Raw genomic sequence first — 57,671 nt, 5'->3', positions numbered from 1 at the left:
GGTTTTAAAAGTGGAGGATGGGGCTTGGGCAGCCTTAGGCCGTGTTGGGATTTTGGTCTTCTAGTCGAAAACTAACAATTTTTTGTTTAGACAAGAACTGAAAACCGGAGTCCGTACGGATGAGGATTTTCGGGGCGCAGTATAAGCAAAAAAGTGTAGTTTGCAGACCGATTACTAAAGTCCCAATACGGCCTTAATTAGCGCTCATGTACTCCTGCATCACCTTACCGTTAGCTTTGGTGGTATCATAGAAGGCCTTCATAGAGTGCTGGTACAGCTCGCCAAGCTTCTTGGTGCGCTCCTGTGTGGTTTCCATAGTGTTGCCAGACCACATGTTCTTAAAGTACTCTGCTGACTTCTTGTACAGCTCCATGCTCACCTCCATGTTCTTGGTGTAGTCAGCCGTAAAAGTGGTCCAAAAGTCCTTCTGGTAGGCTTCCATTTTTTCTTTAGAGGCCATGGCTTCCATCATTTCGGAAGTCTTGGTGTAGTATTCGTTCATCAGTTCGCCAGCCTTGTCGGACAGATCGGATGATGGTGTCATCATTTCCATCCACGCGTTGGTAAATTCCGTCATTGTGTTAAATAGCTTAGCCTGATTGTCCATCAGCTGATCGTAGTAATTTTTTGCAGATGCCATGATTAGTATCTTTTTTAGTGGAAGAGAATGTGTGTTTTAATTGATAGGTTAAAGGTACGCGGAGAAGAGACGGGGATCAATAGGCTTTTTTATATGTTTCACCCTGACCAAAGGCTTTTTAAAACACTCAAAGCATCATAACCAACTATTATTCAATAATTTAAATCAAAAAATATAAACCCTGACTTAATTTCAAAAGCCCTTGACTATTAATCTCCCTGTATCATTAATCCTTCTCTGGAGATACGAACATAGCATCGCCTAAACAAAGAAAAGCCCGAAGCGATGCGAGCGCCCCGGGCAGTTACTTAAACAATTTTTAATAAACCTTAGACTTTTTCAATGATGATGGAAGAAGCTCCACCACCGCCGTTGCAGATCGCTGCCAGCCCGCGCTTGGCATTCTTTTGCTGCAGTACGTTATTCAGTGTTGTAATGATGCGTGCACCACTAGCCCCCAGCGGGTGCCCCAGGGAGACTGCACCGCCAAAGACGTTCGTTTTTTCCACGGGCACATCAAGCATTTTATTGAAAGCCAGCGTAACCACTGCGAACGCTTCATTGACCTCAAAATAATCAATATCATTCATGGTAAGCCCTGCCCGCTTCAGTGCAATAGGTGCTGCTTTAGTCGGTGCAGTGGTAAACCATTCCGGCTCATGTGCGGCATCTGCAAAGCTGACGACTTTAGCCAGTGGCGTCAGATTCAGTTCTTTAAGCTTTTCTTCGCTTACCAGTACCAGGGCAGTGGCCCCGTCATTAATGGTGGAAGCATTGGCAGCCGTGACCGTACCATCTTTAGTAAATACCGGGCGCAGCGTAGGTACTTTTTCAAACTTCACCCGCTTAAATTCTTCGTCTTCCGTAATAGCGATCGGGTCGCCTTTACGCTGTGGCACGTGTACTGCCACTATTTCGTCCGCAAAAACGCCGGAGCTGGTGGACTCTGCAGAACGCTTGTAGGAAAGCATCGCGAATTCGTCCTGCTGCTCACGGGTAATCTCGTATTTCTTCGCTGTGGCATCCGCACATACGCCCATCGCTACCTGCTGATAGGCATCCGTCAGGCCATCCTTAAGCAGGCCATCCACAATTTGGCCGTGCCCGTATTTATGGCCGTAGCGCGCTTTGGGCACGTAGTAAGGAATGGCACTCATATTCTCCATCCCCCCAACCACAACAAGGCCCTGATGCCCCAACATAATAGACTGTGCGCCGAACATGATAGCTTTCGCGCCTGAGGAGCACACCTTATTTACAGTCGTACAAGGCACTGTATTCGGAATACCTGCTCCAAGCGCCGCCTGACGTGCCGGCGCCTGACCGAGATTGGCCGAGCAAACGTTGCCCATAAAGACCTCTTCGACCTGACTGGCATCCACACCAGCCTTTTCCAGTGCGCCCCTAATGGCCGCTGCACCAAGGTCCGTTGCTGAAACATTAGCGAATACGCCACCAAAACTACCCAGGGGCGTGCGGACGGCGGATGCGATATAGACTTCTTTCATTTTCGGTTAGGATTTGATAAATTAAATTATTTAGATATTTATATGTAAAGATCGGAAAATAAAAAGACTACTGCAAGGGGCTTTAATCCGTCCACATCATCAATTATCACCTTAAAATACTGACTGTGTTCTTTTTATACTTTTTTGCAGCTCTGAAAACTAAGCAAGTCAACCCCTTTCACTCCTCTTACGGAATCAGGAATAAACCGTCTTTACCTACTTTTGAACACAACAGAACTCAATTTGACTGACCTTTTAATACTGAATTATGAATAAATTGAAGGAAAAAGTAGCGATCGTCACGGGCGGCGCAATGGGCATTGGCAAGGCTACCGCTATCCGTTTTGCCGAAGAAGGTGCCAAAGTTGTCATCTGGGACATTAACGAGGAAAAAGGCAAGGCACTGGCGGCTGAGCTCGACGGCTTGTTTTTCAAGGTGAATACCACCGACCTCTCTGCCTGCGAAGCCGCCGCCAAAGCAGCAGCGGATGCCTGCGGGCAAATCGACATCCTCATCAATAACGCGGGCATCACCCGGGATGCGACAATGAAGAAAATGAGCACAGATCAATGGCAGCAGGTTATCGATGTCAACCTGACTGGCGTGTTCAATTGTACCAAGGCTGTTTTGCCATACATGTTGGAGCGGGAATACGGCCGTATCGTGAGCGCCGCATCCGTAGTCGCGCACAATGGCAATTTCGGGCAAACGAACTACGTAGCCACTAAGGCCGGCGTCATCGGTATGACAAAAGTGTGGGCGAAGGAGTTTGGCCGCAAGGGCATTACCGCCAATGCCGTAGCTCCAGGCTTTATCGGCACGGAAATGGTGCTGACGATCCCTGAAAAAGTGATCGATATGCTCAAGCAAAAAACACCGGTCCCACGCCTGGGCGAGCCTTCAGAAATTGCCGCCGCCTATGCTTTCCTGGCTTCTGATGATGCCGCATTCATTAATGGCGCCGTACTGAACGTTGATGGAGGCGTAACTTTATAAGTGATTTTTCAGATACTGGTAAAAGCACTGCCTGTCAAAGATCAGGTGGTGCTTTTTTACCTTATGGGGATCGCGGCTTTCATTTTGCCGCTGTATTCCCGGAAAAACTCAGCAATTTCCGGCAGCTGCTGATAAGACAGGAAAAACAACAGAGCCAGCACTCCGTATAAGAGCACCACCTGCAGGTTCAAAATGGTTTTGGGCGTAATAGGCTTTTTCATACGATAAATAGTTTAAATCCAAACACCACAATTTACATTAAATGTTGATAAAAAACTAAAAACCGAAACAAAATATCAAACACAACTCAAATAAAAGAATAAAACCAAATCCATTTCCAAATTTACCTCTCCCGTCTTCTCCACCGGTCGAACATTGCACCAACGCCAGCACTTTAATTATTGAACACCTTAATAAAACTTAGTGTAATTTTTACATTAAGTTTCTTGGAGAACTCTGCAGCATTCCGTATTATCCACCATACAAAACCCTATACAAGGATGTCCCGATTAGTCATCATTTCCAACCGATTACCTGTAACCATAAAAAAAGAAGCCGGAGACCTGATTTACCACCCCAGTGCAGGCGGGCTGGCTACTGGCTTGAACTCCCTGGACGAATCCTTCGAAAAAATATGGATTGGCTGGCCTGGCCAGGATATCAAAGACGAATGGGAGCGCGAGACGGTACGCCAGGATCTCAAAAAAGACGGCCTGTTCCCGGTTTTTCTGACTCAGGAACAAATTGAGCTCTACTACGAAGGCTACAGCAACAAAACCATCTGGCCACACTTCCACTACTTTACGCAGTATACCTCCTACCGCGACCACTATTGGGAAGCCTACCAACAGGTCAACCGGCAGTTTGCTGATGAGGTCATTCCCCTCATCAAGGAAGGAGACCTGGTCTGGGTGCACGATTACCAGCTCATGCTCCTGCCTGCCATGATCCGGGAGGCCTACCCGGATGTGTCTATCGGTTTTTTTCTTCACATCCCCTTCCCTTCTTATGAAGTATTCCGTATTCTCCCGTGGCGTAAGGAAATCCTGGAAGGCATTTTGGGAGCCGACCAAATCGGTTTTCACACCTTCGGCTACATGCGTCACTTTCTGAGCGCTGTCTACAGGATCTGCGGGTTTGAGCACCACTTTGGCATGTTGACGGTAGGCGACCGCCTGGTCAACGTCGATATGTTCCCAATGGGCATCGACTACGACAAATATGCTCATCCTGAACCTGCAAGCGAGGAATCGGAAACAGCGCAAAAGATCATTCAGCTTGCCGAGGAGCAGAAGCTCATCATTTCTATTGACCGCCTCGACTACTCCAAGGGCATCCCGCAACGCGTGCGGGCTTACGCCAACTTTCTGGAGAAGCATCCGGAGTACCGGGGCAAAGTTACCCTGGTAATGATCGTAGTGCCATCCCGGGCCAATGTTTCCCAGTACCAGGCCCTGAAGCAGAAGATTGACAACCTGGTAGGCCGGGTAAACGGTGAATACGGCAATTTCGGTTGGGTGCCCATTCAGTACTTTTACCGTAGCCTTGACTTCGGCGATTTGACAACGCTTTATAAAGTAGCTGATATTGCGCTGATTACGCCCCTGCGCGATGGCATGAACCTGGTGGCTAAGGAATTCATCGCCAGCAAGGAAGCTTCTAAAAAAGGCGTGCTTATCCTAAGTGAGATGGCTGGTGCCCATAACGAGCTCCACGACAGCATTACCGTCAACCCACAAGACCGTCAGGATATCACCAAAGCCCTGCTTCAGGCTCTTACAATGGACGAAGCAGAACAGGCTAAGCGCCTGGAAGGCATGCAGGAAAAGCTTAAGCAGCACGATGTACGCAACTGGGCTGCCACTTTCATTAATGAACAAAAAAAACTGATGGAGTCGCAAAAAGAAAATATTGTGAAACGAATAGACCGCGATTTAAGAAAGGAAATTGTCAAAGACTACCACGATGCGGAGAACCGGCTGATCATCCTTGATTATGATGGTACGCTCATGCCATTCCATAAAGACCCGCAGGCTGTGGTACCTGGAGAAGAGGTCATCAACCTGCTCAAGGCGCTTTCCAGCCACCCGGGCACCAAGCTGGTCGTCAATAGCGGCAGGGACCGGACTACCCTGGAAAACTGGCTGGGCCACCTGGGGCTTGATATGGCTGCCGAACATGGCGTATGGATGAAGCGTGATGGGAAATGGCAAAGCAACCCTGGCCTGACTATTAGCTGGAAAGCCAAAATCCGGCAAGTACTGGAGAATATGGTGGAGCGCACGCCGGGCTCCTTTATTGAGGAAAAAGACTTTTCCATTGCCTGGCACTACCGCCGTATTGACCCCCAGCTGGGTGAAAAGCGGGTGCGCGAATTTCGTGACGTCCTCCTATACCTCACAGCTAACGACGATCTGCAGGTGCTTGAAGGCAACAAGGTTGTGGAAATCAAAAACGCAGGTGTCAGCAAAGGCAAAGCCACAATCAACTGGCTGGAGGAAGGCAAGTGGGACTTCATCATGGCCCTTGGCGACGACCATACCGATGAGGATACGTTCAAGGCGCTGCCAGACACCGCCCACACCATCAAAGTTGGCCTGGATAAATCTGTAGCCCGCTACAACCTGCTTTCTGTGGAGGATGTGCGTCGTTTCCTGGGCCGCTTTACGGAGTAACCTTCATCGGAGAATCCCCTGCTTCTGTCCATTATTTTCGGCGAAAGGCGGCGGCTTGTACAAATTTGTGGAAAACAGGTCTATGATCACTGGCTTTATCCAAGGCTTCACGGCTTATTTTGATGCCATACGGCTGGCTTCCCGGTACAACCTGTGGGGCTATGTGCTTGCCCCCGGCCTGGTAAGCCTGTTGTTAGGCGCAGGAATTTTTTATGGCGCATGGACGGCCAGTGATGACATCGCACAATGGCTGATTGATTTTTATCCCTTCGGATGGGGCAAAAGCGCATTGGAGACTATCGTGCAGATTTTTGGTGGCATCTTTGTGCTGGCTATCGGATTACTGGTCTTTAAACATCTGGTCCTTGCGGTCTCCTCCCCATTCATGAGTTTCCTGTCTGAAAAAATAGAAAAGCACCTGAGGGGGCATCACCAACAGGTGCCTTTTTCGGTCAGCAAAGCCCTCCGTGATCTCGCACGAGGGCTCACCCTGGCGCTCAGAAATATTATTCGGGAATTATTCTTTACCCTTTTGCTGTTTTTATTGGGAATATTAGTTCCCTTTCTTAGTCCGTTAATCGCTTTTGCTGTATTCGGCATACAAGCCTACTATGCAGGTTTTGGCAACCTGGACTTTACGCTGGAAAGGCACCGGGATGTCAGGGGCAGCATCGCCTTTGCCCGGGCCAACCGGGGGCTGTGCATTGGCAATGGCACTGCATTTCTGCTACTCCTTTTTTCCATTGTGGGCTTTCTGTTCGCGCTGCCACTGGGCACGATTGCCGCAACCAAAGAAGCCGTCAGAAGGCTACAGGCTGACTATACCGGCTCCCAGTAAATCTTGTGGTTGGGGTACTCCTTATGGAACTCGTACTTCAGCACATCGTGGGTGGTAATAATCCCCACAAGGTCCTTGTCTTCATTGACGATGGGCAGCCCGTGGAACAGGTTTTCCAGAAAAATCTCTGCTGCCGCACCAATTTTGTCATTAGGCCCAAGGGTCGCCACTTTGGTCGTCATCACCTCTGAAACCTTAACTTGTTTGTATTCATCCTGGCACCGGCCAAGCCGCACCAGGTCAAAGGACGTTATAATTCCGACCAGGGTATGGCCTTCTACCACCGGAATATGGTGGACGTGCTTAAAGAAGAGGATGTCTTTGACGACTTCCAGGGTATCCTGCGGGCGGACAGTGACTACTTTTTTAGTCATAATCGAGGAAATGGGCTCGTTCATCATAGTATGAAGCATTTGGTGTTATACGCAATACGAAGTGGTCACCTACTGGCGCTAACGGCCAGCACGGGGAACGATAAATGTCGGGCTTATAGTCCAGACATTCATCGTCTGGGTCGTTGATCCAGACATCATCGTCTGGGGCTTACAGTCCAGACATTCATCGTCTGGAATCTTTGATTTGCGACATCGGACACTGACGAAGCGTAGCTTGTCAGGACAAGCGCAAACCACTTCCCAGCGTGAATGCTGACCCGCCTGCCTTAGTATTAAGTACGGTCTCCGGTGACCGAAGCCCACAGGCGACGAGACACGGACAGGCATTGAGTAGGTTTGCTGTGGCAAACCACTTAATCGTCAGTATATCTCATGCTATAAATTACGCATTTATTTTGCATTTCAAAATAAATACCAAACAAAACATTACACATTTAGGAAAATTCCCGCAAAACAAGAGCTGTTTTTCCTAATCATTAATGAATTTATACCCCACTCCCCTTACAGAGAGAAAATACTCCGGATTTTTAGGGTCTGCCTCAAAGTACTTTCGGAAAGACAGGATAAAATTGTCAATAGTCCGTGTGGAGGGGTACACATCATAACCCCAGACCGACTGCAGGATTTGCTGCCGCGAGACGACCTCGCCCCTGCGGTCGACGAGCAGTTTCAGCAGCATCGCCTCTTTTTTAGTCAGGGTAAAATGCCCGGGGTTGCCTTTGGCTTCGTAGGTCGCAAAGTTGACCCAGTTGCCTCCAAATTCATATTCCTCCGGCGTATTGTCGGGGCTTTTGCTCGTCCGCTTGATCAGGTTATTGACGCGCAGAAGCAGCTCCTCCAGATTGAAAGGTTTGGTCAGATAGTCATCTGCGCCTTTTTTCAGGCCTGATATCCGGTCCTGAGCAGTGTCCTTGGCAGTGAGGAACATAATCGGCACTTCACGGTTGGTCAGGCGGACCTGCTCGCAGATTTGGAAACCATCCACTTCCGGTAGCATCACATCAAGGATCAGAAGGTCAAAATGCTGCTCTTTGGCGTACTTGAGAGCATCCTTTCCGTTATCGGCAGCAACGACCTCGTACTCTTCCATTTCAAGATTGAGCTTAATGACATCCTGAATGTTCTCTTCGTCCTCAACGAGTAATATGCGCATAAGCTATTTATTGGCTTTGTGTTTTTGACATTTCTACAGACCGTTGCGCTGCCTGCTTATCCAGCCGTTCCGCGGGAAGTTCGATCTTAAAAACCGTTCCCTTCGGTTGATTATCTTCTACGGATATCCGGCCATCATGAGCGGCGACAATTTGCTGCACAATGTATAAACCCAAACCTGTACCTTTTGTTTTGCGCGTATCTTCGTTCCCAATCCGGTAGAACTTCCCAAAGACCTGTGGTTTTTCTTTATCCGGTATCCCGTGCCCCTGATCTGCGAACCGGAGAATCAATGCATCTGGTGTTTCTTCCAGGCTCACTTCAATATCTGCGGGCTTTGGGGAATACTTCACGGCATTCTCCATCAGGTTGAGCATAACCGAGGTCATACCGGTGCGATCGCCCCGGAAAGGGCTGATTACCGACCGCTTCTCAAAGTGGAACCGGGCATCCGGATATTTGGAGTCCAGTGTTTCAATCAGGTCTTCCAGGATTTGGGGTAAGTCCAGTCCTTCCTCGTGGGGTTTGTACGCGGCTTCGAGCCGGGCGGATAACAGCAGATCACTGACTAAACCATTAAGACGTTCGGTTTCCAACAGCGCACTACGGATGAGGCGTTCTGATTTTTCCGGAGGCAAACTCCGCCGTTGGAAGGTTTCCAGTACCAGGCGTATGGAAGCAATAGGCGATTTCAGCTCATGGGTGATAGACAGCAAAAAGTTGCGCTGCTGCCGGGCCGCTTCCATTTCCTTATTATAAGCCCGGTTGATCAGGTACATCCCGACCAAAAGCGTAAGAATGATAACACCAGCCTCGCCGAGTATCATATACTCCTGCCTGGTGTACTGCTGTTTGAGCTCCAGGTATGGCGCTGACTGTAAGAAGGCTTCTTCGGACTGAACGGTGCCTTCCGCTACCATGATCAGGCGCATTTTGTCCCGTTTGGCGGCAAAGGCATCGCTGTTTTTGGTGTACAACAGCACCGACCACCAGGCAAAGGCCATCATCATATAGGCGATGACTACATAAGACAATAAACGCAACCTTACATTTCGCCGGTTTTCCATCACTTTGAGGTTTTAAAAACCATATGCAGGCACTCCTCCATAATGGAAGCGGCTTCATCAAGGTCTTGTTCGGTGTGGGCAGCTGAAACGAAGCCTACCTCGTAGCCGCTTGGGCCCAGATATACGCCACGCCTGAGCAGCTCCCGGTGCAGATTTTTGAAATGCTCCATACTTGCGGCATCAATTTGGTCTGCCCGCACTACCCGGTCGCGGGTGAAGGCCAACCAGAAAATAGAGGCTATCTGCTGCACATGCATCGGCAAATCATGCCTGAGGGCAAAAGCCTGAAGACGGTCTGCCAATCGCTTGGTTTTGGCTTCCAGCCCTTCGTAAAAGCCAGGCTCCAGCAGCTGCTTTAATGCTGCGTACCCAGCTGCCATCGCTACCGGATTGGCAGATAAAGTGCCGGCCTGATAAACGGGGCCGTCGGGAGAAATATGGCTCATTACCTCATGACTTCCGCCGTACGCGCCTACCGGCATGCCTCCACCAATAATTTTACCATACGTGATGATATCCGGCTGAATGCCATAATACCCTGCTGCCCCTTCAAATCCGACCCGGAAACCAGAGATCACCTCATCGAAAATGAGCAACACTCCGTATTTATAGCACTTCAGGCGCAGGCACTCCAGAAAAGAAGGGTCCTGAAGCAGCAGCCCGTTATTGGCAGGCACAGGCTCGACTATGATGCAGGCGATGTCGTCGCTGTATTTTTGCAAGGTCTCCTCTAATAGCTTACGGTCATCCAGAGGCAGCACGATGGTCTCTTCAGCGAATGCCCTGGGGATACCCGCAGAAGTGCTTTCCCCGAAGGTAGCCAGGCCCGACCCCGCCTTCACCAACAGGGAATCAACGTGGCCATGGTAGCAACCTTCAAATTTGATGACTTTACTTTTACCGGTAATGCCCCGTGCCAGGCGCAGCGCTGACATCACGGCCTCCGTGCCCGAGCTGACAAAGCGGATTTTATCGATATAGCGGTTGTTGTTAACAATGAGCTTCCCCAGTTCATTGCCCAGGCGGGTCGGTGTACCGAAGGAAGTCCCCTTCGCTACAGTCTCCGTGACCAAGTCGCGTACTTTGGCATTATTATGCCCCAGAATGAGCGGTCCCCAGGAGCAGCAAAAATCGATATAGGTATGGTCATCCTCATCGGTAATGCGGCACCCCTGCCCTTCCTTTATGAACAAAGGCGGACCATAGACAGACTTGAAAGCCCGTACGGGAGAGTTCACCCCGCCCGGGAAATAGTTTTTGGCCTCCTCGAATAATGCTGCCGAACGCGTCCTGTTTTCCAGGGAGATGGTATCCATGTCGATTTTTTTTCTGATTGTGCCAAAGGTAACGAATCTTAGGTATAGCAGTTGTCAGCCACTGGTAAACTCAAACCAAACTTTTTTATGGAAAACCCAGGCGGACGATTGCTGGCCGGGAAACGTCAGACATTCTACCAGGCTTGGTTTATGGCAGCATTAGCCGCCGCTTACCCATAAGCCGGTTACAGATACAGACAGGAGAAGGAAAAGCAAAGTGGATTTTACCAGCCTGTACTCCTTGCCCCGGGTTGGCAAAAAGGCGGAGCAGGAGAAAAGGGTTAAGAAGCTACCTCAACATTTTCAGCGAGTGCCTTACCCAAAAATTTGAGCATATACCGCTTCACCGTTTCACGAACATTTAAGAAGACCGCTTCTACCTCCTGATCTGTGCCTGTTGCTTTCGCAGGGTCCGGAATACTGAAGTGGATCTTTTTACCGAAGTGGACACCTTCAAGTGTAGCCTGAGAAACTTCATCACAAACCGTGATCAGGTAATCAAAGTGCTGATTGCTGAAATCATCAATGGATTTGGCAACATGCTCGCTCATGTCGATATTATCCTCCTCCATCACTCGCACGGTGTAAGGGTTTAAATGTTGAGCCTTGAGCCCTGCGCTGTAAATATCGAGCTTCCCGCCGGAGTAGAACCTAAGATAGCCCTCTGCCATTTGGCTGCGGCAGGAGTTGCCAGTGCAAAGCACTAATACCCTTTTCATTGCAGTGTATTTAATGTCTGGTTAACACAAAGTTAACATTAAATACGGACAATAGAAATGCCGGAAACAGAATTGCGAAGTCTCATCGGGTTGACCGAGCTTTCAGTCAGGGAAAAATACCGGAAATATAAAAGGTGGCTCTCAATCTGCCTTTCCCTTTGCGGATCTGGCAAATGAGATTCTCGACAAATCTTGTATGATAGGAATTTAACCAATTTACAGCCTGCGGTGAAAAAATAGTGGGCATTCCTTCAAAAACTCTTCAACATCAGAACGTTGGGCACCCTATACCGCGTCCGCTCTGTACCCCACGGTTGTGCCCGCCAATCCGGAAGGCAAGGGATACACCGCCTACGTAATACCAATCGTTGTACTGTCCTCCGCGCCGGTAGCTGGTATCAGCGGTGGGGTCTTCCACGGTTGGCCGGCTTAAGCGGGCGGCCAGTTCTCCATTGCCTTCGAGGACATCAAAATAGTTGACTTCCACATTACTTACATCGTCGAGATAATCCGTAAAAAGCATGCGCCCCCCAAACTCCAGGCCCAAGGTAAGCTGCTCACTGAGCAATACTTTAACGCCAACCCCCATAGGCACTGCGAATTGGGTAAGGCGGTAGGGGTCTTCATAATTAGGCAACCCCTGACCTTCCGTTCCTAAAGGCTGCAGTTCGATATAGTCACCATCAAAGGGCGCTTCCGGATTAAAACGAAAGACGGCTACACCACCAAAAAGATAAGGGACCAGGCCACGGTTCCTGACCGCACCAATTTTGAACAGGTTCAACTCCCCAACCAGGGAAAACTCTGTAATCCGGCTTCGGAATGCTAAGCCACGGTCCTCACGGCCATGCCGGGCATCATCTCCTTCCACGGAGGCCCCATTGACCCCCACGCGCAGCGCAGCGGCACGCCCCAGCTCAAAACGGGCAAATACCCCGAATGCCGGGCGGACCTCTTCAAAGTAAACGCCAAACTCTTTTGGCGAAAGATCTCCGCTGTATAAGGAGACGCCTCCCATAACTCCAAGCTGCGTTTGCGCCTCAAGGGACAGGGCAGCAAAACTGAGGAGTCCGGTAAGCAAAACAGAAAAGAAAAGGGGCTGGATGAGGTAGGATAACTTGCGTGTCATAATGCTGTTCATTGGGATTAAATGATCAATTAAGGTACTGGCCTGAAATATAGACGCTTCAAGATTAAGAAACGCTTTCCAGTCCTGAATAATTATTAAGTCCTGTGGTTAATTATAGCCTTCGGCTGGTTCGTTTCGACCACTTTGGGCAAGGCACCGGGTCAGATAGCATTTTATTAAGCCCGGCACCGAAGTTGTAGGAAACTGTGATGTTCATCATGTAGTACCAGTCCCGTGAGGTTACGCCACGGCTGTAAGTCTGATCCACACCTTCAGCACCACCAAGGGCCGGCCGGCTGAGCTGAGCAGCAAGTGGCCCGTTGTTGATGAAGACATCCCGGTGGTTCACTTCGGCTCCTGTTACATCATCCAGGTAATCCGTAAGCAAAAAGCGGGGCCCAAATTCAAACCCAAACGTAAACTTCCGGGTAATGAACTTAATGCCAGCTCCGAACGGTGCAAAGAACTGAGTCAGATTATACCGTTGCGCATAACCCGGTATTCCCTGCCCCTCGGTGCCCAGCGGCTGAAGCTCTATCCACTCCCCATCCACTTCTCTGCGGGGATTGAAATGAAACAGCCCTACTCCACCATAAAGATAAGGAAAGGTAAAACTGTACTCGGTATGCCGGATGCGCCATGCATGCAACTCGCCAATGGCTGAAAACTCCGTGATGTTGGTACGAAAAGCCAGTCCTCTCTGTTCGCGGTTGTTCCGAAAATCATCGCCCTGAACGCTGCCTAAATTGATGGAAAACCGGGTAGAGAAATAGTTGCTGGAAGAAAGCCGGCAAAAAATCCCCCCAGCCGGGCGCATTTCCTGAATCATCGCTCTGGGGTCGCTGGGTGAGAGGTCACCGCTGTAGAACATACTGCCGAAAGTAAACCCGATGTCGACAAACTGAGCAGTTACCGTTGTATGCAGGAAAAAGCAAAAAAGCAGGACCAAAAATTGTCTTTGCATAGTTAATGGGATTTGGGAATCGAAAGGCCCAAGTCAGGCAGCCTCTAAGTCTTTGACCAAACAGACTGACTTTTAATTTTCATTCAATACTGGGGAATGGATGAACAAATACGCTCTGTAATTAGGGAGTCGCTCTGTATTGGCAAGTCGCTCTTTAAGTGCCCTGACCTGCCCGGCATACTTGTGTGCAGACGCTACAAAGCTAATTTTTTTTCCGGCTCCCTCCAAGAAAAGCACACGGATATATAAACAAAAAAACTATTGATAAAAGGTTATCCTCAGGTGCTGCTTTGATGCCAAAAGACCTTATACCTTAAACAGTATCTGAAGAACGGCTTTAGCCTGAAACAGGTATTCACCAGATTAATGCATTCACGATTTTAACTTAAAGCTGCTCGATTTGTTTATGATCGTGGAATGCAAAAAAACCAAGTACAATAATGTCCAGACGCAAGTCAGGCGCCGATGATGCGCCCAAAGTCCGCCTCACCCGGGAAAAGCTGGCCGCTGCCGCTAAGATTTTCAGGTTTATCCACCCTTACCGTTTCGCGTTCGGTTTCGGGCTGGTGCTGTTATTTGTCTCTTCGATCACCTTCATGGTGTTCCCGTATCTTTCCGGGCTGATGGTCGATATCGCTTCCGGCGAAAAGGAAATGCCTTACTCCCTGGTTGATGTAGGCTGGATACTAGCCGCTATCCTGGTAATACAGGGGGCAGTATCCTATTTCCGTATCTACCTGTTTTCCATCGTCAGTGAGAAAGGGATTGCTGATGTCAGAAGGGCGCTGTACGAAAAGCTCATTTCCATGCCCATGTCTTTCTTTGAGCACGCCCGCGTGGGCGAGCTGGTGAGCCGGCTCACGGCAGATGTGGAGAAACTTTACAATGCCTTCTCGATCACCCTTGCTGAATTCCTTCGTCAAATTATCATCCTGCTGGCAGGTATCATTTTCCTGGCTTTCCGTGCGCCACAGCTTTCGCTCATCATGCTGGCCACCTTCCCGGTAGTCATTATCGGAGCTATGTTCTTCGGGCGCTTCATCCGCAAGCTTTCCAAGGAACGGCAGGAGGAGCTGGCGGAGTCCAATAACATCCTCAACGAAACCATGCAGGCCATTCAGGCGGTAAAGGCATTCACCAATGAGCTGTTTGAGTCCGTTCGCTACGGCAAGCGGATCAACCGGGTCGTGGGCATGTCGCTGAAGTACGCACGATGGCGGGCTTTATTTTCTGTCTTCATCGTTACTTTCCTGTTTGGGGCGCTTTTCTTTATCATCTGGCAGGGAGCCATGATGGTTCAGGATGGGACCATGAGCGTAGGCGTTCTCATTGAATTTGTGGCTTACACCGCTATTATTGGTGCTTCTATTGCTGGTCTTGGGAATTTCTACACAGAGCTGCTGGGTGCCATTGGGGCCACCGAGCGTATTCGTGAAATCCTTTTGGAAAACCAGGAAATTGATATCCAAAATGCGGCGCATATTCCTGACATCCCGGTCAAAGGCCATATTGAGTATAAAAACGTGCGCTTCCGCTACCCCACCCGCCCGGACATTGAGGTTCTTAAAGACATGAGCTTCAAGGTAGAGCCGGGCCAGAAGGTGGCACTCGTAGGGACGAGCGGAGCTGGAAAGTCCACTATTGTACAACTGCTGCTGCGCTTCTACAATATTGATGAGGGCGATATCCTGGTGGACGGGCAACCGATTTCCAGTTTCAACACAACGGCCTATCGCCGGAATATTGCCATCGTGCCCCAGGAAGTGATCCTCTTCGGAGGCTCTATTCGTGAGAACATCCTCTATGGCAACCCGAATGCTGCGGAGGAAGCAATCATTGAGGCAGCAAAGAAAGCCAATGCCTGGGATTTCATCCAAACCTTCCCGGAAGGGCTGGACACCCTGGTGGGCGAGCGGGGCGTAAAGCTCTCGGGGGGACAGCGGCAGCGTATTGCAATTGCGCGGGCCATCCTCAAAGACCCCGCCATACTCCTGCTGGACGAAGCGACTTCCAGCCTCGATGCCGAATCAGAAAAAGTCGTTCAGGATGCGCTGGCCACGCTGATGGAGGGGCGTACCTCTATCATCATCGCACACCGGCTGGCTACGATTCGCGATGTGGACCAGATTTTCGTTATTGAAAATGGTCAGATCATCGAGCAGGGTACACATACCGAGCTTTCTCAGCGGGAAGAAGGAGCCTACAACACCCTGGCTAAACTGCAATTCGAACCGATCTAAACATGGTCTACACGCTGAAGGAGCGGCTAACGTATACCCTCGCTGGCCTGGCTATGCTGGGGCTGGTCGTGGTCTACGCGCTTGAATTCGCATGGTTCAACCGCACATTGGATATGTCAAGCCTGGCGTTTTACAGTATGGGCCTTGGTGGCTGCCTCGGCCTTGCACTGGGGCACTACGCAGCCCGGCGTGAAAGTGGGCTGACTGAAAAAATCCAGATTTATATTTTTTTTGGGCTTTCCTGTACTATTTTTGGGCCGCTGGCTGGCAGCCTGAGTAATCGGCTGCTCAGCCCTCCTGCAAAACCAACGCCGGTGGAGTTCGTTTCCCAAAGTGCCCGTTACGCCAGTCGCAGCGGGCCCATAGCCGGAGAAAAACCAGCTCCGAATGTCTTTGAAATCGAATTCTACTACCGGCAGGAAATTCGGGAAATCACCAGCCTGGCCCCTTATCCCAGTACCCTGGAACGGGGCGACACCGTCCTGATCAGTATCAAACCGGGACTGTGGGGTTGCGAGGTTATTCAAAAGAAAGCGGCGGTACAATGATTCAGCAACAACAATCACTGCAGGCTTACAATACCTTTGGCATAAACGCTAAAGCGGCTTTCTTTTCGGATATAGAAAGCCCTGAAGTGCTACAGGACCTTCGCCGGCAGCACCCGGAGCGACCTGTATTTGTCCTGGGCGGCGGCAGCAATCTTCTCCTGACCCAAGACCTCGACCAATGGGTACTGCACAACCGGATTATGGGAAAATCTGTCCTTGCTGAAGATACAGACACCACCTTGGTGCGCATCGGCGGGGGTGAAAACTGGCATGAAACCGTACTTTGGGCACTGGAACAAAACCTGGGAGGGCTGGAAAACCTGTCGCTCATACCCGGCACCGCCGGAGCTGCTCCCATTCAGAATGTCGGGGCTTACGGAGTGGAATTGTCAGATGTCTTCGAACGGCTGGAAGCGATTGACCTGAGTACAGGCAAAGCGCTGGAGTTTACAAAAGAGGACGCTGCCTTTGGCTACCGGGACAGCCTGTTCAAGCGGTCTCTGAAAGGGCAAATCTTTATCACTCATATCCACCTCAGGCTCACGCGCCGGCAACACCACCTCAACACCAGCTATGGTGCCATACCCGAAACGCTGGAGCAGTGGGGCATTCAACAGCCGGAGCCCAAAGACATCAGCCGGGCGGTCATCCATATCCGTCAAAGCAAACTGCCGGACCCCGCAGAACTGGGTAACAGCGGCAGCTTTTTTAAAAACCCGGTGATTGCCAATGCCCGCTTTGAAGCCTTACGGGACCAGCACCCTGCTATTCCCGGATATCCGCAGGGAGATACGCATACCAAAGTTCCTGCCGGGTGGCTGATTGAGCAGGCTGGGTGGAAGGGCAGGCGCATCGGGAATGTGGGTACTTACCACCAACAGGCGCTCGTCCTGGTCAACCACGGGGGAGCCACCGGGGCGGAAGTCTGGGCGCTGGCGCAACAGATTATGGAAGATGTGGAGCGGCAGTTTGGCATTGCCCTCAAACCGGAAGTCAATGTGCTGTAAACTGAGACGCGAATCATGAACAACGACCAATCCATGCAACACCAGTTCCTGATCATCGAGGGAAACATCGGCGCTGGTAAGACTACCCTTTCGCAAATGCTGGCTGAAGATTTCGGCTTTAAACTCCTGCTCGAAGAGTTTGCTGACAATCCCTTTCTGCCACATTTCTACCAAAATCCGGACCGCTATGCCTTCCCGGTGGAGCTCTTCTTCATGACCGAGCGCCACAAGCAATTGCAGCAGGAACTGGCACAGCGCGACCTTTTTCAGGAGGGCATCGTTGCGGATTATATCTTTTACAAAACCCTGCTTTTTGCCCGCAACAACCTCAATACCGAAGAATACCGATTGTTCCAGCGTTTATTCAACATTCTGAATGCAGCTTTCCCAAAGCCGGACCTGCTCGTGTACCTCCACCGTTCCGCAGACCGCCTTATGGACAACATCCGCAAACGGGGGCGGGCCTTTGAACAGGAAATCGAGCCCTCCTACCTGCAGGAAATCCAGCAATCCTACTTTGAGTTTTTCCGCTCTAACGAACAACTCCCTATCCTGATCATCGATATTGAGGACCTGGACTTCCTGAACAACCCTGAAGATTATCAGAAAATCCTTGACCTCATCAACCGGCCCTACCGGCCAGGGCTGCACCGGGCCAGTTTTTATTAGCCATTAACCCGTTTTGCAAAGTCGATAAAGAAATCCAGGGCCTCCGGATTGCGCATGGCATCACGGTTAGCCGCTTTTTCCACCGGGTGCCCGAGCAGGATTTTCTTCACCGGTGCCTCCAGCTTTTTGCCGCTAATGGTATAGGGGATATCGGCCACCTCAATGATATCATCTGGCACATGACGGGGCGAATACGTTTGTCGGAGGGTGGTCTTTAATTCCGCTTTAACGGTTTCTGTCAGCGCTTCTCCCTCATTCATTAGTACAAACAAAGGCATGTAGTGCCGCCCGCCTTCCAGCTCCAGGTTCACAATCAGGCTGTCCTTTATGGCTTTCACCTTATTAACCGCCCGGTAGATTTCCGCAGTGCCGATGCGGACGCCGTGCCGGTTGAGCGTTGCGTCTGAGCGGCCCAGGATAACCAGGGAATCCCGACTGGTAATTTTCACCCAGTCGCCGTGCCGCCAAATGCCAGGGAACAGTTCAAAGTAGCTTTCCCGGTAACGGGCCTTGCCGGCATCATTCCAAAAGTAGACCGGCATGCTGGGCATCGGTTTTGTGATCACCATTTCTCCAACTTCATCGTCCAGCGGCTGCCCGTCCTCATCGTAGGCATACAAGGCGCAGCCAAGGGCACGGCACTGAATTTCGCCCATGTAGACCGGGCGTTCCGGGCAGCCGCCCACGAATGCCGTACAAACATCCGTGCCGCCGCTCATCGAACAAAGCCAGAGGTCTTCCTTGATATGCTGATACACATAATCGAAAGCTTCCGGTGGCAGGGGCGCGCCCGTTGAGCCAATAGATCGCAGTGCGCTGAGGTCGAAATCTTTGGAAGGATTGATGCCACGCTTCATACTCGCCACCAGGAAGGGCGCACTCGTACCGAAGTGGTTGATCTTCGCCTTTTCGGCAAATGCCCACATGACGTTCATATCCGGGTAGGCGGGGCTGCCGTCGTATAGTACCGGCGTGGCCCCCGCCAGCATAGCCGCCTGCACGAAGTTCCACATCATCCACCCTGTAGTGGAGAACCAAAAGAAGCGCTCTCCGGGATGTACGTCATTGTGAAAAGCCAGGTACTTCAGGTGTTCCAGCAGCACGCCGCCGTGGCTATGGGTAATCGCTTTGGGGATACCTGTGGTGCCTGAGGAGTACAGCACCCAGATAGGATGAGCAAACGGGACCGGCTCAAACGCTAACCCATCGTGGGGAGTACCGAGAGCATCTGCCCAGCTTACAGCTTTAGGAATCGCCGCTGCCTCGGCACTTTCATTCAGGAAAGGAACGAGAACGATCCGCTTCAAAGTGGGCAGTGCCGCTACAATCTCCTGTACCACCTCAATTTTATCGTAGGGCTTACCATTATAAGTATAGCCATCCACAGCGATCAGCACCTTAGGCTCGATTTGCTGGAAACGGTCCGTTACGCTGCTGGTCCCGAAGTCCGGCGAGCAACTCGACCAGACGGCGCCCAGCGAGCAGGCAGCCAGGAAAGCAATGCTTGCCTCTTCGGTATTGGCCAAAAACCCAACGACCCGGTCGCCTTTTTCCACGCCCTGCGCCTGTAGGAAAGCCGCAAATGCTGCCACCTGTTCTTCCAGCTCCGCCCAGCTGAGGCTGTGCAAGGGCCGGGTTTCGGACTGTGCCATCAGGGCAGGGTGCGCGGTAGTCCGGTTGCGAAAAATATGCTCTGCGTAATTCACCGTGCTCCCTTCAAACCATTTGGTATCCGGCATAGGGTCATCTGACATGACCTGAGAATACGGCTGATGTGCGATAATGTCAAAATAATCCCAAAGGGATGCCCAGAAGTCGGCTGGTTCGGCCACTGACCAAGACCAAAGCGTCTCGTAGTCGTCAAAGTTCAGTTGGTGGTGCCTGCTAAGCCACTGCCGGTAGTGAGCCAGGCGGGATTGCGCCCGGAAGGCCTCGGTAGGCGCCCACAGCTGCCGGGGTTGATCAATCATAAATTTGGTTTTACGGTGGTACGGCTGGATTCCTGCCTTTCAAAAGAAAGGTGCGAAAAATCATCCTGCCATTACGCACTGTTGGTTGTGTAATGGCCGGGAAAATAACTATTTTCCTCAAACCAAAAACAAACCTTTGAAAATCAATTATTTAAACTCAAAAAAGACACTCAGTTGAAAATATCTTAAAAAAACACCGTGCCGTAATCGGTAACGGTACTTTAATCCTTAGTCAATCGCAATATACAAACACTGAAGACATCGATAACTCCAAATACTTAAAAATCGGGGTAGGTACCAAATCTGCCTTTTTTTTGCACCCTATTTAAAAAGTTGCGATATTAGCAACAATCTTACTAAATAGACATGGTGTATCAACTACCGCTCTTCGAGCAGGAGCCTGAGTATAAAGAACCGACCGTGCCGGAAAAAATGCAGCGTATGTTGGAGGATCCGGACTGCAAAATCCTAATCGCTTTTTCAGGCGGAAAGGATAGCGTGGCTATGGTATTGTACTTACTGGATATGGGCATACCGAAAAGCAGAATGGAGCTCCACCACCACGATGTGGACGGGCATGGCAGCAACTTGTTCGACTGGCCTTGCACGCCGAGCTACTGTCAGGCGTTTGCCGATGCGTTTGAGCTGCCTATTGTTTTCTCCTGGAGGCAAGGCGGCATCCAGCGGGAAATATACCGGGAAAACGAGGGATTGCAGGATGTGTACTACCAGACCGATCGGTTGCACCATCTGCCATCACGCAAGGGCAGCAGTACCAGGAGGAAATTCCCGGCGGTGGCGGCTGACCTTCGGACGCGGTGGTGCTCCAGTGTGGTCAAAATTGATGTACTTAGCCGGGTGGTGAATGACCGGTTCAAGTCGGGCAATCTGCTGATCCTGACCGGCGAACGGCGGCAGGAAAGTGCTGCCCGGAGCAAATACACAGAGTTTGAAAAATACCGATCCTGGACGAAGAGCCGAAACGCATGGCAGTGGCGGCCGGTAATCGACTTTCACGAGAAGCAGGTTTGGGACTTGTACGAAAAGTACCGGGTGCAGCCTCATCCTTGCTACGAGCTGGGATGGAGCCGGTGCAGTTGCCAGTTGTGCATCTTCAGCAGCCCAAATACTTGGGCAAGCATCAATGAGCTGGCCCCGTGGAAGATCGACGAGCTGGCTGAAATGGAGGAAGACCTTAGCCATACCCTCTACAACGGATTGCAAATCCGGCAGAAAGTGGCAAAGGGGCGCTCCTTCCTCCGCCCGGATATGGTACAGCGCTGGGGCAAAGAAGTCATGGGCGAGTTCAACAGCCCTATCTTCATCAGCAACTGGCGGCATCCGGAGGGGGCATTCTCCCGGGAGCTATCCGGGGCAATTTAAGGGCTATATGCCTGCAATGAAAGAAAAGCAGCAGCACCTTAGCCCGTAGGACTGAAGCAAAAGCATCTAAATATTGCTATTTAAGCAACTTTTTATATCTTTGTAAAGCTTACCAAGATGATCCTATCTCTTTAAGCTTACCTTCTTAAAGTGCATATTTGTTTGTTTCAAAACGCCCAGCCTCTCAATCTGGGCGTTTTCTCTTTGTTGCGAATTTCACAACTTATGCCTATCTTAGGGGTTCTCTTTACTAAGAATAAATGTGGTATTCCTACACCATGTACGAAAAAATAAAACTAAAAAAAACGCTTTCATCCGGGAGGGTAGCACATACCAGCTTACTACCTACAAAAGAAGGCTTCGTGGAAATACTAATGAGCGGCTGGCAGACCGTCGATAATGAGGTACTTTTCCTTCGCCTACAAAAGAAATGGTTCGATATGATAGCCAAGGGGGAAAAGAAAGAGGAATACAGGGACTTGTCCAGGTACTGGGCCATACGGCTATTGCCTGAGCATAAGCGCGAACAGGTGCTGCATGACTGGAACCCGGCGCCAACCAGAAATCTGGTAGCTTTCCATCAGCCTAAGAAACCCTGGCAGTATGCGCTATTCGTGAATGGCTACGCCAGCACCTCACCGGCAGTTCTGGTAGAATTCTTCCAGCTTGCTGCCACGAATGTCACTAAGCCAGAATGGGGCGGACAGCCAGGCAAACCCTGTTTCGCCATCCACCTGGACAGTGTGCTCAACTACAGCAATCTCGATCCGGAACTGGAATATGAGGTTTACAATAACAAAAGAAAGCAAACAACATGACAGAAGAGAACCACATCAGGGTACTCGGCGGCATCACCATTCTTCTAGCCTGTATAGCCGTAGCTATGAAAGCAGCAGATCCAGAAGTACTCGGAGATGTTATTCAGACCGATCAGGGGTTAGGCCTAATTTCTGAGCGCTTTATAAACATCGAGGGCGAACTGCTGTACAAAGTAGAGTTGCTTAATGGCAAAAACGAATCAATCATCGTGAATGCGGGCATGCCAGCAATCAACCCTTGATTTGCCTCAACCCCTCCCCCATCGTATCTCTATTGGAAAGAGCTATTAGCAACCGACCAACAACCTCTAGCCCATAGACTACAAAGACAAGGAGCCGAGCGTGAGCCCACCAACGAAGGCTGGAAAGAATACCGCAATGCTATGACAGTCTTCAAGGACAAAGCCGCCAGAGTGCTGTCCCCAGTCCTTTTCGGGCGTGTAATGATTAGCATCATCACAGCACATGAAGTAATGCTCGAAAGATCAAAAGTTGCCCAAAAGGCATCTTTTACTTGAATTGTAGGCGCTTGAGAAGTATCAAATGGGTTTTTAGATGTTTGAGGCAGGGCGTGTTCTGCCTTTTTTATTCTCCCCCAAAGCCAAAGCCCAATTATCGCCTAAATAGCAACTTTTTTTGCTATCTTACCAATATTATCTTTGATGCATTTAAATCGTTTTAGCCGGAGCCTTCACGCTTCGGTTTTTTTTGTGCCTTCCGGATTTTAATCATTATTAAGACTGCTTTTACTAAGCGCGATCGGAGCGCGGGCTTTCGGTCCCCTGGCTGTCCAGAGAAAGAGGATTTAGCCGTCATTTGTAAAGGTGCATAGGTTTAAGTATGCGGCTAAAATATTAAACCTGATTATTTACCCGGCGCTTTTAAGGCAACTTTTGAAAAAAAACTACTCCAATATATCATCCAACAACTCATCCAGCCCATACTCTTCTATAAGTTCTGGATTTTTTGTTTTCATATCCTGACGCATGCGCTTCAGCTCCCTTAATAAGAGTTTCATCACGATGCTCTCTGCCTGGGCTATCTCTTTCGCGCTGCTTTCTTCCAGGAGCTTTGCCTCATGAGCTGGTATGTTTTCCGCAGCGTTTCCGGTGGCGGACCAATCTGGGTCTACATTAAAAGGGGGCGGGCTTACCCATTTCGGTTCTTCCCCCATTATGAACCAGTTCAGGTTTACGTGTGGAAAAACCTTCTTTACTGCTTCGCAAAGATCAATTTTGGGGACTTTCGTCCGACCAAGCAAAAACATTTTTATTGCATTAATGCCATAATCCCCTTTTTCAGCAAAATCTTTTTGAGAAAAATTATGCGAATCTAAAAGGTACTTAAGGCGCTGTTTTACAGACATTTAAAAAAATAGTAAGTGAAAGTTAAGATTTCTATACACTAAAAAAGTGTATTTAAACTTGTTTATTGGGTGTAAATACACTTACTTTGACCTATCAAACAACCCTAGCTATACACAGATAGAAATAATCTACAATAGCCAAATCAATAAAACATTGATTTGATTGTCAAAGGTATGTTTGTTACTAAGCAAGTTGGTGCATACGCCTTACGACCGGCCGTGCAAAGCGGTCGCAATAAAGGATCGTTCTGCTTACCATTTCAAAAGTACAAAATTCTATCCAAATGTTACAAAAAGGCAAACCTATCAAACCACTCGTTGAGGAGGCATTTCCCGCCGGGTTTGAGAACATCCACGAAGTTGTTGGGTGCACCCGTAACAAAGCCACCAGAGTACTCGATGGCGATGGCAGGTTCTTCCTCACTGCTGAGGAAGTCCGCTCTTGGGCGAAAGTGCTGAGCGTTGAGCCTTACGAGCTCTTATTCGAGTATGGCTGCGGCTACGAGCGCCTTAACAGCAATGAAATCAACCAATTCGTAAACGCAGCGGGCAAGAGCCTGCAAATTGACCTGATAGAACACGCCGCCTAACCATGACCCAGCAAGTCCACGACATATCAGCACCCACCACAGATCAGGAGCGCATCATAGCGCTGCTAAGCCTGCAAGTAGCTGAAATGCAGCGGCAAAACAAAGTCCTGGAGCAAAACAACCAGCTTCTTAAGAACTTGCTAAGCGCCCAGCAGCGCAACAACAGCCCTTGGATGACACAAAAGGAGGCTGCTGTAGAGCTGGGCATCGCTACTAAGCAGAAAAAGCACTTTGTGCGCGTCCTGAATCACCTGCACGAAATCGGGCGTTTGCCTACCGTGCAAGGCGTAAACAACCGGCAGTTTAGCCGTCAGGAGGTGAAAGAGCTTTCACGCAAAATTCAGGAAGGGAGAGTGGTCATTCCGACTTACACCCAGCTTATCACATAGAAGTTTTGATTTATGCCCTGTCTCTCCGCTTTGGGAAATCGGACAGTAAGGAGTCAGGCAGGTAAAAGCCCCCGCCCAAACGAGGGCCGGGCAAGCCGGGCGAAGGTTGTTCTTGTTGGGAAACTCGCAACCGCCCGGCTAATTTTGAAGATCACGAGTAGTCATTTTTTCATGAGTCTTATGGTTTAGTTATCCATCATAGACCGGAGGGTTTTAAAGTTTTCCCTCCGGGCTTTTGACTACCGATCAAAATAGCATTGTTTACCCGTATGAGGTTTATCCGTATGGGGTTTACCCGTATGGGGCAATTGGGCCTCCTCGGAGGCATCATGGGGTTATTCCATGCAGTCGGGCTTAGTACCGGCTGCATTTTGAAGCACAATCATGAATCAACGGCAACTAATCTATCAGAAACAACTGAACCGCACGGCAGGCAATACCACGCCGTGTACTGGTTTGTCAAGATAACTCTTTTCTAATCTGAGCGGCAGACGGGGCAGGACGGGAGTAGTCCTGCCCCAATATGGGCCCTGAAAACTCAAGAGAAATGGACGTAGAAGAGCGCATCGAACTACAGCGGCAGCATAGCGACCTATCAAAAAAGATAAATACCGCCGCGTACTATGCCGAGCATGGGTTCAGCTTTGCCAGCTTAACTAAGCCTGAAACGGCTGAGGTGTTCACATTGCAGACCGATGAGGACAACTGTCCGGCAAACATCATGAAAGATGCTGCAAGACGTATCGAATCGTACTACCTGAGTCGATATAAGGCAATCAGTGCGCAACTCGAAAAAGACCGCCAGAGCGATGATTAGATTCGTGCCTCAACGGGTATTCTCGAAGGGAGAAGTGAATGTAAAGATCACTCTTCGTGTTAATGGGCAAGCCCGCGACATAGCCACCGTTCCCGGCGACAAAATAGAACGTTTACAGGCGGCAATAGAACGCCGGATGCTAAACAAATACGCACAACACATAGCCAACCGGTTACTAAGCCAGATTGGACAACCCAGTCAGCGGTTCGGGCGCTTCGCCCGGTCGGTGCAGCAGTTGCCCCAAGAGGGCTATATCCCGGCGCTAACAAACAAACTCGGGCAACTGGAGCGGTACGTAGAGTACTATCCATCCAAGGGCTTGAAAAGAGACTTCTTTACGCTAAAGGAGGTCATCAAACACTATAAAAGGGAGCCTGCATCTTCTATTGCTTAACCAAGCACAGAAGCGTTCCTGCAAGATTGTCGCAGGCTCCCTCAATTTTGGGCCGAAGTAGCAGCTGCTACTCATCATAATGAGACTTTCTCACCGCCGCTTAGTTGCGGCGGTGAGCTAAGTGAAAATCTTACTAAGAAAAATTAGTGCAATGTCTGTACACTTAACATCAATCAAAGGCGACAAAGTTCAACGGCGGCGCTATGCTGTGAATGCTGGACGTACCAAGCTCCTGATCAAGGAATACATTACCTGGTACAACGAGCAGCAGGAGGACAACAAGAAGCGCATCAAGAACGCCAGGCACCTTGCACTATGCTTAGTAGACCTCTATGCTAAACAGTTTGTCCGCTGGCAGGCTATAATGGGCTACGACGTAGAAATCACCAACGAGAACTTGCCCCGCGTAAGCGTCAATAACGAGTTTCTGGGCGACGAACTAGGCAAGTCTGGTCGCACCATCCGGAACTACCGGAAGAAGCTCGCACAAGCCGGGATTTTGATACCTGTAAGCGACTCGGAAGGCAACAAGGCCTTCCGAGTCGACCACGGCTGGCAAAGCAACTACGAATTGGCGCTAAACCCCCGTCTTCTCTGGATTGTGAGCAATTTGCACACCGCCCGAGTCGAGGTTCAGGGAGTGCCGAATTACTTCGCACCAATGCAAATTTTTCCACCTACAAGTACATGTTACCTAACAAGTACTATAACAAGTACTGTTAGCGGAAAAAAACACGAACCCCCTGTTGATAACTTACAAGAACCGGGGAACAGGAACGGCCAAAGTAGACAGATGCCCATACAGGATGAAACAAGAACCAACGAAAAGGCCGCGGGCGGCGCGGAAAAATTGACCGAAGAGGGCCGGGGCGCGGCCGAAGCCGCTGAATCTAGCCGTAAAAAGGCGGTCCGGGGCTTCTCCAAGGCCCTTTTCAACCGCTCCAAGACCTGGCTTTACCCCGGCGAGCCCTTCAAAGCCGCCGACAAAGAGCGCATCATCCAAAAAATTGAAGTGCTATTCGGGAGAGCACCGGAGGAGAAGCTACTGAAGATATACACAACCTACATACAACGCCTGAAACTTGCCCAGCTCTACTGGCACAGCGAGGTAGGAGCCCTGCCGGAAGCCGAGGTCTTCTTTGACCCCAGCGCATCAGTGGAAAACTTCACCAAAACCAGGGAATGGTGGCGCGATGAGGAAAAATATCCCCTGCCAGAGCGGCAAACGTACCGCATTCAGGCCGCTGCCCGGCTTTCGGGCCGGGGTCGGTTCAAAGGCACCAACCAACTCGGGGACGTGCTGAATTACTAAACAAAGATAAAATCAAATTTTGATGAGAAATGATCGGACAGGAAAATATACAGCTAAATACAGGGTTGTATTGAAACCCGTTGTATACACCAAACGATTTGCTTATTGCAACAAGGACGATGAATCCTACCGAAAAGGCCCTTTGCTACCCTTCTATGTAAACAACCGTAATAAAGTACGGCGATTTCCATACCCCAAAAACGCTAAGATTAGTTCAGAGAACGGCGAAGTTCCAGCCGTATATGCAGAAGTGTATTTGAATTATTATGCTGGCTACGGCAAATGGAATGAGCTACCCATAGCGATTTATACGGCTAAAAGCGGATGGAACAATGATGTGAGCAGCTTCAAAAAAATTAGAGGCGACGAAGATGCACACCTGGAAGCCAGAAAAGAAGAACTTCAAAAATTACAAGAAGCATGAACCCAGTCAAGCCAACGATTAACGGAAAGGTCAGCGTGACCATGACAGACGAAGAGTGGACGGTGATGATCCACGCCCTCCGCCAGCGTATGGCCCGCCTTACTAAGGCAGATCCAGTTGAACTCTGGTGGCTGCTCGAAGAAACCCTAGAGCGCGTTGAGGACAACCGCCGCAGCAACATCCAGCTTACTAAGGCGCAATTCTTTGCACTGTTTAGCCCGGAAACTATGCGGCATACCGATGAGCCGTTTCAAAATATTACTAAGCGCTGCATGGAACCGTTGCGGCAGCAATTTACTAAGGACGTGCGGCACACCCAAAACCTGTACCGCAGTCTCAAAACCGCTCAAAATTACTAAGGACAAATCAACCAATTTACTAAGGACATGCGGTATACCCGAAACTTGTACCGCAGTCTCAAAACCGCTTAAAATTACTAAGGACAAATGGACGTAATTCTACTCAAATCACCGCCTAAAAAAGTGGCAAGACTACATACAGGCACGGTAAGATTTTTAGATCAATGCTTGACTGATATAAGTGTTGATCCTGCCACTACCATGCTTGAACATGAGGGCAAATGGTACAAAAGAGTTGTCGTGGCAGAGAACTCTAACGACAAAAGCGCAAAGCCAACCGCTTTTTTTGGGGAAGCCGAGATAACAGTGATTGTGCCGACAATTGTAAGTGGGGGGGTCTTGGAGTTTTACGATTACGAGAAATACGTAAATGATAACCAAGCCACCATCAATTAAATAAAAAGGGAGGCGAGCCCAGTAAAGACAACGCCTCCCATTATGAACAAAGACCATGCAAGATACGAAAATTATGCCACCAAACGTAGCCCTAAACGGCGCAGAGCTTGCCCAAAAGCTCCAGTTGAACCCGGAGGATGAGTTCAAGGCATGGCGCAAGCTGTATAAGTATCTGAATGCTCAGGGCATCAAAATGAGTGCAGAAGATACCATCTACGAATCAGTAGAAGCCCAGATCGTGCAGCACTATGCCAGCAATCGCAACGTGCGCATCGCCAACGCTGCCCGGATCTTCGCTAAAGAGCGCGACATCTTCCTGGAAGACTACAGCCTGCAGAAAGATGCGCCCAGTAAGCCAGCACCCCAGCCAACGCCAGAAAAGCCCAAAACCTCAGTAAAATCAACGCCTGAGCCGCTCAAAGGCGCTCCTTTGGCAGCAACAATTGCAGAAAAGCCAACGCCGATACAGCTGCATGGCATCGTCTATCTGATCTCCCTCATGCTGGCCGGTGTGGTCTTTGTGGGATTTGATGGGTTCTCGGCAGCTATGATCGTCATACAGACTTATGCCGATATACCGGAGGACGGGAACCGCCTCCACGCCATCAGTCAAGCGGTGCAGTCCTTGGGCAACAACCCCGTTTTGCTCTACGCCGTCATCATGGCTATTCTGATGGGCATTGCCATCGGCTACATCACCATCGTGACCATAGTCAAATGGGAAGGCGACCAGGAATACAAGAATGCCCTGAAGGCGCTATTCTCCGTCTTCCAGTTCGTCCTGCATGTATTTGCTATGCCGGAGAAGAACGCAGGCATGATCATCCTATCCGTAGGGCTCACCCTCGCCACCTTTGGCGTGACCGTAGCTCTCGATAACGCTATAAACGGAAAAGCATGAGCCTTATGAATGACCTACGCGCCTGGTTCCGCCGGGCCATCCTGAACGAATACGACCCCACGGGCTACGTTCGCCCGGCATCCCCTTCGCCTACTAAGGCAGAACGGAAGGGAGCTGCCCAGGGACTGGGAGAAGAATATACGGTAGTAGGCACCAACGTCTACATGAACGACCCGGACCTCGAAACACCCGCCAGCGCCAGCGCCGAAAGCCAGGTAGATATGAAGCTTCGCCTTGAGCGCGGGACTAAGAAGGAACTGACCGAGCTGGATATTCTCCTGCTGAATGAGAAGAACCTGAACGTCGGCGTTGCCATCCACCTGAAGCCGTACTGGATCATCGGTACCGGCCGCAAAGAAGCCAGCGCCATTCTGACCCGGAAGTTTGGCGAGAACAAGGGCTATAGCGTCAGCAACATCGGCGCAATCTACGCGGTCTTGTCTGCTTCGCGCAAGCAGGAATTAGAAAATCAAACTGTAAATCAATAACCCTATCATTATGAGTAATTCAATATATGGCATCCGCCGCACTGCTCAGGAAATCCATTGGCTGAAAAAGACTTGGTTTCAGTGCTACTGCACTTTTGTGCTGCACACCGCCGAAGGTTTTGGCTTTCACCGAGACGAGCTGGAAAACTTTGAAAAGGACTGGCGCTACCAAATGGATATTTGGGAAGAAGACCCTTGCTATGATTTGGACTTTGATCTAGAAGGCAGGTTCCTACCTTTTTCTAAGGAGATTAAAGCTATCCAGGAGCATCATGTAAAACTTTGGGGAGAGACAGCTTTATCGAGTAGCGCGAAAGCAGCAACAGAGCTGGGGATGAGCCCGCAGGCAGCAAAGGAATTTGTTGATCTCAAAATGAAAGTGCGGCATTTAGAAAAGCGCTTTGAGAGGATGGTAAGCAACATGCCTATCGAAAAACGCCGGGCAATCAATGACCATTATTAAAACCTGACACCTGACTGGACACCCCGGTCTGACATTCGACCGGACACCTGTCCAGTCAAACGGACACGACACCAATAAACCACAACTGGACAGCCCGACACTAAAACCTGACACCACAACCCGACACCCGGACAAGTGTCAGCCCGACAACCGGACAGGTGTTCAGACAGGTGTCCAGTAAAAAACCTGACAGGTGTCCAGTCGGCACCCGACACCCGACCGGACACCGAAACCTGACACCAACTTCCAAGCCGCCCCGGAACGCCGGGCGGCCTCCCAAAGCAAGCAAAACAGGCATAGATCAAGCCAGGGAGCAGCCCCTCCCCCACCAGGAAAGGGGCTGAAACCGCCGCCCCAGTACAATTACGTACAATCGTACACAGGGCAACTGATTATCAATTAGTTACGAGTACAAAATTTAGACACATGCCTGTACAATCACGTACAAAAGCGTACAAAAACACCCCCTTTTACCGCCAAATGGAGGCGAAATTCCAGCAGATAGACCCCCAGCTCGCCCGCGAGTGGGAAGAACTCTGCGAGCGCACCGAGATGCGTATGGAGGGTCATGACTTACCCAGCCGCAACCCTGTCCAGCGTAGTGTCCAGCACATTGTCCAGACAATTGTCCGGCACCCTATTGGACACCTGTCCGGACAGTACGCCCGACACCTGTCCACTGTCGCCGCCCGTGGTGTCCGACACATCGCGGTAGCGTTCTGGACAGTCGGACTAGACACCTGTCAGGCAATCGGCCGATGGGTGTCCAAAACGATAGCTGACATGAACAACCCGCACTACGAACTTGATGATGTCGACTGGCGCGACATCCCGGACAAGTACGGCAACCGGTGGGAACAGGAGACATACGAGCCCCGGCAAGGTTGCGGGAAAAACAACGTTAAAATCAACATTGAAATCGAAGTAAATCAAAGAGCATGATCAACTTTATCAAAAACAACGTAGACCACATCACCCTGATCTTTGTAGCGTCGGCTACCATCATGATCTCCCTCGTTTTCGGCATCACAGGATTTGCGATTATCGTATTCCCCGCCATGCTGCTGTATTACTATGCCCACAAATGGCAAATTGCACGGGAGATAAGGTTGCTGATGGAAAAGTATGCCAGACAGGTAGACGACATATTTGTATATGCCGAAGACGAGCAGGACGATACGGTCAAAGCCCGGGCCATGGAGGAAGTACACCTGTTAAAAGACAGCCAAAACGCTGAGTATGCAGCAGGCAAGCTCAAAGTCATCATTATGTACTACGAGCACAACCCGGTAGAAGACCTGGAAGAAGTCGTTACAATGCCTTTTATCAACCCCCAACTGCACCGCTATCTGGTTATGGCGCCATCCTTCGACCGCTACTGCGAAGTGGCAGAAGAATGGGCGCACCGGCACCACGGCACTGCCCACAAAGCCAAAGCTGCTGACCGCTGGGCCAGTGACTGGACGGAGGCGGAGATTTTGAAGCAGCGGGGATGATGAATGTTCAATTAAAAGTTAACAGACAAATGGATTTGAACTATTTGAAATGGCTAAGAAACTTATTTCAGGATGAATTGGTAAAAGCATATCCCAATACATCTACTGCTTGCCTACGTAATGGTACCTGGCGAACCTTTTATCTAGGTGGCTGGGAGCCAAATACAGCAGCAGTTGAACTTCTACCCTCTTTGCAATGGACTACTACGCCGAAGCCTTAGTTCAATTTGAGCGCCGGACGTGGCGGGAAGACGGTCGGGCCTACTATCTGGCCCGGCTTGAAAAACGCCTGTTCGAGCTTTCCCGCGACCTCACGATAGCAGACTGGAAAGCCATCCGCAATGAGCACTACTGGAGGGATATAGCATGGGTTCAGACCCGCAGCTGGCCAACAATAGAAAAAGAGATTGCCATTAACAAGATCAGAGGTACGGCAATCCGGGAATATTTGGATTTTAAAACATCCTAATCATCATCAAAACCTTCACAAAATGAATAATAAATCAAAGCCAGTATGGCTGCGTTAATCGCAATGATTTGCACTTGCAGCCCTCAACTCGCCCACGCCCTGCCGCCAGCAGATCCGAGCGCTCCCCTACCGGAGCCGATGGCCATGCCGGACCATGAGTGCGTGTGGCAAGCCTGGAACAGCACAAGCAAACCCTTTTGCGGCATCTGCCGGAAACCACAAAATCAAATCATTGACGATGAAAGGTAGCCTACTTTATATTCCTGACACGCCAACGAACCGGCGAAAAATGAAGGCGGTATTTACCAAAGATAACGCCTCACCCTGCGAAAAATGCACGGAAGAATTTGCCACACCGGATGGAACGGCAGAAATCTACAAGTACAAGTCTGATGATGATTTTCATTGTCAGGCGGGCGCTGAGCAACTGGAACAGTTCAAACAGCAATTTGAAGGTGCTTACTTCACAAAGCCTATATGGGACGCCCGTATGCGGCATAATGAAAGGCACTGGTCTTTCAAAGATCGGGCCCGGAATACGATTCGCCTCATTTTTTGGGCTACGGTCGCAGCACTAATACTTTCTAAGCTATTATGAGTATGAGTCTGCACACTTTCTGGCTCAACAAAAACGAAGCCTATCCTTTGCTACCGGCACTCTTTTGGGTGCCGGCCGGCAAGGGGCAGTGGGCAATCTCCCTCTCCTGGTTCCGGGCTTGCGTGACGCTGATGATTACGCTCCCCCAGCTCGCCGGACAGCAGCAGGTAACTAAGGTCGAAAACGCCATCTGGCACCAACTGCCTATTGGCTTTGCGCTGGAATTGCCCGACATCGACGTAGTGCTTATCGCCTACGAAGTCCTGGAGGGACGCTACGAACTACAGTATTACGAAGAAGCAACGTACCAAAGCGACCTGCATATCCCGCATGAGCGCCTGACGTACTTCCACTACCGCACCCGGGAAGAACTCATGGCTGTGCTCAACGGCTACCTGAACGAAATTAAAAACCTATCCACCCTGGGCATTTTGTCCGCTAAAAAGTTGTGAAAATAGCAATATTCGCTACAATAATCAGTATCTTGGTACTCGTCCTTTTCCCAATTCTAGCCGCTGTCCTGACCCGTCAGGTAACCCGCAAATACGGCGAAAACGATGGACGCAAATGGTAAGCAATACGTGTACCGGGGCGACCAATTGGCAAAGCTCGGTCCTTATGCAGAGCGAACCTGCCGGGGCGTACTCCAGCCCAACGGGAAGTGCATCCGGGGCAAAAACGGGAATATGCTGGTTGATTTTGATGGCACCAAAGTAGTGCGGCAATTACGAAAATTAAACAAAGATAGAAATGAAGCTAAATACTAAAAAATATGACTACTCATCAGCTTTAGCCATCGCCGAGCGCGTAAAAGCCGCTTTGGAGCCCCACTGCGAACGCATAGCCATAGCTGGGAGCATCCGCCGCCAGCGCCCCCAGGTGAGCGACATCGAGATCGTTGCCATCCCCAAGCCTTACCAGACCGGCTTGTTTGCCAGCGGCATCGCCACCGTGGTGAATGAATGGCAGAAAGTCAAAGGCGAGCTCCCTTGCAAGTACACCCAGCGTATTTTGCCGGAAGGCATCAAACTTGACCTGTTCTTCGCAGAGCCGGGCAACTGGGGCTACATCATGGCTATTCGTACCGGTAGTGCCGCCTTTAGCAAGATACTGGCACAAAGCTGGAAACAGCGAGGCTACAAAGGTGAAGACGGCTATCTAACGCACAAGGGCCGGCGCATCAACATTAAAACGGAGGAAGACCTCTTTTGCTATGCGGGCGTGAAGTATGTCGAACCGGAAAAACGAGAGCTATGATCAAGGAAGTCAAAATGTACACCTTAGCCTGCGACCGCTGCGAAGCAGAAGCTTTTGCAGGCGATGAAGTGACCGCATGGAGTCAGATGGACCATGCCTGGGAAATGGCCCAAAACAACAACTGGGAGAAGATCAACGGCAAGCACTACTGCCCGGACTGCTATTATGTGGGCGATGATGATGAGTTGGAGGTCAAATCGGACTACAACCTATTCGAACTGATCGCCCTACCCGTCCGTAGTGTGGGCCGTGACTTCAAAAACCCTCTGATTATAGTCGATGACAACGGTTGGACACATTCTTGGGCTAAGGATGGTTCTTATGAAGGCGGGGTAGAACCTAAAATGCCACTAGAAAAATATTCATTAAGAAGAGGGGACTTTGTTGTTGTGGAATGGGTACACAAAAATAGCACCCACTTTTTAACTCTAGGGAAAAAATACCAAGTAGAGGATGTTTATATAAATGATTATGGTTATACCCGTCACTTCTGGATTGTTGATGACAACGGGAAAACTAGAAAATATAAGACTTGGAACAGCCAGTTTCGGGTTGCTACAATTAAAGATTTGAACTGATATGATTACCCACAAAAGCTCCTTTGGCGCTGCCCCTTTCCACATCAAATTCAAGTGGAGGAAAGCAGATTGGTATTTATTCCCACAAGGTTGGGGAACATATAACTGTCTTAAAGGCAATGCCAAAGTCACCCACGTACTAACCAAATATCGGCTATCCTGGCTATTCATGGACATTATCATCACCACGGCTACTTTGCCGAAAAGAGAACGAGTATGATTATTGAATTTGAAGGGTATCATATCAATATTGAACATATTGTAATGGTGACTGCGGTTTCCCATAGCACTTTCGAGTCAGCACTGTATTTCAAGCACCTCTATTTTGAACTACACTGCATAGGAAAGACGACTGTTTTTGAAGCATGGATACAGAGGTCTGATGATTATGAAAAAGAGGTTGAGCATTTTCTGGAAAGGCGAGAAAAGCTACTTCGCCTCTGGAAGCAAGAATTACAACGTCAAGAGAAAACCCACCTGTCATGACCCGAACCAATAAAATGCTCCAATTCATCGAAGAGCTGAGCGAAGGACTTGTAATCGTCGTAGAAGAAGCCAGCCCCTTCCTGGAACTTGCCGGTAAATACTATGACTTACTGGAAGCTCAGAAGCAGATCGAGCAGCAGATCAATATTTTGTGCGTGAAGCACTTCACCCTTGGGCTCACCTATATGGAGTGGCGGAGGCTGGAAGCACTTTCGTAAAGCCAGACAAACTACAACTATGGTTTTAACTCGATTAGGCAATAAAAAGGGCATCGCGGATAAACTCTACCAATACTTCCCGCCCCATAAGCTGAGGATTACGCCTTTTTTTGGCGCAGGGGGAGCATTCTTCTATACCCCCAGGGCAAAGTACAACGTCATCAATGACTTGGATGATGATGTAACCAATCTGTACCTGGTTATCTCTACCCAAACTGAAGAATTGATTGATGCCGTGACCACTATGCCAATCTCTTCTTCTTTGCTCAGGCACTGGCAGGACAACATCCCAGCAGACCCAGTCCTAAAAGCGGCTAGGTTTCTGTTGATTTCCAATTTTAGCTACCTCGGAAAAGGCAACACCATCAAATACGGCGTAGGCAATGAAAAAGAAAACCTGATCCCCCGAATTAAAGAGACATACCTAAGCCTGGGCGACACCCGGATAATGAATGTCGACTTCCGGGAAGTGATACCAAAGATCAGCTTCTACCCTACCGTGGTAAAGCGCGAAGAGTCATTTATATACATGGACCCGGTTTATCTGGACACCTGCCACTTCTACCGGGTGCCAAAATGGACGGAGCAAGACACCTACGATTGCTTTGAGATTATGAGGACTGAAGGCATCCCCGCTGCCATGAGTGAGTTTGACCACCCGTTCATCCTTGACCAGGCGAAAAGGTGCCGGTTTCACATTATCCCTATCAAGCGCCGCCGGAATATCAATAATGACCGGAATGAGATTTTGGTGACCAATTATAGGCCACAGGCGCTGTTGTTTTAAAATCTAGTTGAGAACAGACGAAAATGAAAGATGTAAAGATTGCGGTTGGAGGCAGTGGAGCCTTAGCTACGCTATGGTCTAAGCCATCAGCACCATCAGCTTGATACTGATTTTTCCAGTAATAGTGCGTTGCAGGATACACATCATACTTCGCCAAAGTTACTTTGACCCCATAAGCTTTAGCTTCATCCAGAATCTCCAGCTTCTCCTTTTTGCTGAAATTTCCGGTTCCCGTTTGCTTGATTTTCCATACCTAAATCTCTAAAAAAGTTTTTAGACTTTTGTCAGAGTATTTAGGGGGCTGAAACAAGCCGCACCTGCATTAGGCGTTTCGCGATTTTACGGCAGCCAGCTGCTTTGGCAACAGATGCCAGTCCTTCGTATACTTGCTCTGCCGCCGCCGGCAAAACCACTTCGCAGACTTGGTCGTGGAGTGCGCTAAGCTGGGCCGACAGCTCCGACTCAAAACCATGAAGGTCGCAGTCACACAGCTGCTTTTGCCAATTTTCTATCCGGCTGATTACGGTTTGCTCAAAGAACTTCTGTATTTTTGATCCAGTAGTGAGGTCTGTCATTTTTTTTGATTAAGCACCTTAAAGATGCTAAATCCTCACTACTTTTTATACTCCTACTCACAGGGACAAATTACAACTGCGCCCTGCACCAAGTTGCCAGATAAAGATAGCATGAAGGGGTTTGATTGGACACTTGAAGATTAAGAAGTCTTCAAAATTGAAAAAGGTGTACTTAACCAATGGCTACATGTCATGCCGGTAAAAATCTTCGAAAAGAAAATGGAGGTTAAAACCCGCGCAGGCAGCAAAAGCCAGGCTGCGCCAAGATCGCCTTTTGCTGCCTGCGCTAGCATTTGAAAATTAGGACGAAAATGGTAAATTTAGAGTCCGGCACGTCACGTAGCTGTGCCGTTGGGCGAAACAGAAAATAATCATCGACAAAATAAAATGTAGTGAACGATATAGGATCATTTTGGAATAAATGGGATTTACATTTCCACACTCCTTCATCATATGATTATGAAGACAAAAGTGTTACGAATGAAGTAATCGTAGATTCACTATTGTCTCAAGGCGTTAGAGTAATTGGCATAACAGATCATCACTTAATTGATGTTAAAAGGATAAAAGAATTACAAAATATAGCTGCGGATAGATTAACTGTATTGCCAGGAATAGAGTTTTTAGCGGACTTAAGGGGTAAGGATCCAATACACTTTATTGGCCTATTTTCAGAATCATGTGATTTGCAATTTATTTGGGAGCAAATAAAAAACAGAACGTCAATCAGTAAAATATATGGAGAAGGAAAAAAAGAAAATGAAGTTTACTGTGATCTTGTCGAAACATTTACGATAATAAAAGAGCTAGGTGGGATTATTACAATCCATGCAGGTTCTAAGAGTAATACAGTAGAAAATCTAACACATTCGTTACCCCACGGTGCTGCTCAAAAAACAGATATTGCTCATAATGTTAATGTTTATGAATTAGGAAAGGAGGCTGACCAAGAAGGCTATATTACTGGAGTCTTTCCTGTAATCAGAAAGATTCTTCCTATGATTATATGTAGTGACAACCATAACGTGTTAAATTATTCAGTAAAACAAAATTTATGGATAAAAGCTGAACCTACATTTGAAGGCTTGAAGCAGATAATTTACGAGCCGACTACTAGAGTCAAGATTGCTAAAAATCGACCAAGTACTCCTTTAAGGAGAATTGATAAAGTAAATTTCACTTTTGAAGAGGGGACAAGAATAGTTCATCAGGATGACGATGAAAGATCAAGCACGCTATTTTGTTTTGGCAAAAACTATGAAATCAAATTTAGCCCTTATTTCACTTGCATAGTTGGAGGTAGGGGATCAGGGAAAAGTACTATTCTAAGTTTAATTGCAGAAAAGGTTGGTATTCCTACTACTTTTTTCAAAGTTAATACTTTAGTTGAAGCAGATGATACCGAGATCGAAATATCTGATAAAGTAGAACTTGAGGGCACAACCGAGATTGAGTACATAAGTCAGAATCAAGTTGAAAAATATGCTAATAGTGAAGAATTAACAGATGCAGTTTATGATCGGATCAAAAACTTACATTTTGACGAGATTTTAGCGTATGAACAATTAACTACTACGTTGTTAGAAACCGTATCCCGTCAAATTGATTACTTATTACATGAAAAAACGGTTTCTGATAGATTGATTGAGATTGATCGACAGTTAGTGGAGTTTAAAAAAATAGTAGATCACTATAGTAGTCAAACATACAAAAGCCTTACAGATAGAATTAAAAAACTTTCGGATCAGAAGCAGTCTATACTAATATCAAAAGGTAGATATCAAGAATTAAGGCAAAAGTTAATTGACCTGGAAAACCAATACGAAATAGAAGAAAATGCCAAAAATGAGTATGAAGTTGAAATAGGGAGAATACTACAGGCTTTGAATGAGCTTACATCAGAGAAATCTTTTGTCTCTAGTGACACAAGTATTATATCATTAGATAAGCAAATCAGTGAGAATAAATCGGCTTTAGATGAGTATATGAAGTCTCAGGGGGTCTCAGAAGAAGACGTAGATGAATACGAAAGAGCATTAGAACGAATCCCTGTTCTGAATGCAGAAAAACAAGTCGCACAACAAAATTTAGAAGAAACTAGAAAAAAAATTGTTGATTCTTCACTGAGGATTGAGGAAATAAGTAGTAATAAAAATAATTTTGAGAATTACATCGAAGAAGCTCTTACACCTTTAAATGATCAATTAAAAAACATTGATGTAAATGTAGCGGATATAAAATTTGAATATAGGTTTAACGCATCTAAAGCTAAGGAAAAAGTCCATAATGATTTTGAGCTTCAATTCAATCAATTTAGACCTAGTGAATACGGTACAAGACGAAATGCTGTTAAAGATTATTTATTTTGTATTTCACCTTGGGAAGTAGATGACTACGATGAATACCTTCAAGCATTGGAACGTCATGGTTCTAACGCAAATGCAAAAGGCTTTATTCGGATGATTTTTGAGGAAAAAACAAATTTTGAAATTTATAAGCTCATAATCAAATCTAGGAACAACAACATCCTTGAACATAAATCAATAATTGGATTCTATGATAACAAGGAGTTCCGAAAATGTTCGTTTGGTCAAAGATGTACTGCTGTAATTGTCGCACTTTTGATGTTTGGAAATAAGCCGATTATTATTGACGAACCAGAAGCGCATCTTGATAGTAAACTCATAGCTGAATATTTGATTAATTTGATTAAAGAGAGAAAAAAGATGCGACAAATAATTTTCGCTACCCACAATGCAAATTTCGTTATAAATGGAGATGCAGAATTAATCCATTGCTTGGAAATAGACAGTTCAAATTTGTCAAATATTTATCCAACAACCATAGAAAATCTATCCTTTAGAGATAGGCTATTGGCTCTAGAAGGAGGAGAAGAAGCATTCCTCTTAAGAGATCGTAAGCTGCTTAAAGAGATATAAATTCGCAGAACAAAGGCTATGATACCAAGCCTCCTTGTAGGCTTACGAAAAAAAAACCGTTACCGTAGGCAAGGATAAAAGGAAAAAGAATATCTTCAAGCTCAAAGTGCCCAGGTATTTACTTTCGGGTAACTTGAGTCCTGAGGGAGCATCTTGCTTTGTGGGGCTTCGGCTCGATGCCGAATTCAGGCAAGCCGGATAGACAGAAGAGTACAAACAAGTGGTAAAAGGGCCCGCTACCACACAACCTTCGGTACAACTCTCACCGTTGGTCGCATCTCGCTGATGCAAAGGCAAGGGCTTTGCTCATTTATTCAATAACCGGTCTGTAGAAAGTCCGAATGATAGGGGGGCAAACCACATCAGTCGATTTAGAAAAAGAATGTCAAGTTAGATCATATGGTCATTAGTGATTTAGAAACCACCCCTATAAATCGAGGAGAATTGACTTCTCAGATAAGATATAAGCAAAAAGCTTTCGCAGAATCCAGGAGTGATAAGGAGAGTAAAGTGTTGGGCCAATACTTTACGGATGGACCAATCGCTGACTTTATGAGTTCTCTGATCGATGTAGAGTCTTTGGATCCAAAAGATGTAAAATTGTTGGATTGTGGGGCTGGATACGGGATGTTGACCGCTACTACAGCTTTACACTTGTTAGAAAACGGTATAGAAAGACTTGAAGCTACTCTTTACGAAATAGACGAAAAGGTAATTGATAGCTTAACCGAAGTTCTTGAAGAGGTAAAATCAGCTTTTTCCAGAAAGGGTAGAGTCTTCAATTACGAAGTGATCAATGATGATTTTGTCGTTGAAAGACCTGATTTAAAAAGTGTGAAGAGGTTTGATGTAGCTGTAATCAATCCTCCATATTTTAAATACTCGGCAAAGACATCAGTTTACGCAAAAAAAACAGCTGATTTATTCAAGGGTGACCCTAACATTTACGCCTCTTTCATCGCCATCACCCTTGCTACGATGGCAGATAATGGTCAAGTAGTTGTAATTTCTCCACGTAGTTTTTTGAATGGACTTTACTTTAAGGGCTTCAGAAAGTATTTGCTTAGCCATTCAAGACTAGACCATATCCATATTTTCAAGTCCAGGAATAAGGTTTTTTTGGACTCTGACATACTGCAGGAGAACATCATTTTCAAGCTCGTTAAGTCCAAAGATTCCTTCTCAGAAGTTATAATTTCAAGCTCGAATACCATTGCAGAATTGCAATATGCGAAGGTCAATTCTTACCCCAAAAACATCATCATCGATAATAGTAATAACGAGGGGTTTATTCGGATACCAGAATCTGAGAAAGATTTTGAGATCTTGCAAAAAGCTGAAAATTTTCCCTCAAACTTTTCGAAAGAGGGATACTTCGTATCTACTGGACCGGTTGTTGAGCATAGGACAAAGGAATTTTTGAATAAAGTGCACTTTCAGAAAGATCAGGTACCACTGATTAGGGCTCATAATGTACTGACTGATGGGATTTATTGGGATGGACGGCACAAAAAAGATCTGTCTTTTGATTTAAAGGAGACCTTTGAAAAGCACTTGGTATCCAATAAAAGGTTTCTAATCCTAAAAAGATTTACATCCAAAGATGAGCATAGGCGACTTGTTGGCGGCGTTTATGAGCCTATTGAAAACCTGGATTTCATCGCTATTACCAATAAGCTCAACTACATAGGCCGAAAAGGATCTGATCTGCCAAAAATAGAGGCGTTAGGCCTTTGTGTCTTATTCAACTCAGCATTCTACGACCATTACTATAGATGTATCTCGGGCAATACCCAAGTAAACGCCACAGATGTAAGATTGATGAAAACGCCAACCAGGGAGCAGATTATTCAGCTCGGTGAAAAAGCAGCGACTTATGGTGTCCTTAGTTACGAAAATATAGAACACATAATTGAAGATGTGCTAAATGTCTAATTTAAAAGAAATCAAGCTTGAAGAGGCGAAAGAGATTCTCAGAGCGCTTCAGCTTCCTTCGAAGCAAACTAATGATCGGTCCGGTTGGGTTTTTCTTGCATTGGCCAATATAAAGCCAGAAGATAATTGGAATGATGCCGAGGCTCCGCTGCTTCCAACCTACTTAATCATGGAATTCATTCGTACTCACTACGGAGTGGATTATAAACCGAATAGCCGTGAAACAATTAGAAGGCAAACATTGCACCAATTTGAACAGGCAAGGCTCATTGATAGAAATCGAGATGACCCAAAACGCCCGACAAATAGCAAGAATAACAACTACTCTCTGAATGAGCCAATCCTCGAAATCCTAAGAGTATTTCCGCAAGGTGATTGGTCGACAAAGGTCAAAGATTTTTTGCAAAAACACCCAAGCTTAAAAGAGGAGTATAGAAAAAAGCGTGATTTAGCTAAGATCCCGATCAAGCTTCCAGATGGTAAGGAGTTTTCTTTGTCACCAGGAAAGCACAACCAACTACATGCTGATATTATCCATGAATTCTGCCCAAGATTTATCGGTGAAGGAGGAGTGATTCTTTACGTAGGAGATACCGCAAGCAGCAGGCATGGTGAAGGAGGAAAACTTCTACACCTTGAATCTGAGCAGCTTCGAGATTTGGGCGTTCCTCCCATGTCTCATGATAAACTCCCTGATGTAGTTGCGTATGACAGAAAAAACAACTGGCTGTTTTTGATCGAAGCCGTTACCAGTCATGGTCCGGTATCTCCAAAGCGTTGGAAAGAACTAGAGGAAGCCTTAAAAGATTCTAAGGCTGGAAGAGTATATGTTACAGCCTTTCCCAGCAGGAAGGAGTTTAAAAGGCATCTTACAGATATTGCATGGGAAACGGAAGTATGGATTGCCGACAATCCTGATCATATGATTCATTTCAATGGGGATAAATTTTTGGGGCCGCATTGATAAAATAAATTCGAAATAATGCCCTTCTTTTACATGGAAAATAAGTAAGCGTACGAGTAATGTAACTGCCCCTCAATTGCTCAGACTTGATTACAGATCAAAACTGTAATTTTGATCATGGAGATTCAGCCTGCCTTATTTTTTACGGAAGCCGATTTAAGTACCCTCATTTCTTTAGACCACGACAGCCAAGTCCTTAGTTGAAATTCTACTACATTGGTTTTAAAGAATATGCAATAAACACTCCCACCAAGAAAACGAATAGAATAAGAGGTAAGTAGATGTATTTTTCAAACTGAGGCCTCTCTTTAGCTAATCTTCTCCTTATAAATTCGAGTATTAAAATCCCCATCATTATCAATGAAAAAGGTCCTGCTAAAAACTCTGTATCAGCACGCCTCATTCCATGCCGCATTGGAAATGGAGATGAAGTATCATAATATTCAATATTATTAACTATCTCAAAAAATACGTAACACAACGCACAGACAATAGCGGATTCAATTATCGCCCTTAGAATTTTCATAGATCTGGATTATTTGGCTCTCTGTAAACTTTGATTTCTTCATAACAGCTTAAAGTTAGTGAATTATCAAACTGCCTTACTTCTACGCTAGTCTATAAATCAATCCAACAAAATAGCCTTCTGCATCAGCATCTGATTATTCTGATAAAACGGTACATCCGTATTACCAAGCACCGTCGGCGGAATATTGGACAGCTCACTGAGATTGTCCATGGGCACAATGACGCTCTTGGCCCCGTTTTCCGATAGCATGGTCACTTTGTCCGCAAAATTGGTGACCCGCTCAATGGCTCCACCAACCGAAATGTTGCCGAGTACAGCAAGCCCTGCCTTGAGGTTCTTTTTATACAGCGCGGAAACGATAGCGATATAAACCGCTGATCCAATACCTGAAGATGCTGCTGATCCCAGAAGATTGGTTACTTGTATGGTGATGTCGTAGTTCTTTAGGGAGTGCCGGTCACTCAGGATTGTCGTTTCGTTGGCTTTGATGTACTGATAGGTATTTTTGATATTTTCTTTAACAGCGTTATTGCTTACTCCTGAAATATTGAGCTTACCAGAACCGGCAATCGCTACTGTTTCTATCCTCACTAGCGCAAAGTTCTCACCATCACTGGTACTGGTGTAGCAGACGCCGGGTGGAAGGGGCGTATTCTCGATCAGGTGTGAGCCCTTCTCCTCCGGAAGCCCTACGAAGTGCTCCTCCTGGCTTTCTTTATCGATGTATGAAAAGTTGGTGTCCCAGAACTCCATGCCGCCGATGCGCTTGAGCTGCTCCTTAACGCGGCGACGCATTTCAAGGGCGATTTCGAGATACTCTTTGACATCTTCCTTGGTATAATTGCCGTCCGGGTGCAGTAGCTTAATGAAGCCTGACACAATCTTTTTCACCGGCTTGGTATCCCTTTGCTTAAGGTGGGATCCGAGCGAGTAGAACTCTTCCAGGGCATTGGTGTAGGTCACCCGCCGGAGTGATTTCAGGACTTCAGAAAAATAGTCCGTGCTGAAACCAAAGGACTTCGTGAAATGCTTGGGCGCAAACTTGATCATTTCCCAACCAGGCAGATAAAAGTGGATACGGTCCAAAAAGGCGGTATCGGAATTTACCTCATCCGAGAGCGGACTAAACAAGTGAGACGTTTGGAGAACAGTCTCTACGGGTTGATTAATGTTTCCGTTAAAAATGATGGAAGCTACACCAGTGATTTCACCACCTGCTCCGGCACGGGAGAAAGAACCGGATTCCATATAGTCTTTCATCAACGGGATGGCATCGCGCTCTTTGAATATCTTGTCGGTAGCTTCGTCGAAACAGATGGCATCCCACTGGCCTACGGCTCCCACCTTACCGGTAGAACCGTGCACAAAGAGTTTGGCAACTGTCCCCTGACCACCTGAGATCAATACGGCGTAAGGAGTAAGTTCTTTATACACGAAAGACTTACCGGTGGACCGTGGGCCTAATTCAATGAAGTTGAAATTGCTTTCCACCATCGGCAGCAGCCTCGACAAAAGCAGCATTTTCAAACGATGCGAAATACCTTCTGCACCAGGCTCGTAACCACAACTACGGAGCAGGACATTAAGCCATTCCTCTTTATTAAACTCCTTTCTTTTATTGACAATTTTGCTGTTATCAAATGTAGAAAGCTGGATCGGCTTGATATCCGTAATGACGAATGGAAATATATTCTGCCCGATCTTAATGTTAGGGTCATACTCAATGTCAATAATAGCCCAGATACCTCCCATCAGCATTTTCTCATGCTGCTTGACTAAATCATCACTGATATTACCATTCTTGATATTGCTATTCTGAAGGCTTGCCCAGTAGATGTCTTTTTTGGAATCTAACTGTACCGATATTTTATCGATAATCTTATAGCGGCCCTTTTCCCGTATCTTAGAGTGTACGAGAGCACTTTCTTCAGGGTTCACGTAATGCAGGCTAAGTACCTTTCTTACATTTTCCATACCGATCCGGATCTTCTCTTCGTCATCGGTTGAGCAGGAGTTCGCAATCAGGTACTCCAATACGAATACCGGCACATTGGCACCTACCTTGACGGAGCGTACGAGGTCTTTTTTGACGACGTATCCGCGAAAGTGTTCCAGCAATTTATGATCTAAATCATTCAGTACAGCCATATTCTTTCCTTTGGTATTCAATTAAAGCAGCCCTCCCAGATCCCGGTCTTTGTTCTGTTTTATTACAGCACGGTCTAGTTGCTGCTTGCTGGTAGCATCTAACAGCTGGACTTCCATTTCGGGATGTCCATCGAAGGAGTAATCCTTTGCGATGGCCTGTTCCTTAGATAGGGTAAAAATATCACTTTTATTAACCTGTTCCTTGTCAGCAAAAAAGACCAGGTAAACGGCACGCTGCTCCGAGAATAAATCCCCGCTTCCCTTACCTGCTTGTATTTTGATAGAAAATAGTTCCCCGGTTACGTTCTTCAGGTCTTCCTTGTCTTTAATGTGGACGGGAAGCTTGTTGGCTCCATTATCCTTTCGTTCCCAACAGAAGAATGGCGTCACCACCTCTTGCGGCGTTAGTCCCCCGTGAGAAAAGCCATACCGCCCGGGTGTTTTGAACGGATGGATGTTGCGGGCAAAATAGAGGTAGTTGAAATCCTTGTACCCTTTCTCCACTTCGATCAAGGAAGACGTTAGACCTGCCTGTTTATCCTGAGTGCGGATATAACGCTCAGCCTTATGGTGGGCCCCTGAAAGAGATACAGAAATCTTATCTGCCTCACTAAGGAGACCGGTCAGTACAAACCCATGATCCGTGATCAGATAGACTTTACTGTATCCAGTAGATAGTAACAGGAAAATTTTATCAGCAAAAAAATCGATCGTCTCCTTGAAGTACTTCAGCGCTTTCTGCTGGAGCTTTTCTCCCATATCATCGATGTCTTTGTAAGTGCAGACGAGCACCTGCCCGGATCGGGCTTCCTGATTTACCTCATCCAATCGGATGAAATCGATGGAAACATCTGGATTTTGCTCCTCCAGATATTTTTCTCGTTTCTGCTGGACCTTCTCCGTGATGCCATTATCCATGTAGATACGGCTCATGTTGTTTTCTGTCTCGGAGGGGATATCGGCGAGGATAACGGACTTGGTTGGGCTAAAACCTCCTTTGACCTTTTGGGCAACTTGCTCGGCAATCTCGTAGGCTACCCCATCGCCTACAATAATGGCAGTCTTAACGTTGCTTTCATTGATGATCCGTTGCAAGGTGCCGGTTTGGTTCTCTTCGTATCCGTTCCAATGCTTAAACCACTTATCCAGAAAGACCGTTAAGTGCTCCTTGTACAGTTCCTGGAATGGCTCCAGCAGCGACTTCTTGTTCAGAAATTCGGCGTAAAGGTTTCTGATGGCCGTATCGAGCTGGCAGAAATGGTGGGTGTAGAAATCCACGCATTCCTGGAAGGAACTCAGGTAAGCAATATCCTTGGAGTCAAATTCCAGCAGCGAAATGACATCGCCCCAAAAGCTGATTCCAAGCGCCCTGGCAGGTTTGCTTTGTTTGCGTTCCCGCAACTTTGCCAACATATTGGGCCCGGAGGCTCTGTCAGATAAATTCTTACCAATTTCGGCCAGCCACAGCTCATCTACTTGCCGGAAAGGATGATCCATGCTCACCTTCCAGATATCGAGATTGGCCGGTAAGGAGTAGCTGTCCAGATACCCCTGGAAGGAATCCAGGTAGGAAACAGAATCCAGCCAGCTCTGGTACACTGCATCCAGGGTCTTATGGCTCTTGCCTATCGCTAAACCATCAAGCATGGTATTCACGACTTCGCCTGCGAGGGTTTTGGCGGGCTTTTTCACGTATTGTTGCCCTAACAGCTCGTTGACCTTCCTGTAAAAGGTTTCCCGGAGCTGGGCATCGTACTTTTCTTTTTCGTAGGCCCGGGGGTCGTGGACAAACGGCAAAAGCTCTTTTTCCAGATCAAAAATCTCCGTTGCGCCTTTATGGCTGAGATCCATCCAGTAGGTGCGATCCTTTCCGATGCTCACTTTGGCCGCAGCGATGAGCTCCTCTTTGGGCAGATTGATATTTAGGTTTAGCGTCTGATGGACTTTATCTTTGATATAATTCTGGAGGTAGCGGATTTCCAGACAGCCATTGGTCTCACAGTATTCCCGGATAAACTTCAGTTCCTCCTTTTTAGAGGTGGTGTAGATCAGGAACTTTTCACCAGTAGGTTGTGCCTTCTCGATGAGATACTTGACATGCAGCTCTTCCAGCTCCGAATTGGCATGGTAAATGGTAAACGCGTTTTCAACGGTTTTTAGCAGAAATGCTGCATCACCGGACTCATCCACAAATACCGCTACCGGGTGGGTATCGTGGATATCTTGCAAGTCTTTTTTAAACCAGGTATCAATCATAATTACCAATCTGCATTTAAGTATTTCTTAAGCTGCCCCGCATTAAGCACCTCATAAGGGATCATTTTCTTCTTTTGCAGCGGCGCGATGTTTTTACCGACACCATCATCCAGCACCGGATCGTAGCCTTCCGCCAGCAGCTCATCGATCTTTTGCTTGAAGGTTTCGATCTCCTTGAGCTGCCGGAAGATGCGGTCTTTTTCGTTCTGCGCTTCGGCGCTATCATTATTGGCCAGATCGCTTTGGCGGTTCACCAGGGCGCGTTCCCGTTGCTCGATGTAGACGGACCGCAGCCGCAGTAAATTATCCCGGCTCCACTTGTAGATAATGAGATAGCAATCAAAGCCCTGCTCCGGGCCGCTAGAAAGATGCCAGATAAAGGGAGTCTTGGGCAAATACATGAAAAGGTTGAGATGATCCGAAAGCTCTGCAAAGAAATATTTGTTCAGATACTCGTGGATCGGACGTCCCAGTACACTGTCAAAACTGGAGTATTGCGCGGAGCTAAAGCCTTTCTCGTAGAACTTGTCTTCAATGCGATCCAGTAGGATCTTTTCCCCGGCATTGGGCACCAATGGAATGATGCCATCCTCATCTTCCATGAGGATCTCCCGCACCATATCCACCAGAAACTCCATGGCCACGGTATGCATCCGTTGCTTTGGGATCACCCTGCTCTGCTTAAACCAATACCAGATATTAATGGGATTGACCTGGTGGCGGATGCAAAATTCTTCGAGGTCATTGTTGCTTTGGTAGAGGGATGGAAAACCACTTTCGATGGTTTCCTGCTCTTCAGCGGTGAAAGATTTGGTTGGAAGTGATTCAATATAGTCCCGAATATGATCTAAAGGAAATGCTGCGGTGGCTTCTGTTTCTTCCAGATATGCAGTTCTTGCCTCAGCAAGTACAGGTAGGCTCCCGATGCTTTTACCTTCTTTGGCCAGCACCATTGCCTTATCGTGTGCGGTTAGGTCGTAGACCTTGAAGATCTTTTCATCGATGATGGCCTCGTTGATGAGAACCTGGGTCAGCAGGTAGTTCTCAAAGTTGAAATATCTTTTAATATTTACTTTGCCATCTTTATACTTTGCATTTGCAAAGGGAGTATTAAAATGACTTCTGTTAATTATAGTGTAGCTGTCGCAGGAATTAACAATATCAATATTAATTCGAGACAGCTTTCCGATTAAGTTTATTTCTTCACAAGAATAAAAAACATAAGGCACCCTTTTTAGATCACCTACAGTGGTGTTAACAGTTGGATTAAGACAATCTAAAATATTCGAAGCAAGTTTTGAATTCAGATAACCTTGCAAGTATTCTATTTGATCTTTACTTTGTGTTTTTGGAAATAAACTTCGCGAACCAGTATCAAAAATTGAGCCTTCTGGAAGAAACCTAAAACTATTGCCTTTTGAACCAGCTCCAGTAAAAGTTATCCCTTTTTTGAAGTAATGATCAGAATTATTTAATGCGCTCCTTTTATCGCTAGCCAACTCTTGACCATTGTTTCTGAATTTCACGACAGTCCATAAGTTGCCAGCATGTTTTTTGAACGGTCCTCCTTTAGCATAAGGTATCCACTCATCTTTCAAAATGACGTTGTCAAAATCAGGTGTCAATTCATACCAAAAACGTAAATACTTGAAATTATTTCCAGTTTTTAGCCCTTCCGCTACATCAAAAACATTATCAATATTCTGCTCTCCAAACTTTTCCCGAAACTCATCCGAAATCCAATAAATAAACGGCCAGGATTTGATGATTTTGAGTTTGGATTGTTCCAACGTATACACACGATCATTGGAAACACCTGATATGTAATGCTCCAGAGCCTCAAGGAATTTACCTTTTTTAAATTTTTCCTGAAGATTAGTCGTTAAATTGAAATAAACACCTTGCTCATCATTTTGCCCCTTGCTCAATATATAGAATGTGGCATCAAGTAGAATTCCTGGGCCAAACAAATTTACCCGGTCTAGTCCTAAGTCGACCATAAAATCGATATGGCACTTCTCGATCATAAACTTCCGGACATCCTCAAAGGTCTTGATAAACATAAATGTATGAGGATGAATCATCGCTATTTTGCCATTAGTCCCGGTTAGTTCGTAACACCTTTTAATAAAGGTCGCGTAAAGATTGGAATGAAACTTATAGGGCTTTTTGTAATTGTCTCCGATGAAGGTTTTCAGCTCCGGTCCAAAGTCCGCACTATCCGTATAAGGCGGGTTGGCCGTTGCCACATCGTATTTAAGAGTTAGCAGGCGCAGGAAAGTAATGGCATCACGGGTTTTATTGCTCAAGAAGGAGTTCCCCGTATCCTGGGCGTACATGGCCACGGCTTTTTGCAGGGCGAGGAAAAAGTTCTCCCGGAATATTTCAAAGTCGGCTATGTCTTTTTCGGCAAACATGTCCATCTGTGTCCGGCGGAAACGGCCCACCAGATTTTCCAGCCGGGCCGCTACTTTTTCGCCCACCCTTATCAGGGAACCAAAGCGATAAGCCTGCTGTAAGTCGGACCAGATGTTCTCTACCAGCTCGCGTTGCTCCTCGGATAAAGGGCGTTCCGCGGTGTCAAAGATGTCCTTCACTGCTTCGTAGTCGGGCAGGAAGAAATCAGAAGAGACTACATTGAAGGCCAGCGCTCCAATATTCCGGCGCTTCTTTCTGGCTTTGATATACAAGCCCAGCTGAGCGAGCTGTACGGCACGGTCATCCAGGTCAATGCCATGCAGGTTATGCTCGATGATCAGCCTGGGAACCTCCTTTTCATCGTAACTGGCTCCATAGTTTTCGATCTGATCCTGATAGAGGGCATAGAAGAAATCAAATCCGTACAGGATGAAATTGCCCGAACCACTTGCCGGGTCAATCATTTTGATCTCGTGGAGGGGCTTGGGCTCTCGCACTCTGGTCTTCGGCGCATTTGCGATCTTATACTGTTGCCCGATCTCTGAATCCGGGTACATTTCCAGATATAGCTTGCCCAATGAGTTTTCTACAAGAAACTGGACTACCCAGCGCGGTGTATATGTACATGACTGAATATGTATTCGATCATACTCGTACTTAATTTTTCGAACTTTTAAGTCCTCTTTGATTTCTTCTTTTCGCTTTGCATTATAAGCCTCATACATCCAGCCCAGCACATCATCGCTTTGCCAGATATCAGGGCCTACCTGCGGGTCTTTTTCCACAGCATTGAAGGCATCAATAATTTCATTCAGGCTGATGGTATCGGGCAGTAAAGCGTAGGGATAGTCCCTGCTGAACAGCGGGAGCGTTGTGCCCAGCTCATCGAAGGTGTGTATGATATACTTTCTGATCCCTTCCAGCTCCTCAGAGCGCATATCCGGATTGGCCTCCAGCCAGGCTTTATGCCCGAAGGAGCGGTCCCCGTGCTCCGTTTGTTTGGTGAGCACTGGGGGGAAGAAAGCTGCGGCTTCCATCACCTTTACGGAAGCGAGCCGGTTGAATAGAGTAAACGTGAGTTCTTCGATCAGCTTTTCACGGGCTTCCTCGTAGCCCCCTACCTCCCCGATATGGCTTTGCAGGATTTCTTCAAAGCGCAGCCGTTTAGGACGGATCTCCTCCGGAAGCTTTTCTATCTCCAGCTTCTTGCGCTCTCCCAGCCCCAAACGGGCAAATTCCTTGTCAAAGGTGTTCTCTATTCGCGTACGGAGCTGGTCTACGTGTTCTGGTAGTTTCATGGGGTGTTCTGCAATTAGTTCGTTTCAATATCCAATTCAATCTCGTCGTCCGGCTTGGTACCAGTCAGAGCCATTAGCTGCTCTTTAAGAATAGCCTTATATTCCTTTACCGTCATAACCCTTTGCGCTACTTTCAGTTTGACCTTCATTGGTGGCCTGGGCGCAAGGGGTTGGGAATCTGTCACCTCTTCGGCTGATTCGGGAGGGGCTTCCTTAACAAAGCTCGTTGTAGTGAATACCAGATCGTTTTCCCGGGTTGGAGCCAATGCGGTGTAGTTCAGGATATCTGATAAGGAGTATCCGCATTTACTGCAATTAATGGAGTACTCCAGCTCGGGATCCTGAATAATGCGGTCTGTGCAATAGCGCTTCAATTTGTTCAGGTTGCGGCTTTGGGACATGTTCAGCTCGGCGGGGTAGGTTTCCAGTTCTTTCATAGCTGCATCCACCTTGGTATTTAGCCGCTCGTATGCCTGGTTCATAGCAAAAGCTGCATTTTTCATGAGCTTAAAGTATCCGTCTTTTACAATCTGCACCTGCTCCCTGAGGGCACCAAAATTTTTAACCATGTCCTCCTTATACAGCCGCTGAAATTCTTCATGTGCATCCGAAACTTTAATGTCTTTTCGATCTGCTTTCTCTAGTTCTGCCTCTACTGCCTCCACAAAAGCCTTGAATGCTCCGGCTTTAGAGAAGTTTTTCTTGATAAACTTCTGTGTTTTTAAAATCGTCTGAATAGCTCCTGAGAACTGATCTTGATTTTCAAGCAGGTACTCTACTTTATCGATATAGTTGTTTTCGGTAACCTTGCCTGCGAATCCCGCCAGGGTCTGTTTTTGTTCGGCTACCTTCGGGAACAGCCGTTCAAAGTGATCAACGGTATCCTTCAGGGTCGTTAGCGCACCTATAAAGTGCTCTGCTGTATGCCGAATACCATCGGCCAGGTCGAAGTCGTTCGTGTTCCAATCGACTTTCCGGTTGGTATGGTCCTCAACATCCAGATCAAGCAAGATCTGAACGGCCTGATTTTTCTGTGTAGCTGAAAGTGTGGCAGTGATCAGCTTGAATGATGCCGACTTGAACTTTGTGGCATTTTTGAAAGCATCATGAACGCCTTTTTGCTCATGAGAAAACCATGTTTCCCCGTTATACTTAACAGAAAGCCGTCCACTGCGCAGGAGAACGGCAAGTGTGGAGACCAGGGTTCCAAAGGAATATCCCCATGGGGCGCCTGAAAGTTCTTCCTCCAGGGAACGGCCATCGGCGTACCGGCTTTTGATCTTCGTGCCGATCTCTTCCACTACCTTGAGATGGTCACCGATGAAATTGCCATGAGTATCAAAAAACTTAAAATCATCGGCAGTAAAAAGCTTACTCAACGCTTCTTTCCGATTACTAAATATTTTAGTCACCAATGCTTCTGACAAGCCTGAAGAAAGCCGCTTTGTGTAAATGTTCCTGACCAGCTTGCGCTGTACCTCACTGATTGTGCCTTTAAAGGTATCTGGGTTAAGGAGATGCTCATCGTACATGTAGATGATTGAGCAATTCTTGTAGGCATTCTCTATCTCGACCCTCAGGTCTTTTTCCTTCTCTTCCCGGATCAGAGAAAAGTCCCTGATGATTTGGCGTTTGGCAGGATCAGATTCGTTGGCATACTTTTCTTCCATATAGGCATATTGTCTGACCTCGCCGATGAGCTTATCAATCTTATTGAATGCCTTGTTTTCAGGGACCAGTGTAATCAGGTTCTTGTCGAACTGGGTTTCGAGCTTCAGGTTTTCAATGAAGTCCTGCCGGTTTTCACTGATGCTGAACAAGCTGTAAACGGTCAATTTGAGTTGTTTATCTCCGGAGCTCGTAAGCTCATCACCCTGGTCGGAGAGCACGCTGAATTTAAAGTTGTCCGTACCGTCATTGAAGGTCGCTACCGAGGTGAAGATTTTGTAATTTTTGATGTAGTTGGTCAATGCCCGCTTCTTCATGTAAAGCTCCACATCGAACTCTTTCATCTCCTCCAGCAGTTTGCCTTCCAGGTCAGAGGTTATCTTGTAATTGTTGTTAGAAAGCAGGAGTACTTTTGCCTCCAGTAAAGAGGCAAGGGCTTCCTCTATCGCAGGTTTTATGTTGTAGTAGGTGGCAATATCAGGAATATAGCTCTTCGTAATATTTTCAACCGTAGGCGATACTACTTCTGATTCCGTTAGCAGATGAATGGTCTTTAAGAGGCGCTCACCATCAATCTCACTATCCTTTAGTATTTTTCTGGCAGAGTCGTATTTGTTGACCAGGCCAACGGGAGGAGCGGTTTGAGCCTCTGTACAAATAGAATATCCCGTCACAAAGGAATGGAGCTCTTTATCCCGCATTTGCTTCCGCAATACATCAAATGCGGTTATTATCATCCCCCTGGCAGCAATTTGGGTGGCTACCAAAGCATTAGAACTAAACAGGAATTTTTGCAGAATATCAAACTGGTACCTATGGAATGGGTAGTAAGTGGCAAATTCGTTTGGATCTTCAGTCTTTGTAGGGAAAGAGGACTTTAAATTGGTAGCATCAGCAACAAGGCCATCGTTGTCTTGATAGTAGGAAGTAAGCTGGCCGTACCCCTCTTTTGTTTTTTGGAGCAAACGGCTGCGGATGATCACATCGACCTCCGTAGACTCCAGATGGATCTTGGTTTTAAACCGGTCTGTGACTTTGGTGAGCTGGCTTTTGCTAACGTTCGCATTATTGATCACATCGTCCAGCTTCTCTTGGGCAATGGCGATGGTCCAAACCTTATTGCTGATGCTGGACAGGGCCTCACTGATCCCTTCCAAATCCAAAAGTGTGAACTTTTTCTGGCTGATCGCCTCACTGGCTTCATCGAACACAAAGACCAGGGTTTCGTCCGGGATGGCTTTGATGTACTTTTCCAACTCCTCTTTGAATTTACTCGCTGAGAAGTTGTCTATCGCGGCGCTGTAAACCTTGTAGGTGTGTTCATAGTCAGCTGAGGTGTACCCCATCTCGGAAAAAACCTTCCGCATGAGCCTTGCGACCAGGCGATTGCTTTTTTTCGCTTCGTCCCAATCGGTACCATCAATAGCACGGACAATATTTTTCACTTCCGTGAGCTTCCCTTCGATAAACAGGTCAAACTCCATGTATCCATAAATGTCGTCCCTGAATCCGAGATTTTTAAGCAAGTTGACAAACAAGGTGAATGCCAGACCTTTATCTGTATTTTGCTTTGCTACATCCAAGAAAACGACTCTGCTGTTGATAGCATCTAAATTCCGAATTGCATTTTCGATAATGCTTTCATCATTAACCCCTCTTAATCTGGGTATAAACCGTTCTCTGGCGGGCGTACCATTGATTGTTGGATTTTGGATGATGTATCCAAGCATCTTGCCAAAGTAAGACTTCCCTGATCCATAGAATCCGGAAAGCCAAACTCCCGTTTCCTTGATATTGGACGTAAACTGATTGGTAAAGTTATAGAGATGGCGGCCGATACCATCAGTTACAATATAGGATTCAATTTCATGCTGGATTTCAAGTTCTGACCGGTCCTCGAGGTCGATCACGTTCTTAATATCTTCCTCCAGGTTCAGTGTAAGTATTTCGTGAATTTTAGTCATCTGCCAATCTTATTTAACAACTGTGCACCTGTAATTTGATGCCGGTTTGAAGTTCAAAAAGTAAGGGGCGCCATCTACTATTTTTGAGGGATAGAAGATCACCAATGGATGCTTCAGAGACATCACCTGTCTGTGTTCCATAATGTTGACATTCTCAATACCGGTGCCCAAAAGGCAACCTGTCCTGACAAGAAAGGGCAGTTTTTCATCGGCACTCGCTTTTACGATGGCTTGAATGATCATATCGAAAAGATCCACGGCAGGGTCATCCGACCTGAAAACCTTGTGCGGCGTATCCTGAAAGTCTTTGTAATACTCTGCAAAATCCTCCCATCCATCCTGGTCAATGTAAGCGACCAGAAGCTTGCTGATGTCAATAAACTCAGCTTTATTTGAGAATAGTTCTTTTGCCTTCTGAAGATATAGGCTTTCCTCTTCCGGAGGATAGGAGAAAAGAATACTATTCCCTCCATTTGCTGTCCGTCGAATCTGATCCTGATTTTCGATTTGAAAAGTCAGGTCGTTAAACTTCTGTTGATGATCACTTATATAAGACATCACAAATTTCTTTAAACCCATGTTTCAGTTCAATGCCCAGGGAGACACCATTATAATTCATATCAAACAACCCTTTTAAGGAGAGTTTTTTAAGCTTACTCTGAAGATCTTCTTCGGGTATGAAACTTAGCGGAAGAAACTCATTCGCAAGCAGGTTTTTTGTTTTTGGAGCGTACACCTGTGCAAAGTAGAGAAAAAGCACCAGGACCTCGGAAGATGGCTTGATGTAATTAAAGCCTTTATTTCTCCCTGAGCCGACAAAACCAAGTTTGCTCATCAAGTTTAAATACTTTGTGGAGATTGTGCTTATGGTCTTCTCCGACCAGCCTGGCCCTTCTATGCTCTTACCAACAATGAACTCTTTTACATACGCGATGATATCTTCTTTTGATACACTTACACGTCCGGAATAGTAAATTTCGACAAAAACATTCGCTGTCAGCTCCCTAAACAGTCTGTTATTCAGCGCAAACTGCCATAACAGTATCATTTCTTTATCCTTTAGAGGAATATGATCTCGAAAGATTTCCTGGATAAATGCTTCATGGCCCGAATCTCTAAAGGTTAAAAATTCTTTTCCCACGGCCCTTACAACTCGATCTCTACTTCTTTCTGTCCGAAGGTTAAACTCATTACGTGTTTTTACCAGCTCACTAAGTGAGTCAGACTGGTTAAAATGAGCTTTTATCGCTTTAAAAATGACAGTTGCATCCTTTAGCCCGCCGATTACATTGATCGCTGTGTTATATTGATTGGAATGTTCTATGCCCTCAATTTCTGTCATTAATCACGTTTTTCTTTCTGGAATGATCCATTAAACCTCCAAATCGTTTTGTCATCCACAAACTTCCATTTTCCCCTTACCCTTTAGCCACAAAATAATTATGCTACTGAATTTACTTTGGGCTGGGGTACCAGCTAAATGGTGAATAGCCAAAAAACCTCCTACGACTCCCCCACCAACCTATACATCCCCTCCAGCTCCAAATCTTCACCCCACCACCGGACAAGGTCGTATTCTTCACCAGGCTCCTTATCCGCCCGCATATTCAGATAGTCAGCGTAAAGCTTTTCGGCTTTCTTATACAGTCTCGGCTCTTTGATCTCTCCGGTCATATCAAGACCGAACAGGTCCCGGAACAGAAATAGCTGAGTAAAGGACAGCGTGATGTTAGCATCACGGACGAACCTGGGCGAGTACACCTTTGCCGACTCCGTATTCGCGCCTTCTACTGCTTCCTGATTGAGCTTCAGTAAGCTTAGGAACTGAATCGGGCGAAGTGCCGGATAGCGCTCATACAACCGCTGCTCGATGAAAAGATCGATTGGCGCATTGTATATCTGTGAGTTGATACCGTGGAACAGCATATCCAGGAAACCGTCAATCCGACTTTCGTCAAAGCCTGCTTTTGCCAGGCGTTTTTGAGCAGCCCCTGTACGGCTACGGAAAAGCTGAACCTCTTTATTCTGCGCGAGAAATAGCTGGTTTTCGTCAATTGCCCGAGCCTCCATAATCAATTCCAGGTGTATCAGCTCATGCATGATCAGGTGAGCTACAGCAGTATACTTTGGCTTGTATAGCACACGGTGAATATCCCGTTTTTTGTATTCTGCTACCTCCAGTTTAGCAGCAGTAGGGATATTGTCGCTTGGTTCTATCTCGATCAGCCTGCCTGTGGCATTTTCCAGTTCTTGATGCAGGCTATGGTACAGCTCTTCAGCTGTGACCGTTTCTGCATAGTAGGATGCCGCTTCGATCATCAACCCTCTAAGCGGACGTATAAGCGTGCGGAACTGATCGTTATTTCCCGCTGAGGACATTGCCCGGCAGCAGTAATCAAAGCATTCAGCGTAATCTGCGGTTTTAAAGCTGGTTAACGCAAGCCCGTAAAGCGCAAAGGGAAAGTTTGGCTCCGCTTCCAATGCACGCTTGAAGAAGACAGCTCCCTGTTCGAGCTGACCGCTTTTTGAGAGTACGCCACCGATATTGTTAAGGGCAAGGTAGTTGTCCGGCTCCAGCTCCATGACTTTATCGAAGAAGACCTGGGCAGTCTCCAGGTCACCTTTACCTTCGGCGTACAGATTCCCCATTACGATCAGCGATTCCGTATGGTTAGGGTCCCACTTTAAGGCATCGATCAGGTAGTTCATAGCGCCTTCCTTGTCGCCTTCCTCAGCCAGGCACTGACCGTAAACGCGGAATAACTCAGCGTTCTGTGTGCCTTCATCAAGGAGTGGCTTGATCAGCGCTTTGGCGCGGTCATACGAACCCTTAGCAGCCAGTTTCAGCGCATCCTGGTAGACTTTATTGACCTTTGTGACCTTCTGCTCGTCTAAGGAAATTTGAACGATCTCGTCCTCTATTTTCACCTCTGGCGTATAACCACCACGGCTGTAGGCATTGGGCAGGTACTGAGCCAGGCGGCTATCGTCCTGCCAGTCGTCGTCCTTTAAGCCGGGAAAGAGCTGCCCCAGGAAAGCGTCCTTTTTGAGGTTAATCTGCATATAGCGGGTTCGAGTTGGTCAGGGGTGAAGATAGGATGTTTGGGGGAAAGTTGGAAGCGGAGGGGATGTATTCGTTGCTTAAAACCTGCGG

At 47.3% G+C, this 57,671-nt stretch carries 55 protein-coding genes; 34 read left to right on the top strand and 21 right to left on the bottom strand.

The features are described 5' to 3' along the window. Positions 1-193: 193 nt before the first annotated feature. Together ACO08I_RS00275 and ACO08I_RS00270 are read right to left on the bottom strand one after the other, a co-directional pair. A complete protein-coding gene (locus ACO08I_RS00275) occupies positions 194-640 on the bottom strand; it encodes a hypothetical protein (RefSeq protein WP_282773715.1) in 447 nt (148 codons plus the stop codon). 329 nt (positions 641-969) lie between these two features. Further along, the gene (locus ACO08I_RS00270) at positions 970-2,148 is read right to left on the bottom strand and encodes an acetyl-CoA C-acyltransferase (RefSeq protein WP_421948109.1); all 1,179 of its coding nucleotides are present in this window, start codon (positions 2,146-2,148) and stop codon (positions 970-972) included. A gap of 268 nt (positions 2,149-2,416) precedes the next feature. Between ACO08I_RS00270 and ACO08I_RS00265 the strand changes: the two genes are divergently transcribed. Further along, on the top strand, positions 2,417-3,145 hold the full coding sequence (locus ACO08I_RS00265) for a beta-ketoacyl-ACP reductase (RefSeq protein WP_421948108.1): 729 nt from the start codon (positions 2,417-2,419) through the stop codon (positions 3,143-3,145). A gap of 56 nt (positions 3,146-3,201) precedes the next feature. Here the strand turns inward: ACO08I_RS00265 and ACO08I_RS00260 are convergent, their stop codons facing one another. Continuing rightward, positions 3,202-3,366, bottom strand: a complete 165-nt coding sequence (locus ACO08I_RS00260) for a hypothetical protein (protein WP_160213872.1) — start codon at positions 3,364-3,366, stop codon at positions 3,202-3,204. Between the two features lie 279 nt (positions 3,367-3,645). On the opposite strand from ACO08I_RS00260, the gene ACO08I_RS00255 reads away from it, so the two are divergent. Next, on the top strand, positions 3,646-5,820 hold the full coding sequence (locus ACO08I_RS00255) for a bifunctional alpha,alpha-trehalose-phosphate synthase (UDP-forming)/trehalose-phosphatase (protein ID WP_282773707.1): 2,175 nt from the start codon (positions 3,646-3,648) through the stop codon (positions 5,818-5,820). Between the two features lie 82 nt (positions 5,821-5,902). Beyond that, positions 5,903-6,658, top strand: coding sequence for an EI24 domain-containing protein (locus tag ACO08I_RS00250; RefSeq protein WP_421948107.1), 756 nt, complete (start codon positions 5,903-5,905; stop codon positions 6,656-6,658). On the opposite strand, the gene ACO08I_RS00245 is transcribed toward ACO08I_RS00250, so the two are convergent. From ACO08I_RS00245 to ACO08I_RS00215, 7 genes are all read right to left on the bottom strand, one after another. Beyond that, positions 6,640-7,059, bottom strand: coding sequence for an HPP family protein (locus tag ACO08I_RS00245; RefSeq protein WP_282773704.1), 420 nt, complete (start codon positions 7,057-7,059; stop codon positions 6,640-6,642). The two genes, ACO08I_RS00250 and ACO08I_RS00245, sit on opposite strands and share 19 nt — an antisense overlap. Positions 7,060-7,522: 463 nt before the next feature. After that, positions 7,523-8,206 carry a response regulator transcription factor gene (locus ACO08I_RS00240; protein ID WP_282782415.1) on the bottom strand — a complete coding sequence of 228 codons (684 nt, stop codon included), beginning with the start codon at positions 8,204-8,206 and terminating at the stop codon, positions 7,523-7,525. 7 nt (positions 8,207-8,213) lie between these two features. Next, a complete protein-coding gene (locus tag ACO08I_RS00235; protein ID WP_421948106.1) occupies positions 8,214-9,272 on the bottom strand; it encodes a sensor histidine kinase in 1,059 nt (352 codons plus the stop codon). Next, positions 9,272-10,588, bottom strand: a complete 1,317-nt coding sequence (hemL, locus tag ACO08I_RS00230) for a glutamate-1-semialdehyde 2,1-aminomutase (protein ID WP_282782411.1) — start codon at positions 10,586-10,588, stop codon at positions 9,272-9,274. Before hemL ends, ACO08I_RS00235 begins: the two co-directional genes overlap by 1 nt. A gap of 281 nt (positions 10,589-10,869) precedes the next feature. After that, on the bottom strand, positions 10,870-11,307 hold the full coding sequence (locus ACO08I_RS00225) for an arsenate reductase ArsC (protein WP_044225626.1): 438 nt from the start codon (positions 11,305-11,307) through the stop codon (positions 10,870-10,872). A 268-nt stretch (positions 11,308-11,575) separates the two neighbouring features. After that, positions 11,576-12,436 (bottom strand): DUF6089 family protein, encoded by an 861-nt coding sequence (locus ACO08I_RS00220; RefSeq protein ID WP_421948105.1) that lies wholly within the window; start codon positions 12,434-12,436, stop codon positions 11,576-11,578. A 112-nt stretch (positions 12,437-12,548) separates the two neighbouring features. Continuing rightward, a complete protein-coding gene (locus ACO08I_RS00215; RefSeq protein WP_282782407.1) occupies positions 12,549-13,400 on the bottom strand; it encodes a DUF6089 family protein in 852 nt (283 codons plus the stop codon). Between the two features lie 440 nt (positions 13,401-13,840). Between ACO08I_RS00215 and ACO08I_RS00210 the strand changes: the two genes are divergently transcribed. Genes ACO08I_RS00210 through ACO08I_RS00195 form a run of 4 tightly spaced genes read left to right on the top strand, consistent with a single transcriptional unit; the run spans position 13,841 to position 17,864 of the window. Further along, positions 13,841-15,640, top strand: coding sequence for an ABC transporter ATP-binding protein (locus ACO08I_RS00210; RefSeq protein WP_421948104.1), 1,800 nt, complete (start codon positions 13,841-13,843; stop codon positions 15,638-15,640). A 2-nt stretch (positions 15,641-15,642) separates the two neighbouring features. After that, on the top strand, positions 15,643-16,188 hold the full coding sequence (locus ACO08I_RS00205) for a hypothetical protein (RefSeq protein ID WP_282782404.1): 546 nt from the start codon (positions 15,643-15,645) through the stop codon (positions 16,186-16,188). After that, the gene (gene murB / locus ACO08I_RS00200) at positions 16,185-17,195 is read left to right on the top strand and encodes a UDP-N-acetylmuramate dehydrogenase (RefSeq protein WP_421948103.1); all 1,011 of its coding nucleotides are present in this window, start codon (positions 16,185-16,187) and stop codon (positions 17,193-17,195) included. The genes ACO08I_RS00205 and murB overlap by 4 nt, the downstream gene beginning before the upstream one ends. A gap of 15 nt (positions 17,196-17,210) precedes the next feature. Further along, positions 17,211-17,864, top strand: coding sequence for a deoxynucleoside kinase (locus ACO08I_RS00195; protein ID WP_202965282.1), 654 nt, complete (start codon positions 17,211-17,213; stop codon positions 17,862-17,864). Here ACO08I_RS00195 and ACO08I_RS00190 read toward each other — a convergent pair. Continuing rightward, positions 17,861-19,834: an acetoacetate--CoA ligase gene (locus ACO08I_RS00190; protein WP_421948102.1), complete on the bottom strand. Its 1,974-nt coding sequence runs from the start codon at positions 19,832-19,834 to the stop codon at positions 17,861-17,863. The two genes, ACO08I_RS00195 and ACO08I_RS00190, sit on opposite strands and share 4 nt — an antisense overlap. 366 nt (positions 19,835-20,200) lie before the next feature. Between ACO08I_RS00190 and ACO08I_RS00185 the strand changes: the two genes are divergently transcribed. The 3 genes from ACO08I_RS00185 (at position 20,201) to ACO08I_RS00175 (ending at position 22,277) form a co-directional block, all read left to right on the top strand. Next, the gene (locus ACO08I_RS00185; protein WP_421948101.1) at positions 20,201-21,217 is read left to right on the top strand and encodes a phosphoadenosine phosphosulfate reductase family protein; all 1,017 of its coding nucleotides are present in this window, start codon (positions 20,201-20,203) and stop codon (positions 21,215-21,217) included. A 362-nt stretch (positions 21,218-21,579) separates the two neighbouring features. Continuing rightward, a complete protein-coding gene (locus ACO08I_RS00180; RefSeq protein WP_421948100.1) occupies positions 21,580-22,035 on the top strand; it encodes an ASCH domain-containing protein in 456 nt (151 codons plus the stop codon). After that, positions 22,032-22,277 (top strand): hypothetical protein, encoded by a 246-nt coding sequence (locus tag ACO08I_RS00175; RefSeq protein ID WP_282782397.1) that lies wholly within the window; start codon positions 22,032-22,034, stop codon positions 22,275-22,277. The genes ACO08I_RS00180 and ACO08I_RS00175 overlap by 4 nt, the downstream gene beginning before the upstream one ends. A gap of 662 nt (positions 22,278-22,939) precedes the next feature. On the opposite strand, the gene ACO08I_RS00170 is transcribed toward ACO08I_RS00175, so the two are convergent. Beyond that, entirely contained in the window at positions 22,940-23,401 is a 462-nt protein-coding gene (locus ACO08I_RS00170) for a helix-turn-helix domain-containing protein (RefSeq protein ID WP_421948099.1), read from the bottom strand. Between the two features lie 284 nt (positions 23,402-23,685). Here ACO08I_RS00170 and ACO08I_RS00165 point away from each other — a divergent pair, with 284 nt between their 5' ends. The 21 genes from ACO08I_RS00165 to ACO08I_RS00065 all read left to right on the top strand — a co-directional run bounded on the left by ACO08I_RS00165 (position 23,686) and on the right by ACO08I_RS00065 (position 35,823). Further along, positions 23,686-23,991 carry a hypothetical protein gene (locus tag ACO08I_RS00165; RefSeq protein ID WP_421948098.1) on the top strand — a complete coding sequence of 102 codons (306 nt, stop codon included), beginning with the start codon at positions 23,686-23,688 and terminating at the stop codon, positions 23,989-23,991. A 2-nt stretch (positions 23,992-23,993) separates the two neighbouring features. Beyond that, a complete protein-coding gene (locus ACO08I_RS00160) occupies positions 23,994-24,380 on the top strand; it encodes a hypothetical protein (protein WP_282782391.1) in 387 nt (128 codons plus the stop codon). Positions 24,381-24,927: 547 nt separating this feature from the next. Continuing rightward, complete coding sequence (locus ACO08I_RS00155) at positions 24,928-25,197, top strand: hypothetical protein (protein WP_282782389.1); 270 nt, start codon at positions 24,928-24,930, stop codon at positions 25,195-25,197. Next, complete coding sequence (locus ACO08I_RS00150) at positions 25,190-25,591, top strand: hypothetical protein (RefSeq protein ID WP_421948097.1); 402 nt, start codon at positions 25,190-25,192, stop codon at positions 25,589-25,591. The genes ACO08I_RS00155 and ACO08I_RS00150 overlap by 8 nt, the downstream gene beginning before the upstream one ends. 151 nt (positions 25,592-25,742) lie before the next feature. Continuing rightward, positions 25,743-26,903 carry a hypothetical protein gene (locus ACO08I_RS00145; protein ID WP_421948096.1) on the top strand — a complete coding sequence of 387 codons (1,161 nt, stop codon included), beginning with the start codon at positions 25,743-25,745 and terminating at the stop codon, positions 26,901-26,903. A gap of 22 nt (positions 26,904-26,925) precedes the next feature. Continuing rightward, positions 26,926-27,327 (top strand): hypothetical protein, encoded by a 402-nt coding sequence (locus ACO08I_RS00140; protein ID WP_421948095.1) that lies wholly within the window; start codon positions 26,926-26,928, stop codon positions 27,325-27,327. Then, positions 27,324-27,686, top strand: a complete 363-nt coding sequence (locus tag ACO08I_RS00135) for a hypothetical protein (protein ID WP_421948094.1) — start codon at positions 27,324-27,326, stop codon at positions 27,684-27,686. Before ACO08I_RS00140 ends, ACO08I_RS00135 begins: the two co-directional genes overlap by 4 nt. An 87-nt stretch (positions 27,687-27,773) precedes the next feature. Continuing rightward, positions 27,774-28,082 (top strand): hypothetical protein, encoded by a 309-nt coding sequence (locus ACO08I_RS00130; RefSeq protein ID WP_282782381.1) that lies wholly within the window; start codon positions 27,774-27,776, stop codon positions 28,080-28,082. A 55-nt stretch (positions 28,083-28,137) separates the two neighbouring features. Beyond that, positions 28,138-28,983, top strand: coding sequence for a hypothetical protein (locus ACO08I_RS00125; RefSeq protein ID WP_421948093.1), 846 nt, complete (start codon positions 28,138-28,140; stop codon positions 28,981-28,983). Positions 28,984-28,988: 5 nt separating this feature from the next. Next, the gene (locus tag ACO08I_RS00120) at positions 28,989-29,471 is read left to right on the top strand and encodes a hypothetical protein (RefSeq protein ID WP_421948092.1); all 483 of its coding nucleotides are present in this window, start codon (positions 28,989-28,991) and stop codon (positions 29,469-29,471) included. Between the two features lie 10 nt (positions 29,472-29,481). Beyond that, positions 29,482-29,934: a hypothetical protein gene (locus tag ACO08I_RS00115; protein ID WP_421948091.1), complete on the top strand. Its 453-nt coding sequence runs from the start codon at positions 29,482-29,484 to the stop codon at positions 29,932-29,934. Positions 29,935-30,360: 426 nt separating this feature from the next. Continuing rightward, complete coding sequence (locus ACO08I_RS00110; protein ID WP_421948090.1) at positions 30,361-30,876, top strand: hypothetical protein; 516 nt, start codon at positions 30,361-30,363, stop codon at positions 30,874-30,876. Further along, the gene (locus tag ACO08I_RS00105; protein WP_421948089.1) at positions 30,873-31,430 is read left to right on the top strand and encodes a hypothetical protein; all 558 of its coding nucleotides are present in this window, start codon (positions 30,873-30,875) and stop codon (positions 31,428-31,430) included. Before ACO08I_RS00110 ends, ACO08I_RS00105 begins: the two co-directional genes overlap by 4 nt. A 196-nt stretch (positions 31,431-31,626) precedes the next feature. Next, a complete protein-coding gene (locus tag ACO08I_RS00100) occupies positions 31,627-31,899 on the top strand; it encodes a hypothetical protein (protein WP_421948088.1) in 273 nt (90 codons plus the stop codon). 238 nt (positions 31,900-32,137) lie between these two features. Continuing rightward, entirely contained in the window at positions 32,138-32,497 is a 360-nt protein-coding gene (locus ACO08I_RS00095; RefSeq protein ID WP_282782368.1) for a hypothetical protein, read from the top strand. A 2-nt stretch (positions 32,498-32,499) separates the two neighbouring features. Further along, on the top strand, positions 32,500-32,949 hold the full coding sequence (locus tag ACO08I_RS00090) for a hypothetical protein (protein WP_282782366.1): 450 nt from the start codon (positions 32,500-32,502) through the stop codon (positions 32,947-32,949). A 298-nt stretch (positions 32,950-33,247) separates the two neighbouring features. Then, positions 33,248-33,754 (top strand): hypothetical protein, encoded by a 507-nt coding sequence (locus ACO08I_RS00085; RefSeq protein ID WP_421948087.1) that lies wholly within the window; start codon positions 33,248-33,250, stop codon positions 33,752-33,754. Then, positions 33,751-34,332, top strand: coding sequence for a hypothetical protein (locus ACO08I_RS00080; RefSeq protein ID WP_421948086.1), 582 nt, complete (start codon positions 33,751-33,753; stop codon positions 34,330-34,332). Before ACO08I_RS00085 ends, ACO08I_RS00080 begins: the two co-directional genes overlap by 4 nt. Before the next feature lie 216 nt (positions 34,333-34,548). Continuing rightward, positions 34,549-34,818 carry a hypothetical protein gene (locus tag ACO08I_RS00075; protein ID WP_421948085.1) on the top strand — a complete coding sequence of 90 codons (270 nt, stop codon included), beginning with the start codon at positions 34,549-34,551 and terminating at the stop codon, positions 34,816-34,818. Next, positions 34,815-35,036 carry a hypothetical protein gene (locus ACO08I_RS00070; RefSeq protein WP_421948084.1) on the top strand — a complete coding sequence of 74 codons (222 nt, stop codon included), beginning with the start codon at positions 34,815-34,817 and terminating at the stop codon, positions 35,034-35,036. The genes ACO08I_RS00075 and ACO08I_RS00070 overlap by 4 nt, the downstream gene beginning before the upstream one ends. 19 nt (positions 35,037-35,055) lie before the next feature. Then, on the top strand, positions 35,056-35,823 hold the full coding sequence (locus tag ACO08I_RS00065) for a DNA adenine methylase (RefSeq protein WP_421948083.1): 768 nt from the start codon (positions 35,056-35,058) through the stop codon (positions 35,821-35,823). Positions 35,824-36,116: 293 nt separating this feature from the next. Here the strand turns inward: ACO08I_RS00065 and ACO08I_RS00060 are convergent, their stop codons facing one another. Further along, positions 36,117-36,398: a hypothetical protein gene (locus ACO08I_RS00060; RefSeq protein WP_421948082.1), complete on the bottom strand. Its 282-nt coding sequence runs from the start codon at positions 36,396-36,398 to the stop codon at positions 36,117-36,119. Positions 36,399-36,790: 392 nt separating this feature from the next. Between ACO08I_RS00060 and ACO08I_RS00055 the strand changes: the two genes are divergently transcribed. The 3 genes from ACO08I_RS00055 to ACO08I_RS00045 all read left to right on the top strand — a co-directional run bounded on the left by ACO08I_RS00055 (position 36,791) and on the right by ACO08I_RS00045 (position 42,236). After that, entirely contained in the window at positions 36,791-39,337 is a 2,547-nt protein-coding gene (locus ACO08I_RS00055; RefSeq protein WP_421948081.1) for a TrlF family AAA-like ATPase, read from the top strand. Positions 39,338-39,781: 444 nt separating this feature from the next. Then, positions 39,782-41,272, top strand: coding sequence for an Eco57I restriction-modification methylase domain-containing protein (locus ACO08I_RS00050; RefSeq protein WP_421948080.1), 1,491 nt, complete (start codon positions 39,782-39,784; stop codon positions 41,270-41,272). Next, positions 41,265-42,236 (top strand): BsuBI/PstI family type II restriction endonuclease, encoded by a 972-nt coding sequence (locus ACO08I_RS00045; RefSeq protein WP_421948079.1) that lies wholly within the window; start codon positions 41,265-41,267, stop codon positions 42,234-42,236. Before ACO08I_RS00050 ends, ACO08I_RS00045 begins: the two co-directional genes overlap by 8 nt. 211 nt (positions 42,237-42,447) lie before the next feature. Here ACO08I_RS00045 and ACO08I_RS00040 read toward each other — a convergent pair whose 3' ends face one another. The 8 genes from ACO08I_RS00040 to ACO08I_RS00005 all read right to left on the bottom strand — a co-directional run bounded on the left by ACO08I_RS00040 (position 42,448) and on the right by ACO08I_RS00005 (position 57,580). Then, positions 42,448-42,762, bottom strand: coding sequence for a hypothetical protein (locus tag ACO08I_RS00040; RefSeq protein ID WP_421948078.1), 315 nt, complete (start codon positions 42,760-42,762; stop codon positions 42,448-42,450). A gap of 99 nt (positions 42,763-42,861) precedes the next feature. Next, positions 42,862-44,913, bottom strand: a complete 2,052-nt coding sequence (brxL, locus tag ACO08I_RS00035) for a protease Lon-related BREX system protein BrxL (RefSeq protein ID WP_421948077.1) — start codon at positions 44,911-44,913, stop codon at positions 42,862-42,864. A 21-nt stretch (positions 44,914-44,934) separates the two neighbouring features. Next, positions 44,935-47,169, bottom strand: coding sequence for a PglZ domain-containing protein (locus ACO08I_RS00030; protein WP_421948076.1), 2,235 nt, complete (start codon positions 47,167-47,169; stop codon positions 44,935-44,937). 2 nt (positions 47,170-47,171) lie between these two features. Further along, positions 47,172-50,885: a BREX-1 system adenine-specific DNA-methyltransferase PglX gene (gene pglX / locus ACO08I_RS00025; RefSeq protein ID WP_421948075.1), complete on the bottom strand. Its 3,714-nt coding sequence runs from the start codon at positions 50,883-50,885 to the stop codon at positions 47,172-47,174. A 14-nt stretch (positions 50,886-50,899) separates the two neighbouring features. Further along, positions 50,900-54,517 (bottom strand): BREX system P-loop protein BrxC, encoded by a 3,618-nt coding sequence (gene brxC, locus ACO08I_RS00020; RefSeq protein ID WP_421948074.1) that lies wholly within the window; start codon positions 54,515-54,517, stop codon positions 50,900-50,902. 9 nt (positions 54,518-54,526) lie between these two features. Then, complete coding sequence (locus tag ACO08I_RS00015; protein WP_421949743.1) at positions 54,527-55,075, bottom strand: hypothetical protein; 549 nt, start codon at positions 55,073-55,075, stop codon at positions 54,527-54,529. After that, positions 55,059-55,859, bottom strand: coding sequence for a BrxA family protein (locus ACO08I_RS00010; protein ID WP_421948073.1), 801 nt, complete (start codon positions 55,857-55,859; stop codon positions 55,059-55,061). The genes ACO08I_RS00015 and ACO08I_RS00010 overlap by 17 nt, the downstream gene beginning before the upstream one ends. Before the next feature lie 161 nt (positions 55,860-56,020). Further along, complete coding sequence (locus ACO08I_RS00005) at positions 56,021-57,580, bottom strand: tetratricopeptide repeat protein (protein WP_421948072.1); 1,560 nt, start codon at positions 57,578-57,580, stop codon at positions 56,021-56,023. Positions 57,581-57,671: the final 91 nt, after the last annotated feature.

Source organism: Phaeodactylibacter xiamenensis (assembly GCF_965229835.1).
Taxonomy (GTDB): Bacteria; Bacteroidota; Bacteroidia; order Chitinophagales; family Saprospiraceae; genus Phaeodactylibacter; species Phaeodactylibacter xiamenensis.
This window is presented reverse-complemented; position numbering and strand designations above follow the sequence as displayed.

Bases quoted from the DNA above. Each gene is read 5' to 3' on its own strand.
- ACO08I_RS00275 (WP_282773715.1), bottom strand. From the start codon at position 640: ATGGCATCTGCAAAAAATTACTACGATCAGCTGATGGACAATCAGGCT.
- ACO08I_RS00270 (WP_421948109.1), bottom strand. From the start codon at position 2,148: ATGAAAGAAGTCTATATCGCATCCGCCGTCCGCACGCCCCTGGGTAGT.
- ACO08I_RS00265 (WP_421948108.1), top strand. From the start codon at position 2,417: ATGAATAAATTGAAGGAAAAAGTAGCGATCGTCACGGGCGGCGCAATG.
- ACO08I_RS00260 (WP_160213872.1), bottom strand. From the start codon at position 3,366: ATGAAAAAGCCTATTACGCCCAAAACCATTTTGAACCTGCAGGTGGTG.
- ACO08I_RS00255 (WP_282773707.1), top strand. From the start codon at position 3,646: ATGTCCCGATTAGTCATCATTTCCAACCGATTACCTGTAACCATAAAA.
- ACO08I_RS00250 (WP_421948107.1), top strand. From the start codon at position 5,903: ATGATCACTGGCTTTATCCAAGGCTTCACGGCTTATTTTGATGCCATA.
- ACO08I_RS00245 (WP_282773704.1), bottom strand. From the start codon at position 7,059: ATGATGAACGAGCCCATTTCCTCGATTATGACTAAAAAAGTAGTCACT.
- ACO08I_RS00240 (WP_282782415.1), bottom strand. From the start codon at position 8,206: ATGCGCATATTACTCGTTGAGGACGAAGAGAACATTCAGGATGTCATT.
- ACO08I_RS00235 (WP_421948106.1), bottom strand. From the start codon at position 9,272: ATGGAAAACCGGCGAAATGTAAGGTTGCGTTTATTGTCTTATGTAGTC.
- hemL (WP_282782411.1), bottom strand. From the start codon at position 10,588: ATGGATACCATCTCCCTGGAAAACAGGACGCGTTCGGCAGCATTATTC.
- ACO08I_RS00225 (WP_044225626.1), bottom strand. From the start codon at position 11,307: ATGAAAAGGGTATTAGTGCTTTGCACTGGCAACTCCTGCCGCAGCCAA.
- ACO08I_RS00220 (WP_421948105.1), bottom strand. From the start codon at position 12,436: ATGACACGCAAGTTATCCTACCTCATCCAGCCCCTTTTCTTTTCTGTT.
- ACO08I_RS00215 (WP_282782407.1), bottom strand. From the start codon at position 13,400: ATGCAAAGACAATTTTTGGTCCTGCTTTTTTGCTTTTTCCTGCATACA.
- ACO08I_RS00210 (WP_421948104.1), top strand. From the start codon at position 13,841: ATGTCCAGACGCAAGTCAGGCGCCGATGATGCGCCCAAAGTCCGCCTC.
- ACO08I_RS00205 (WP_282782404.1), top strand. From the start codon at position 15,643: ATGGTCTACACGCTGAAGGAGCGGCTAACGTATACCCTCGCTGGCCTG.
- murB (WP_421948103.1), top strand. From the start codon at position 16,185: ATGATTCAGCAACAACAATCACTGCAGGCTTACAATACCTTTGGCATA.
- ACO08I_RS00195 (WP_202965282.1), top strand. From the start codon at position 17,211: ATGAACAACGACCAATCCATGCAACACCAGTTCCTGATCATCGAGGGA.
- ACO08I_RS00190 (WP_421948102.1), bottom strand. From the start codon at position 19,834: ATGATTGATCAACCCCGGCAGCTGTGGGCGCCTACCGAGGCCTTCCGG.
- ACO08I_RS00185 (WP_421948101.1), top strand. From the start codon at position 20,201: ATGGTGTATCAACTACCGCTCTTCGAGCAGGAGCCTGAGTATAAAGAA.
- ACO08I_RS00175 (WP_282782397.1), top strand. From the start codon at position 22,032: ATGACAGAAGAGAACCACATCAGGGTACTCGGCGGCATCACCATTCTT.
- ACO08I_RS00170 (WP_421948099.1), bottom strand. From the start codon at position 23,401: ATGTCTGTAAAACAGCGCCTTAAGTACCTTTTAGATTCGCATAATTTT.
- ACO08I_RS00165 (WP_421948098.1), top strand. From the start codon at position 23,686: ATGTTACAAAAAGGCAAACCTATCAAACCACTCGTTGAGGAGGCATTT.
- ACO08I_RS00160 (WP_282782391.1), top strand. From the start codon at position 23,994: ATGACCCAGCAAGTCCACGACATATCAGCACCCACCACAGATCAGGAG.
- ACO08I_RS00155 (WP_282782389.1), top strand. From the start codon at position 24,928: ATGGACGTAGAAGAGCGCATCGAACTACAGCGGCAGCATAGCGACCTA.
- ACO08I_RS00150 (WP_421948097.1), top strand. From the start codon at position 25,190: ATGATTAGATTCGTGCCTCAACGGGTATTCTCGAAGGGAGAAGTGAAT.
- ACO08I_RS00145 (WP_421948096.1), top strand. From the start codon at position 25,743: ATGTCTGTACACTTAACATCAATCAAAGGCGACAAAGTTCAACGGCGG.
- ACO08I_RS00140 (WP_421948095.1), top strand. From the start codon at position 26,926: ATGAGAAATGATCGGACAGGAAAATATACAGCTAAATACAGGGTTGTA.
- ACO08I_RS00135 (WP_421948094.1), top strand. From the start codon at position 27,324: ATGAACCCAGTCAAGCCAACGATTAACGGAAAGGTCAGCGTGACCATG.
- ACO08I_RS00130 (WP_282782381.1), top strand. From the start codon at position 27,774: ATGGACGTAATTCTACTCAAATCACCGCCTAAAAAAGTGGCAAGACTA.
- ACO08I_RS00125 (WP_421948093.1), top strand. From the start codon at position 28,138: ATGCAAGATACGAAAATTATGCCACCAAACGTAGCCCTAAACGGCGCA.
- ACO08I_RS00120 (WP_421948092.1), top strand. From the start codon at position 28,989: ATGAATGACCTACGCGCCTGGTTCCGCCGGGCCATCCTGAACGAATAC.
- ACO08I_RS00115 (WP_421948091.1), top strand. From the start codon at position 29,482: ATGAGTAATTCAATATATGGCATCCGCCGCACTGCTCAGGAAATCCAT.
- ACO08I_RS00110 (WP_421948090.1), top strand. From the start codon at position 30,361: ATGCCTGTACAATCACGTACAAAAGCGTACAAAAACACCCCCTTTTAC.
- ACO08I_RS00105 (WP_421948089.1), top strand. From the start codon at position 30,873: ATGATCAACTTTATCAAAAACAACGTAGACCACATCACCCTGATCTTT.
- ACO08I_RS00100 (WP_421948088.1), top strand. From the start codon at position 31,627: ATGGACTACTACGCCGAAGCCTTAGTTCAATTTGAGCGCCGGACGTGG.
- ACO08I_RS00095 (WP_282782368.1), top strand. From the start codon at position 32,138: ATGAAAGGTAGCCTACTTTATATTCCTGACACGCCAACGAACCGGCGA.
- ACO08I_RS00090 (WP_282782366.1), top strand. From the start codon at position 32,500: ATGAGTCTGCACACTTTCTGGCTCAACAAAAACGAAGCCTATCCTTTG.
- ACO08I_RS00085 (WP_421948087.1), top strand. From the start codon at position 33,248: ATGAAGCTAAATACTAAAAAATATGACTACTCATCAGCTTTAGCCATC.
- ACO08I_RS00080 (WP_421948086.1), top strand. From the start codon at position 33,751: ATGATCAAGGAAGTCAAAATGTACACCTTAGCCTGCGACCGCTGCGAA.
- ACO08I_RS00075 (WP_421948085.1), top strand. From the start codon at position 34,549: ATGATTATTGAATTTGAAGGGTATCATATCAATATTGAACATATTGTA.
- ACO08I_RS00070 (WP_421948084.1), top strand. From the start codon at position 34,815: ATGACCCGAACCAATAAAATGCTCCAATTCATCGAAGAGCTGAGCGAA.
- ACO08I_RS00065 (WP_421948083.1), top strand. From the start codon at position 35,056: ATGGTTTTAACTCGATTAGGCAATAAAAAGGGCATCGCGGATAAACTC.
- ACO08I_RS00060 (WP_421948082.1), bottom strand. From the start codon at position 36,398: ATGACAGACCTCACTACTGGATCAAAAATACAGAAGTTCTTTGAGCAA.
- ACO08I_RS00045 (WP_421948079.1), top strand. From the start codon at position 41,265: ATGTCTAATTTAAAAGAAATCAAGCTTGAAGAGGCGAAAGAGATTCTC.
- ACO08I_RS00040 (WP_421948078.1), bottom strand. From the start codon at position 42,762: ATGAAAATTCTAAGGGCGATAATTGAATCCGCTATTGTCTGTGCGTTG.
- brxL (WP_421948077.1), bottom strand. From the start codon at position 44,913: ATGGCTGTACTGAATGATTTAGATCATAAATTGCTGGAACACTTTCGC.
- ACO08I_RS00030 (WP_421948076.1), bottom strand. From the start codon at position 47,169: ATGATTGATACCTGGTTTAAAAAAGACTTGCAAGATATCCACGATACC.
- pglX (WP_421948075.1), bottom strand. From the start codon at position 50,885: ATGAAACTACCAGAACACGTAGACCAGCTCCGTACGCGAATAGAGAAC.
- brxC (WP_421948074.1), bottom strand. From the start codon at position 54,517: ATGACTAAAATTCACGAAATACTTACACTGAACCTGGAGGAAGATATT.
- ACO08I_RS00015 (WP_421949743.1), bottom strand. From the start codon at position 55,075: ATGTCTTATATAAGTGATCATCAACAGAAGTTTAACGACCTGACTTTT.
- ACO08I_RS00010 (WP_421948073.1), bottom strand. From the start codon at position 55,859: ATGACAGAAATTGAGGGCATAGAACATTCCAATCAATATAACACAGCG.
- ACO08I_RS00005 (WP_421948072.1), bottom strand. From the start codon at position 57,580: ATGCAGATTAACCTCAAAAAGGACGCTTTCCTGGGGCAGCTCTTTCCC.